44 protein-coding genes, 1 other RNA gene and 2 pseudogenes are annotated in these 57,671 nt (G+C 61.4%); 22 read left to right on the top strand and 25 right to left on the bottom strand.

All coding sequences use genetic code 11. From position 1 onward, the window contains the following. The first annotated feature begins 210 nt into the window (after nucleotides 1–210). The 6 genes from ccoG to hemN all read left to right on the top strand — a co-directional run bounded on the left by ccoG (nucleotide 211) and on the right by hemN (nucleotide 7,169). Nucleotides 211–1,626 carry a cytochrome c oxidase accessory protein CcoG gene (gene ccoG, locus D109_RS0112450; protein ID WP_017477181.1) on the top strand — a complete coding sequence of 472 codons (1,416 nt, stop codon included), beginning with the start codon at nucleotides 211–213 and terminating at the stop codon, nucleotides 1,624–1,626. 14 nt (nucleotides 1,627–1,640) lie between these two features. Next, nucleotides 1,641–2,180 (top strand): FixH family protein, encoded by a 540-nt coding sequence (locus D109_RS0112445; RefSeq protein ID WP_017477180.1) that lies wholly within the window; start codon nucleotides 1,641–1,643, stop codon nucleotides 2,178–2,180. A 135-nt stretch (nucleotides 2,181–2,315) separates the two neighbouring features. Next, nucleotides 2,316–4,766 (top strand): heavy metal translocating P-type ATPase, encoded by a 2,451-nt coding sequence (locus tag D109_RS0112440; RefSeq protein WP_017477179.1) that lies wholly within the window; start codon nucleotides 2,316–2,318, stop codon nucleotides 4,764–4,766. Nucleotides 4,767–4,788: 22 nt separating this feature from the next. Then, nucleotides 4,789–5,007 (top strand): cbb3-type cytochrome oxidase assembly protein CcoS, encoded by a 219-nt coding sequence (ccoS, locus tag D109_RS0112435; RefSeq protein WP_003219033.1) that lies wholly within the window; start codon nucleotides 4,789–4,791, stop codon nucleotides 5,005–5,007. Continuing rightward, nucleotides 5,000–5,683: a sulfite exporter TauE/SafE family protein gene (locus tag D109_RS0112430; RefSeq protein WP_017477178.1), complete on the top strand. Its 684-nt coding sequence runs from the start codon at nucleotides 5,000–5,002 to the stop codon at nucleotides 5,681–5,683. Before ccoS ends, D109_RS0112430 begins: the two co-directional genes overlap by 8 nt. 103 nt (nucleotides 5,684–5,786) lie before the next feature. Beyond that, nucleotides 5,787–7,169: an oxygen-independent coproporphyrinogen III oxidase gene (gene hemN, locus D109_RS0112425; RefSeq protein WP_017477177.1), complete on the top strand. Its 1,383-nt coding sequence runs from the start codon at nucleotides 5,787–5,789 to the stop codon at nucleotides 7,167–7,169. Nucleotides 7,170–7,172: 3 nt separating this feature from the next. Here the strand turns inward: hemN and D109_RS0112420 are convergent, their stop codons facing one another. After that, nucleotides 7,173–7,661: a hypothetical protein gene (locus D109_RS0112420; RefSeq protein WP_017477176.1), complete on the bottom strand. Its 489-nt coding sequence runs from the start codon at nucleotides 7,659–7,661 to the stop codon at nucleotides 7,173–7,175. A gap of 153 nt (nucleotides 7,662–7,814) precedes the next feature. Between D109_RS0112420 and fnr the strand changes: the two genes are divergently transcribed. Both fnr and D109_RS0112410 read left to right on the top strand, forming a co-directional pair. Continuing rightward, a complete protein-coding gene (gene fnr, locus D109_RS0112415; RefSeq protein ID WP_003219044.1) occupies nucleotides 7,815–8,549 on the top strand; it encodes a fumarate/nitrate reduction transcriptional regulator Fnr in 735 nt (244 codons plus the stop codon). An 80-nt stretch (nucleotides 8,550–8,629) separates the two neighbouring features. Beyond that, nucleotides 8,630–9,178: an adenine phosphoribosyltransferase gene (locus D109_RS0112410; protein ID WP_017477175.1), complete on the top strand. Its 549-nt coding sequence runs from the start codon at nucleotides 8,630–8,632 to the stop codon at nucleotides 9,176–9,178. A gap of 130 nt (nucleotides 9,179–9,308) precedes the next feature. Here the strand turns inward: D109_RS0112410 and D109_RS0112405 are convergent, their stop codons facing one another. From D109_RS0112405 to dnaX, 5 genes are all read right to left on the bottom strand, one after another. After that, a complete protein-coding gene (locus D109_RS0112405) occupies nucleotides 9,309–10,457 on the bottom strand; it encodes an acyl-CoA dehydrogenase family protein (protein ID WP_017477174.1) in 1,149 nt (382 codons plus the stop codon). Nucleotides 10,458–10,578: 121 nt separating this feature from the next. After that, a complete protein-coding gene (recR, locus tag D109_RS0112400; RefSeq protein WP_003219049.1) occupies nucleotides 10,579–11,181 on the bottom strand; it encodes a recombination mediator RecR in 603 nt (200 codons plus the stop codon). 65 nt (nucleotides 11,182–11,246) lie between these two features. Then, on the bottom strand, nucleotides 11,247–12,281 hold the full coding sequence (locus D109_RS0112395; RefSeq protein WP_017477173.1) for an NADP-dependent oxidoreductase: 1,035 nt from the start codon (nucleotides 12,279–12,281) through the stop codon (nucleotides 11,247–11,249). A 140-nt stretch (nucleotides 12,282–12,421) separates the two neighbouring features. After that, nucleotides 12,422–12,760: a YbaB/EbfC family nucleoid-associated protein gene (locus D109_RS0112390; RefSeq protein ID WP_003193199.1), complete on the bottom strand. Its 339-nt coding sequence runs from the start codon at nucleotides 12,758–12,760 to the stop codon at nucleotides 12,422–12,424. Nucleotides 12,761–12,803: 43 nt separating this feature from the next. After that, nucleotides 12,804–14,858 carry a DNA polymerase III subunit gamma/tau gene (dnaX, locus tag D109_RS0112385; RefSeq protein WP_026077919.1) on the bottom strand — a complete coding sequence of 685 codons (2,055 nt, stop codon included), beginning with the start codon at nucleotides 14,856–14,858 and terminating at the stop codon, nucleotides 12,804–12,806. A gap of 133 nt (nucleotides 14,859–14,991) precedes the next feature. On the opposite strand from dnaX, the gene D109_RS0112380 reads away from it, so the two are divergent. Beyond that, nucleotides 14,992–15,741 carry an ABC transporter substrate-binding protein gene (locus D109_RS0112380; protein ID WP_017477171.1) on the top strand — a complete coding sequence of 250 codons (750 nt, stop codon included), beginning with the start codon at nucleotides 14,992–14,994 and terminating at the stop codon, nucleotides 15,739–15,741. Between the two features lie 137 nt (nucleotides 15,742–15,878). Here the strand turns inward: D109_RS0112380 and D109_RS0112375 are convergent, their stop codons facing one another. Both D109_RS0112375 and D109_RS01000000131895 read right to left on the bottom strand, forming a co-directional pair. Next, the gene (locus tag D109_RS0112375; RefSeq protein WP_017477170.1) at nucleotides 15,879–17,570 is read right to left on the bottom strand and encodes a bifunctional diguanylate cyclase/phosphodiesterase; all 1,692 of its coding nucleotides are present in this window, start codon (nucleotides 17,568–17,570) and stop codon (nucleotides 15,879–15,881) included. A gap of 18 nt (nucleotides 17,571–17,588) precedes the next feature. After that, nucleotides 17,589–19,153: pseudogene (locus D109_RS01000000131895) on the bottom strand (methyl-accepting chemotaxis protein). Between the two features lie 459 nt (nucleotides 19,154–19,612). Between D109_RS01000000131895 and D109_RS0112365 the strand changes: the two are divergent. Together D109_RS0112365 and D109_RS1000000132820 are read left to right on the top strand one after the other, a co-directional pair. Then, on the top strand, nucleotides 19,613–19,927 hold the full coding sequence (locus tag D109_RS0112365) for a helix-turn-helix domain-containing protein (protein WP_003219061.1): 315 nt from the start codon (nucleotides 19,613–19,615) through the stop codon (nucleotides 19,925–19,927). Nucleotides 19,928–20,074: 147 nt separating this feature from the next. After that, a complete protein-coding gene (locus D109_RS1000000132820) occupies nucleotides 20,075–20,446 on the top strand; it encodes a VOC family protein (protein WP_081585341.1) in 372 nt (123 codons plus the stop codon). Here D109_RS1000000132820 and D109_RS0112355 read toward each other — a convergent pair. Next, nucleotides 20,360–21,328 (bottom strand): DMT family transporter, encoded by a 969-nt coding sequence (locus tag D109_RS0112355; protein WP_026077918.1) that lies wholly within the window; start codon nucleotides 21,326–21,328, stop codon nucleotides 20,360–20,362. The genes D109_RS1000000132820 and D109_RS0112355 overlap by 87 nt on opposite strands. Before the next feature lie 97 nt (nucleotides 21,329–21,425). Between D109_RS0112355 and D109_RS0112350 the strand changes: the two genes are divergently transcribed. Both D109_RS0112350 and D109_RS01000000131890 read left to right on the top strand, forming a co-directional pair. Beyond that, a complete protein-coding gene (locus D109_RS0112350) occupies nucleotides 21,426–22,289 on the top strand; it encodes a LysR family transcriptional regulator (RefSeq protein WP_003219067.1) in 864 nt (287 codons plus the stop codon). 61 nt (nucleotides 22,290–22,350) lie between these two features. Beyond that, nucleotides 22,351–23,262: pseudogene (locus tag D109_RS01000000131890) on the top strand (DUF2167 domain-containing protein). 129 nt (nucleotides 23,263–23,391) lie between these two features. Here the strand turns inward: D109_RS01000000131890 and D109_RS0112340 are convergent. From D109_RS0112340 to D109_RS0112310, 8 genes are all read right to left on the bottom strand, one after another. After that, the gene (locus D109_RS0112340; protein ID WP_017477165.1) at nucleotides 23,392–24,003 is read right to left on the bottom strand and encodes a hypothetical protein; all 612 of its coding nucleotides are present in this window, start codon (nucleotides 24,001–24,003) and stop codon (nucleotides 23,392–23,394) included. 1 nt (nucleotide 24,004) lies between these two features. After that, nucleotides 24,005–25,051, bottom strand: coding sequence for an N-acetylmuramidase family protein (locus tag D109_RS0112335; protein WP_017477164.1), 1,047 nt, complete (start codon nucleotides 25,049–25,051; stop codon nucleotides 24,005–24,007). A 311-nt stretch (nucleotides 25,052–25,362) separates the two neighbouring features. After that, nucleotides 25,363–25,459: signal recognition particle sRNA small type (gene ffs, locus D109_RS1000000132815), an RNA gene on the bottom strand. 111 nt (nucleotides 25,460–25,570) lie between these two features. Further along, nucleotides 25,571–26,737: a putative zinc-binding metallopeptidase gene (locus D109_RS0112330; protein ID WP_017477163.1), complete on the bottom strand. Its 1,167-nt coding sequence runs from the start codon at nucleotides 26,735–26,737 to the stop codon at nucleotides 25,571–25,573. A gap of 160 nt (nucleotides 26,738–26,897) precedes the next feature. Then, entirely contained in the window at nucleotides 26,898–29,255 is a 2,358-nt protein-coding gene (gene ligA / locus D109_RS0112325) for an NAD-dependent DNA ligase LigA (RefSeq protein WP_017477162.1), read from the bottom strand. 87 nt (nucleotides 29,256–29,342) lie between these two features. After that, the gene (gene zipA, locus D109_RS0112320; protein WP_017477161.1) at nucleotides 29,343–30,194 is read right to left on the bottom strand and encodes a cell division protein ZipA; all 852 of its coding nucleotides are present in this window, start codon (nucleotides 30,192–30,194) and stop codon (nucleotides 29,343–29,345) included. 259 nt (nucleotides 30,195–30,453) lie between these two features. Next, nucleotides 30,454–33,942, bottom strand: coding sequence for a chromosome segregation protein SMC (gene smc / locus D109_RS0112315; protein WP_017477160.1), 3,489 nt, complete (start codon nucleotides 33,940–33,942; stop codon nucleotides 30,454–30,456). 2 nt (nucleotides 33,943–33,944) lie between these two features. Then, a complete protein-coding gene (locus tag D109_RS0112310; protein WP_017477159.1) occupies nucleotides 33,945–34,604 on the bottom strand; it encodes a GntR family transcriptional regulator in 660 nt (219 codons plus the stop codon). Between the two features lie 280 nt (nucleotides 34,605–34,884). On the opposite strand from D109_RS0112310, the gene xdhA reads away from it, so the two are divergent. The 4 genes from xdhA (at nucleotide 34,885) to guaD (ending at nucleotide 41,002) form a co-directional block, all read left to right on the top strand. Further along, nucleotides 34,885–36,333 carry a xanthine dehydrogenase small subunit gene (xdhA, locus tag D109_RS0112305; RefSeq protein WP_017477158.1) on the top strand — a complete coding sequence of 483 codons (1,449 nt, stop codon included), beginning with the start codon at nucleotides 34,885–34,887 and terminating at the stop codon, nucleotides 36,331–36,333. Then, nucleotides 36,326–38,725, top strand: a complete 2,400-nt coding sequence (gene xdhB / locus D109_RS0112300; RefSeq protein WP_017477157.1) for a xanthine dehydrogenase molybdopterin binding subunit — start codon at nucleotides 36,326–36,328, stop codon at nucleotides 38,723–38,725. Before xdhA ends, xdhB begins: the two co-directional genes overlap by 8 nt. Nucleotides 38,726–38,847: 122 nt before the next feature. Further along, nucleotides 38,848–39,690 carry a xanthine dehydrogenase accessory protein XdhC gene (gene xdhC / locus D109_RS0112295; RefSeq protein WP_017477156.1) on the top strand — a complete coding sequence of 281 codons (843 nt, stop codon included), beginning with the start codon at nucleotides 38,848–38,850 and terminating at the stop codon, nucleotides 39,688–39,690. 7 nt (nucleotides 39,691–39,697) lie between these two features. Further along, nucleotides 39,698–41,002 (top strand): guanine deaminase, encoded by a 1,305-nt coding sequence (gene guaD, locus D109_RS0112290; RefSeq protein WP_017477155.1) that lies wholly within the window; start codon nucleotides 39,698–39,700, stop codon nucleotides 41,000–41,002. A 138-nt stretch (nucleotides 41,003–41,140) separates the two neighbouring features. On the opposite strand, the gene D109_RS0112285 is transcribed toward guaD, so the two are convergent. Beyond that, the gene (locus D109_RS0112285; RefSeq protein ID WP_017477154.1) at nucleotides 41,141–41,905 is read right to left on the bottom strand and encodes a GntR family transcriptional regulator; all 765 of its coding nucleotides are present in this window, start codon (nucleotides 41,903–41,905) and stop codon (nucleotides 41,141–41,143) included. A 329-nt stretch (nucleotides 41,906–42,234) separates the two neighbouring features. On the opposite strand from D109_RS0112285, the gene D109_RS0112275 reads away from it, so the two are divergent. Next, nucleotides 42,235–43,425: a benzoate/H(+) symporter BenE family transporter gene (locus D109_RS0112275; RefSeq protein WP_017477152.1), complete on the top strand. Its 1,191-nt coding sequence runs from the start codon at nucleotides 42,235–42,237 to the stop codon at nucleotides 43,423–43,425. A gap of 55 nt (nucleotides 43,426–43,480) precedes the next feature. Here D109_RS0112275 and D109_RS0112270 read toward each other — a convergent pair whose 3' ends face one another. Beyond that, nucleotides 43,481–43,825, bottom strand: a complete 345-nt coding sequence (locus D109_RS0112270; RefSeq protein WP_003219101.1) for a YggL family protein — start codon at nucleotides 43,823–43,825, stop codon at nucleotides 43,481–43,483. A 235-nt stretch (nucleotides 43,826–44,060) separates the two neighbouring features. Between D109_RS0112270 and dacB the strand changes: the two genes are divergently transcribed. Beyond that, complete coding sequence (gene dacB / locus D109_RS0112265; RefSeq protein WP_017477151.1) at nucleotides 44,061–45,521, top strand: D-alanyl-D-alanine carboxypeptidase/D-alanyl-D-alanine-endopeptidase; 1,461 nt, start codon at nucleotides 44,061–44,063, stop codon at nucleotides 45,519–45,521. A 78-nt stretch (nucleotides 45,522–45,599) separates the two neighbouring features. On the opposite strand, the gene D109_RS0112260 is transcribed toward dacB, so the two are convergent. Both D109_RS0112260 and rlmKL read right to left on the bottom strand, forming a co-directional pair. Beyond that, nucleotides 45,600–47,999, bottom strand: coding sequence for a diguanylate cyclase (locus D109_RS0112260; RefSeq protein WP_026077916.1), 2,400 nt, complete (start codon nucleotides 47,997–47,999; stop codon nucleotides 45,600–45,602). Between the two features lie 140 nt (nucleotides 48,000–48,139). Further along, the gene (gene rlmKL / locus D109_RS0112255; protein WP_017477149.1) at nucleotides 48,140–50,404 is read right to left on the bottom strand and encodes a bifunctional 23S rRNA (guanine(2069)-N(7))-methyltransferase RlmK/23S rRNA (guanine(2445)-N(2))-methyltransferase RlmL; all 2,265 of its coding nucleotides are present in this window, start codon (nucleotides 50,402–50,404) and stop codon (nucleotides 48,140–48,142) included. A 532-nt stretch (nucleotides 50,405–50,936) separates the two neighbouring features. Here rlmKL and rmf point away from each other — a divergent pair. Further along, nucleotides 50,937–51,152, top strand: coding sequence for a ribosome modulation factor (rmf, locus tag D109_RS1000000132810; protein ID WP_002553055.1), 216 nt, complete (start codon nucleotides 50,937–50,939; stop codon nucleotides 51,150–51,152). A 120-nt stretch (nucleotides 51,153–51,272) separates the two neighbouring features. Here rmf and D109_RS0112250 read toward each other — a convergent pair whose 3' ends face one another. The 4 genes from D109_RS0112250 to sctC form a co-directional block, all read right to left on the bottom strand. Continuing rightward, nucleotides 51,273–52,298: a quinone-dependent dihydroorotate dehydrogenase gene (locus D109_RS0112250; RefSeq protein ID WP_017477148.1), complete on the bottom strand. Its 1,026-nt coding sequence runs from the start codon at nucleotides 52,296–52,298 to the stop codon at nucleotides 51,273–51,275. Between the two features lie 86 nt (nucleotides 52,299–52,384). Further along, a complete protein-coding gene (locus D109_RS0112245; protein WP_026077915.1) occupies nucleotides 52,385–52,846 on the bottom strand; it encodes a transglycosylase SLT domain-containing protein in 462 nt (153 codons plus the stop codon). After that, nucleotides 52,843–53,208, bottom strand: coding sequence for a winged helix-turn-helix domain-containing protein (locus tag D109_RS0112240; protein ID WP_017477146.1), 366 nt, complete (start codon nucleotides 53,206–53,208; stop codon nucleotides 52,843–52,845). The genes D109_RS0112245 and D109_RS0112240 overlap by 4 nt, the downstream gene beginning before the upstream one ends. Before the next feature lie 173 nt (nucleotides 53,209–53,381). Further along, the gene (sctC, locus tag D109_RS0112235) at nucleotides 53,382–54,845 is read right to left on the bottom strand and encodes a type III secretion system outer membrane ring subunit SctC (RefSeq protein WP_017477145.1); all 1,464 of its coding nucleotides are present in this window, start codon (nucleotides 54,843–54,845) and stop codon (nucleotides 53,382–53,384) included. A gap of 237 nt (nucleotides 54,846–55,082) precedes the next feature. On the opposite strand from sctC, the gene D109_RS0112230 reads away from it, so the two are divergent. Beyond that, nucleotides 55,083–56,282, top strand: coding sequence for a CmpA/NrtA family ABC transporter substrate-binding protein (locus D109_RS0112230; protein ID WP_017477144.1), 1,200 nt, complete (start codon nucleotides 55,083–55,085; stop codon nucleotides 56,280–56,282). A 12-nt stretch (nucleotides 56,283–56,294) separates the two neighbouring features. Then, nucleotides 56,295–56,870 (top strand): ANTAR domain-containing response regulator, encoded by a 576-nt coding sequence (locus D109_RS0112225; protein ID WP_017477143.1) that lies wholly within the window; start codon nucleotides 56,295–56,297, stop codon nucleotides 56,868–56,870. Nucleotides 56,871–57,671 lie beyond the last annotated feature (801 nt).

Below are 57,671 nucleotides of genomic sequence, written 5' to 3'. Positions count from 1 at the left end.
CGCCCACCGCAACAGCAAAAACCGTCCATACTTCACAAGTCAATTGATCCAGATCACGTACACCATCAATTGATTTCCCCCAACGCGACCAAAGGTCGCACCCGTTGAAGGGTATCAGGGGCGTATCATTAGGCCACTGCAACACCCCTATTTTGACCCCGGCTGGCACGTACTGGCCGAGGCAAATCTCCACTGCCGTGGGATGCAATGATGAGCAACCAGATACCGGTACAGAACGTTACCCCGCCTGCCAAAAAATCAAGCAACACTGTCGATCTCTACGCGTCACGGGAGAAAATCTACACCCGCGCCTTCACCGGTTTGTTCCGCAATTTGCGGATGCTCGGGGGTGCCGGTTTGTTCCTCCTCTACTTCGGCACCGTGTGGCTGAACTGGGGTGGTCACCAGGCCGTGTGGTGGAACCTGCCGGAGCGTAAATTCTTCATTTTCGGTGCGACCTTCTGGCCCCAGGATTTCATCCTGCTGTCGGGCATCCTGATCGTGGCGGCGTTTGGCCTGTTCTTCATCACCGTGTATGCCGGCCGCGTCTGGTGCGGCTACACCTGCCCGCAAAGCGTGTGGACCTGGATCTTCATGTGGTGCGAAAAGGTCACCGAAGGCGACCGCAACCAGCGCATCAAGCTGGACAAGGCGCCGATGAGCGCCAACAAGTTCCTGAGAAAACTCAGCAAGCACAGCCTGTGGCTGATCATCGGGTTTGTCACCGGCATGACCTTCGTCGGCTACTTCTCGCCGATCAGGGAACTGGTATTCGACTTCTTCACCGGCCAGGCCGACGGCTGGTCGTATTTCTGGGTCGGCTTCTTCACCCTCGCCACCTACGGCAACGCCGGCTGGCTGCGGGAGCAAGTGTGCATCTACATGTGCCCGTATGCGCGCTTCCAGAGCGTGATGTTCGACAAGGACACGATGATCGTTTCCTACGACCCGCGCCGTGGTGAAGCCCGTGGCCCGCGCAAAAAAGGCATCGACTACAAGGCCGAGGGCCTGGGGGATTGCATCGATTGCACGATGTGCGTGCAGGTGTGCCCCACCGGCATCGACATCCGTGACGGCCTGCAGATCGAATGCATCGGCTGCGCGGCCTGCATCGACGCCTGCGACAACATCATGGACAAGATGGAATACCCCCGCGGCCTGATCAGCTACACCACCGAGCACAACCTGTCGGGGCAGAAAACCCATAAGCTGCGCCCGCGCCTGATCGGTTATGCCCTGGTGCTGCTGGCGATGATGGGCCTGTTGGCAGGCGCATTCTTCATGCGTTCGCTGGTGGGTTTCGACGTCAGCAAGGACCGTGTGCTGTACCGCGAAAACGCCGAAGGCCGGATCGAAAACGTCTACAGCCTGAAGATCATGAACAAGGACCAGCGCGACCACACTTATGTGCTGGATGCCGCAGGCCTGCCGGACCTGAAGCTGCAAGGCCGGCGCGAGGTCAAGGTGGCCGCCGGGGAAATCTTCAGCATGCCGGTGGAGTTGTCGAGCGCACCGGAGCAACTGCCGTCGAGCACCAACGAGGTGAAATTCATCCTCAAGGATGCCGATGACGACAGCGTTCACATTGAAGCCAAGAGCCGATTTATCGGCCCACAAGTCCGTTAATAGAGAGCCGAACAATGCCCGCAGCTACTGCCGCAAGCCCCTGGTACAAGCACCTCTGGCCCTGGATCATCATCGGGATCCTGACCTGTTCGGTGACATTGACCTTGTCCATGGTGACCATCGCGGTGAAGAACCCCGACAACCTGGTCAACGACAACTACTATGAGGCGGGCAAAGGCATCAACCGTTCCCTGGACCGCGAACTGCTGGCCCAGACCCTGCAACTGCGGGCCAAGGTGCACCTGGACGAGCTGACCGGCGAAGTCGAAGTGCACCTGACCGGCAACAGCGGGCCCGGCACCCTGGAACTGAACCTGATTTCGCCGACCCAGCCAGAGAAGGACCGCAAGATCATCCTGACCCGCAGCGACAGCGAACCTGGCCGCTACATCGGCCAAGTGACCGACAAGGTCGAAGGCCGCCGCTTCGTCGAACTGCTGGGGGTGGAAGGCGACAGGACCTGGCGTATGTTTGAAGAAGAACAGGTCAGCCATGACAAGGACTTGCTGCTGGGTGACGAGCCGCTGCAGGGTGCTGAAGACCTGAAAAAATAGAGCGGCACCTGTTTGATCGTTCCCGCGCTCTGCGTGGGCATGCATCCCGTGACGCTCCGCGTCACAAGAGCGGACGCGGAGCGTCCAGCGAAGCGTTCCCACGCAGAGCGTGGGAACGATCATCGGAACTGAGCCATGACCACCCCAATCCCCTGCTACCACTGCGCCCTGCCCGTGCCGCCCGGCAGCCGCTTCATTGCGGTGATCCTCGGCGAGCCCCGCGAGCTGTGTTGCCCGGGCTGTCAGGCGGTGGCCGAGGCGATTGTCGCCGGCGGCCTGGAAAGCTATTACCAGCACCGCAGCGAAGCCTCGGCCAACCCCGAGGCGCTGCCGGTGCAACTGGTGGACGAGCTGGCGCTGTATGACCGCGCGGATGTGCAAAAGCCTTTCGTCCGCCACGACGGCGGTCTGTCGGAAGCCACGCTGTTGATGGAAGGCATCAGCTGCGCCGCCTGCGGCTGGCTGATCGAAAAACACCTGCGCAGCCTGCCCGCGGTGGCCGAGGCGCGCTTGAACCTGTCCAACCACCGCCTGCACGTGCGCTGGGCCGATGGGCAATTGCCGTTGAGCCAACTGCTCGGCGAGTTGCGCCATATCGGCTACGCCGCCCACCCATACCAAGCCGATCGCGCCGCCGAACAGCTGGCCAGCGAAAACCGCCTGGCCTTGCGTCAATTGGGCGTGGCCGGGTTGCTGTGGTTCCAGGCGATGATGGCAACGATGGCCACCTGGCCGGAATTCAACATCGACCTGAGCCCGGAGCTGCATGTGATCCTGCGCTGGGTCGCGATGTTTCTTACAACGCCAATCGTGTTCTACAGCTGCGCACCCTTCTTCAAAGGTGCGATGCGCGACCTGCGCACCCGCCACCTGACCATGGATGTCTCGGTATCGCTGGCAATCGGCGGTGCGTACCTGGCCGGAATCTGGACCGCCATCACCGGCACCGGCGAGCTGTACTTCGATGCCGTCGGCATGTTTGCCCTGTTCCTGCTGGCCGGGCGCTACCTGGAGCGACGCGCCCGGGAACGCACGGCGGCGGCGACCGCACAGTTGGTCAATCTGTTGCCAGCTTCGTGCCTGCGCATGAGTGCCGATGGGCAAAGTGAGCGGATCCTGCTCAGCGAACTGGCCTTGGGGGATCGGGTGCTGGTGCATCCGGGTGCGGTGCTGCCGGCAGATGGCATCATCCTCGACGGCCAGTCGAGCATCGACGAATCCCTGCTGACCGGCGAGTACCTGCCGCAACCGCGACAGGTCGGCGATGCGGTGACCGCCGGCACCCTCAACGTCGAAGGCGCGCTGACCGTCGAAGTCCGCGCCCTGGGCCACGACACGCGCCTGTCGGCCATCGTACGCCTGCTGGAACGGGCCCAGGCAGAGAAACCCCGGCTGGCGGAAATCGCCGACCGCGCCGCCCAATGGTTCCTGTTGTGCTCGCTGATCGCGGCTGCGGTGATCGGCCTTGTATGGTGGGAGCTGGATTCTTCACGGGCCTTCTGGATTGTCCTGGCGATGCTGGTTGCAACCTGCCCTTGCGCCCTGTCCCTGGCGACGCCAACCGCCCTGACGGCGGCCACCGGCACCCTGCACAAGCTCGGCCTGCTGCTGACCCGGGGCCACGTGCTGGAAGGCCTGAACCAGATCGACACGGTGATTTTCGACAAGACCGGCACCCTCACCGAAGGTCGCTTGGCCTTGCGTGCCATCCGCCCGTTGAGCGTGCTGGGCAGCGACGAGTGCCTGAGCCTTGCCGCCGCGCTGGAGCAACGCTCGGAACACCCGATTGCCCGCGCATTCGGCCGCGCTCCCCTGGCGGCGGATGAAGTGCTCAGCACCCCGGGACTGGGCCTGGAAGGACGCGTTGGTAACCGCCAGTTGCGCATTGGCCAGCCGGGTTTTGTCTGTGAACTGAGCGGCTGCGCCCTCCCCGCCCCACCGCAGGAAGCCGGCCAATGGCTGCTGTTGGGGGATGTCGAGGGCGCCCTGGCCTGGTTTGTCCTGGATGATCGCCTGCGCAGCGACGCCCCCGCCTTGCTCGCCGCCTGCAAGGCACGCGGCTGGCGCACCTTGCTGCTGTCGGGCGACAGCTCGCCAATGGTCGCCAGCGTCGCCCTTGAGCTGGGCATCGACGAAGCACACGGCGGCCTGCGCCCCGACGACAAGCTGCAAATGCTGCAGCAGTTGCACAAGGAAGGCCGCAAGGTGCTGATGCTCGGTGACGGCGTCAACGACGTGCCGGTGCTGGCCGCCGCCGATATCAGCGTGGCCATGGGCTCGGCCACCGACCTGGCCAAGACCAGTGCCGACGCGGTGCTGTTGTCGAACCGCCTCGACGCCCTGGTACAAGCCTTTACCCTGGCCCGGCGCACTCGCCGAGTAATCATTGAAAACCTGCTGTGGGCCGGGCTGTACAATGGCCTGATGTTGCCGTTTGCCGCCCTCGGCTGGATCACCCCCATCTGGGCAGCGATCGGCATGTCCCTCAGTTCGTTGACCGTGGTGCTCAACGCCCTGCGCCTGACTCGCCTGCCGAGCACGCCAGCCGCGAGCGCCGCCCCCGTAACCCGTCCGCTGCCGGCTTGAGCCGCGCGGGCATGGAGTGCAGATGCCAGCTCTTTACGTGATGATCCCGGCGGCGCTGTTGATCGTGGCCATCGCCATTTACATCTTCTTCTGGGCGGTGGACAGCGGCCAGTATGACGACCTCGATGGCCCGGCCCACAGTGTGCTGTTCGACGACCAGGACCCGAATCACCTGGCCGCCGTCGACGAAGCCAACGGCCCTGAGCAACCGCCCAAGCCCAAAGACCCGCCCCATGCTTGAACTGGCGCCCCTGCTGGTCTCGGCGGTGATCCTCGGCCTGCTGGGCGGCGGCCATTGCCTGGGCATGTGCGGCGGCCTGATGGGCGCGCTGACCCTGGCGATTCCCAAGGAGCAACGCAGTCGGCGCTTTCGCCTGCTGTTGGCCTATAACCTGGGACGCATCCTCAGCTACGCCACCGCCGGCCTGTTGATCGGCTTGGCCGGCTGGGCCGTGGCCAACAGCCCGGCGGCGATGTTCATGCGCATCCTCGCCGGGCTGTTGCTGATTTGCATGGGTCTGTACCTGGCCGGCTGGTGGAGCGGCCTGACCCGTATCGAAAGCCTCGGTCGCGGCCTGTGGCGGCATATCCAGCCGATCGCCAACCGTTTGCTGCCGGTGTCCAGCCTGCCCCGGGCGTTACTGCTGGGTGCGCTCTGGGGCTGGCTGCCGTGCGGGTTGGTCTACAGCACCCTGCTGTGGGCGGCCAGCCAGGGCAATGCGCTGGACAGTGCAGTGCTGATGCTCGCCTTCGGCCTCGGCACCTGGCCGGTGCTGCTGGCCACGGGGTTAGCCGCTGATCGAGTAACAGCGTTGTTACGTAAACGTAGCGTGCGGATGACGGGAGGCCTGTTGGTCATCCTGTTCGGCGTCTGGACCTTGCCCGGGCCGCACCAGCACTGGCTAATGGGCCATTAAAAGGCCATGTGGCATAGCGCCGCTCCCCGTTGATGCAAATCAAGATGGCCTCTGCACCCAGCCCCTAGACTCGGCCCACTAGCCAATCCGGGGGAACGCCCGCATGCTCGACGCCATTCGTTGGGACACTGATCTGATTCACCGCTACGACCTGGCGGGGCCGCGCTACACCTCGTACCCCACCGCCGTACAATTCGACAGCCAGGTCGGCACCTTCGACCTGCTCCACGCCCTGCGTGACAGTCGCAAGGCCACACGGCCATTGTCGCTGTATGTGCATGTGCCGTTCTGCGCGAATATTTGTTACTACTGCGCCTGCAACAAGGTCATCACCAAGGACCGTGGACGGGCCCACGCCTATCTGCAACGCCTGGAGCAGGAAATCCAGCTGGTGGCCTGCCACCTCGACCCCAAGCAGCCAGTGGAGCAACTGCACTTTGGCGGCGGCACCCCGACCTTTCTCAGCCACGACGAACTGCGTCAGCTCATGGGCCGGCTGCGCCAGCACTTCAACCTGCTGGACGATGACTCCGGCGACTACGGGATTGAAATCGACCCGCGGGAAGCCGACTGGGCGACCATGGGCCTACTGCGTGAGCTGGGGTTCAACCGCGTCAGTATTGGCGTGCAGGACCTGGACCCCGAAGTGCAGCGTGCGGTGAACCGCCTGCAAAGCCTGGAAGAAACCCGCGCAGTGATCGATGCAGCGCGCACCCTGCAGTTTCGTTCGATCAATATCGACCTGATCTACGGCCTGCCCAAGCAGACACCGCTGAATTTTGCGCGCACGGTGGAGGAAGTGATCAGCCTGCAACCGGACCGCCTCTCGGTGTTCAACTACGCACACCTGCCGGAACGTTTCATGCCCCAACGGCGGATCAACACCGCAGACCTGCCGACCCCGGCGGAAAAGCTGCTGATGCTGCAAACCACCATCGAACAATTGACCCAGGCCGGCTACCGCTACATCGGCATGGACCACTTTGCCCTACCGGACGACGAACTGGCCGTTGCTCAGGAGGAAGGCAGGCTGCAACGCAACTTCCAGGGCTACACCACCCACGGGCATTGCGATTTGATCGGGCTTGGGGTGTCGGCAATCAGCCAGATTGGCGACCTGTACTGCCAGAACAGCAGCGACCTGAACCACTACCAGAACGCCCTGGCCGGCGCGCAACTGGCCACCAGTCGTGGGCTGTTGTGCACCACGGATGATCGGTTACGACGGGAAGTGATTCAGCAGTTGATCTGCAAGTTCAGCCTGGCATTCGAGAAGATCGAACAGGCCTTCAACATTGATTTTCGTGGCTATTTCGACGAGCTGTGGCCACAACTGGAGGCAATGGCCGAGGACGGGCTGATCGAACTCGACCCACAAGGCATCCGCGTATTGCCGGCTGGACGCCTGCTGGTGCGCTCGGTGTGCATGGTGTTCGATGCCTACCTCGAACACCAGAACCGGCAGCGCTTCTCCAGGGTCATCTGAGTGTTACTTCGCCATCAGGCTCATCGCTTCCATCTGAGCCTGAGGCGGCTCGTCTTTCAGGACTTTGGACAATTGCGTCTGGGCCGTCATCAAGCCGGACTGGATGGTCGCCACGTCGCCCTGCAAACCGGCCACCTTGGCCTGGCGCGCCTCGGGGCTCAGGGAGGTGTCAGCCATGGCCGCAGAGAGTTCGGCCATCTTCTCGGCCAGCTGCTTTCTCAATTCGCGGATCATCTTCAACAGCTGCTTGGCGCTGTCACTCAGGCTGCTTTCATCAATATCGCTATTGGAGGATTTCGCTGCCGAGGCCATGCCCATCCCCGCACCGGAAATGACCACCTTCACGCCCTCAGTGACCGTAGGCTCGGCAGCCTTGGTTTCCAGAGCCGGCGCCTTGGCAGCGGCTTCTTTTTCCTTGGCTGCATCAGCAGCCTTCCAAACGGCCACTGCGGCCACGTTGATAAGCGGGTTTTGGACAGTGCTGACTGACATGATCTGAGCTCCAGCTCATAGAGAGACATCTATGTATCGACGCCGATACATAAACCTTTATATCGCTGCTGCTTTTTTGTACACGCTGGCCTGATCGTCCCCCAGTGCGGTACCCTTACGTCTTATGTGTGTTTTCCCACAAGGATTTAAGAAATGTCCGAGCCAGTTAAACTGCGCGCTCATAGCCAGGCTCATTGCAAGGATTGCAGCCTGGCCCCCCTCTGCCTGCCACTTTCGTTGAATCTGGAAGACATGGAAGCGCTGGACGAGATCGTTAAACGCGGTCGCCCGCTGAAAAAAGGCGAGTTCCTGTTTCGCCAGGGCGACAAGTTTGACTCCGTTTATGCAGTACGTTCTGGCGCGTTGAAAACCTTCAGCCTGAGCGATGGCGGTGAAGAGCAGATCACCGGCTTCCACCTGCCCAGCGAACTGGTGGGACTGTCGGGCATGGACACTGAGATTCATCCGGTATCGGCCCAGGCCCTGGAAACCACGTCAGTCTGTGAAATTCCGTTCGAGCGTCTGGATGAACTGGCCCTGCAGCTACCGCAATTGCGTCGCCAGTTGATGCGCGTGATGAGCCGGGAAATCCGCGACGACCAGCAAATGATGCTGCTCTTGTCGAAGAAAACCGCCGACGAGCGGATCGCTACCTTCCTGGTCAACCTCTCCGCGCGTTTCCGTGCGCGGGGTTTCTCGGCCAATCAGTTCCGCCTGAGCATGTCGCGCAACGAAATCGGCAACTACCTGGGCCTGGCGGTGGAAACCGTGTCCCGGGTATTCACCCGCTTCCAGCAGAACGAGCTGATTGCCGCTGAAGGCAAGGAAGTGCATATCCTCGACCCGATCCAGCTCTGCGCCCTCGCTGGCGGTTCGCTCGACGGTTGATCCAGACGCTTGCGGCCGCGCCAATCGGCTGGGCCGCAGGTATACTTCGAGTCCGTTTTCCTCCCCAGGACTCCTCGACGATGGTCTTCGATTCGTTCGACATCAAATCCCTGATTCGCCCAGTCATCGACTTCCCCAAGCCTGGGGTGATCTTTCGCGATATCACGCCGCTGTTTCAGTCGCCCAAGGCTTTGCGCCTGGTGGCCGATACCTTCGTACACCGCTACGTCGAAGCCGAGTTCACCCACATTGGCGCGATGGATGCCCGGGGCTTTTTGATCGGTTCGATCATTGCCTATCAGTTGAACAAACCGCTGATCCTGTTCCGCAAGCAAGGCAAATTGCCGGCTGACGTGCTGGCCGAGGGTTACCAGACCGAGTACGGCGAGGCTTTCCTGGAAGTGCACGCCGACAGTCTGTGTGAAGGTGATTCGGTGCTGATGTTCGATGACTTGATTGCCACCGGTGGCACGCTGATCGCGGCAGCCAACCTGGCCCGGCGCATGGGCGCACGGATTTTCGAAGCGGCGGCGATCATCGATCTGCCGGAGCTGGGTGGTTCCCAGCGCCTGGAAGACATGGGTATTCCTACCTTCTGCCTGACGCAGTTTGCACTGACAGACCAATAACCCGGGATTCGTATGGCGAGGGAGCTTGCTCCCGCTGGAGTGCGCAGCGCTCCCAAAGATCTTGGGGCCGCTACGCAGCCCAGCGGGAGCAAGCTCCCTCGCCACAACTCCCTCTTCACAAAAGCCCTTTCTACAAGCCCATCTGCTTGCTGATGATTTCGTTCATCACTTCCCGAGTCCCGCCACCGATGGACAGGATGCGGTTGTCGCGATACAGCCGCTCCACCAGGTTGCCGCGCATGTACCCCTGGCCGCCGAGAATCTGCACGGCATCGTAGGTCACGCGGTCGGCGGTATCGGTGGCGAGGTTCTTGGCCATGGAAATCTCCTTGATTACACTCTTGCCCGCGGCCATCTTGGCGGCCTGGCGGTAGGTGAACTCCCGAGAGACTTCCACCGCCGTGGCCATTTCCGCCAAGCGATGCTTGAGCACCTGGAACTTGCCGATGGGTTTGCCGAACGCTTCTCGCTGGGTGGCCCATTTCAGGCTCTCTTCCAGGGCCATTTGCGCCGTCATGTTGGCCATCAAGGCCAGGGCCAGCCGCTCGTTCTGGAAGTTGCCCATGATGCAGGCGAAGCCCATGTTCTCGACGCCGATCAGATTGCCTGCCGGTACGCGGCAATCGTCGAAGAACAGTTCGGCAGTGTCCGACGCCCACCAGCCCATTTTCTTCAGCGGTGTACCGGTGGTGAAACCAGGCGTGCCCTTTTCGATCAACAACAGGCTGATACCGGCAAAGCCCGGCCCACCGGTGCGTACCGCGACGGTGTAGACGTCGGCGCGCTGGCCGCTGGTGATAAAGGTTTTGCTGCCGCTGACCCGGTAATGGTCGCCGTCACGCACCGCGCGGGTTTGCAGGTTGGCGACATCAGAGCCGCCACCGGGCTCGGTGACGGCCAGGGCGGCGATCTTCTCGCCGCACAACACCTGTGGCGCGACACGATCGCGCACTTCAGGCCGGGCCCATTTGACGATGGGTGGCAAGCCGATATCCAGTGAGCCCAACCCCGCCACCACACCGCCGGAGCCGCAGCGCATCAGTTCTTCGCTGGCCGCGACCTTGGCGAACAGGTCACCTTCATGACTGCCGCCAAGGGCTTCGGGGTAACCGATTCCCAGGATCCCCGCCGCACCGGCCTTGAGGTACAACTCCCGGGGGAAGCTCTCGGCCTCCTCCCACTGCTCGATGCCCGGCAACATCTCGCGCTCGACGAAACGGCGCACGCTGTCGCGGACCAATTGGTGGCTGGGGTCGAAGTATTCCTGATAGGCAGACATCGGCAAGCTCCACGGGAAGGTGGAGCGAACTTACCAAGCGCTTGCTTGGTTATCAACTCATGAACACCACAAAACGAATGTGGGAGCGGGCTTGCTCGCTCCCACATTTTGTCCTGCGGTGTTACAGAGCGATCGGCTTACGCCCGGCAAACGAGTGCGCCAAGGTCCCGCCGTCCACCAGTTCCAACTCGCCACCCAACGGCACACCGTGGGCGATGCGCGAGGTGATCAGGCCTTTGTTGGTCAGCAACTGCGCGATGTAATGGGCCGTCGCCTCGCCTTCCACCGTAGGGTTGGTGGCCAGGATCACCTCGACGAAGGTGCCCTGCTCCTCGATCCGCGTCACCAGTTGCGGAATACCGATAGCCTCCGGCCCCAGGCCGTCCAGCGGCGACAGATGGCCCTTGAGCACAAAGTAGCGCCCGCGGTAACCGGTCTGCTCCACCGCGTACACGTCCATCGGCCCTTCCACTACGCACAGCAGCGTGTCGTCGCGACGCGGGTCGGCGCATTGCGGGCAGAGTTCTTCCTCGGTCAGGGTGCGGCACTGGCGGCAGTGGCCTACCCCTTCCATGGCCTGGCTCAGAGCCTGGGCCAGTCGGGAGCCGCCGCTGCGATCACGCTCCAGCAGTTGCAGCGCCATGCGCTGGGCGGTTTTCTGGCCCACGCCCGGCAAAGTGCGCAGCGCGTCGATCAGTTGACGAATCAGGGGGCTGAAGCTCATGGGGAAAGGTCCGACAAAACAACGAGACGCGGTTTATACCCGCGCCCCGGATTAGCGTCAAATGCTCAATCTTGCGCGACCCGCACCACCAACTTGCCGAAGTTGCGCCCCTCCAGCAAACCGATAAAGGCTTCAGGCGCCTGCTCCAGGCCCTCCACCACGTCCTCGCGGAACTTGATCTTGCCATCCCGCACCCACGGCGCCATGGCGCTGAGGAATTCCGGCTGACGGTCGCCGTAGTCGTCGAACACGATAAAGCCCTGGATGCGCACGCGCTTGGTCAACAGGGTGCGTTGCAGCGCCGGCAGACGGTCGGGGCCGCTGGGGGCTTCGTGGGCGTTGTAGCCGGCGATCAGGCCGCACAAGGGAATGCGCGCCTTGGCGTTCAGCAACGGCACGACCGCATCGAATACCTTGCCGCCGACGTTTTCAAAATAGATGTCGATACCCTTGGGGCAAGCCTGAGCCAGCTCCTCGGCAAAGTTGTCGCTCTTGTGATCGACACAGGCATCAAAGCCCAGCTCGTCCACCACATAGCGGCACTTCTCGGCACCACCCGCCACACCGACCACCCGCAGGCCCTTGATCTTTGCCACCTGGCCGACCACCGAGCCCACCGCGCCGGACGCGGCCGCCACTACCAGGGTTTCCCCGGACTTGGGTTGGCCGATATCCGTAAGTCCCATGTAAGCGGTCATGCCGGGCATACCCAGCACGCCCAGCGCCATGGACGGACTGGCGAGGCCCTTGGGCACCGGCACCAGGTTGCGGCCATCGGAGATGCTGTGGCTCTGCCAGCCGGTGGAACCGACCACCAAGTCACCCACTTCGAACTTGGGGTTGCGGGACTGTTCGATACGGCTGACAGCGCCACCGGTCATCACCTCGTCGATTTCCACCGGTGCGGCGTAGGACGGCGCATCACTCATGCGCCCGCGCATGTAGGGATCCAGCGAAAGGTAAAGGGTTTTCAGCAGGACCTGGCCGTCGGCCAGTTCCGGCAGCGCGACGCGCTCCAGGCGAAAGTTTTCCGGCACCGGTGCGCCGTGGGGGCGTGAGACCAGCACGATGCGCTGGTTGAGGGTCAATGCTTCGGTCATCAGCGAGGCTCCTTCTATCGGTGATTGAATTCAACGGTATAGGGTGCAGACAGCATTCAAGCGTTATGCGTTCGATCAGCTTACGCCACAAAAAAAATGCCAGGCACAAGGCCTGGCATTTTCGGTGTTGCGCTTGCCGATCAGAACGGCAGCTTCATACCCGGTGGCAGTTGCATGCCAGCGGTCACGCCGGACATTTTGTCCTGGCTGTTGGCCTCGATCTTGCGCACGGCGTCGTTGACGGCTGCGGCAAACAGCGCTTCGAGCATTTCCAGGTCGTCTTCGCCCACACCTGGCAATACGCTTGGGTCGATGCTCACGCGCTTGATGTCGTGACGACCGGTCATCACCACACTGACCATATCGCCACCGGCTTTACCGGTGACTTCGGCGTTGGCCAGTTCTTCCTGCATCTTGGCCATTTTTTCCTGCATCTGCTGTGCCTGCTTCATCAGGCCGGCCATGCCACCTTTCATCATGGGAATCACCTCAAAAGTACGTGGATCAATGATTGGCCCCGGCTTATGACGCCTGAACCGGGGCTTCTACAGGTTCAATAGTATCGTGCCGCACCACCGCGCCAAACTGCTCCATCATCTGCTGGATGAGCGGATCACCGTGGATCGACGCTTCCGCCTCGCGCTGGCGGTTGACCCGGCGGCGGGACGCCGCCTGGGCCGGGGTTTCCTGCTCGGGCTTGATCAGCTCGATGCTGATAGTCAGTGTGCGCCCGTGGAACTGGTTCAGGGCATCGTTGAGCCGGCGTTGCTGGGTCGCGTTGAACAGGGCGCTGTGGGCCGGGTCCAGGTGCAACAACCAATGGTCGCCATCCACGGCAATCAGTGTGCAGTTGGCGGCGATGCTGCCGGTCATGCCGGAGATCGGCAGTTTCGGGAACAGCTCCAGCCATTGCAATGCCAGGCCGGTGGCCGGCATCGCGGCAGGTTCGGGTTCCGGCTCCGGGGCAGGCTCGGCGGTGTGTTCGCTGGCCAGGTCGTCCAGGTAGCTGTAGGCCGAATCCATGTCCGGCTCGATGTAGTCTTCGTCCAGCGGCGGCTCGTCGTCGAGGTCGGTGCCCGGGGTGGCGGCGTCCACTTGCGCGACGGTCGGCTCCGGCACCGGGGCCGAAACCCACTCGGGGGCGTCCGGCACTACGCTGTCCGGGGTCGGCGCGGGCATGGGTGTCAGTTCAGGCTGCTCACTGGTGGTTTCCAGCACCGGCTCGACGGCAGGCTGCAGCTCGACCTCGGCTTCTACCGGGTCGTTCCACGGCAGGTCGACTTCAGGCACGGGCGCAGGCTCGACCACCGGCTCAGGCACGACCACAGGCGCCATCGGCTCAGCGACAACCGGGGCTGGCGCGGGAGCAACAGCCGCAGGCGGCGCAACCACTGGCGCGACAACAGCCGGGCCAGCCACTGGTTTGGCGGAATCAACTGTGGCCTGGCTGATCCCCACTGGCTTTAGCGGCTGTCTCGGGGCATCCGCCGTGTCGGCGGGCCTGAAGGCCAGCATTCGCAGCAGGACCATTTCGAAGCCGCCGCGCGGGTCGGGTGCCAGCGGCAAGTCACGCCGGCCAATCAGGCCCATCTGATAGTAGAACTGCACGTCTTCGGCCGGCAACGCCTGGGCCAGGGCCAACACGCGGTCGCGGTCGCCGTGGCCGTTGTCGACACCTTCAGGCAGGGCCTGGGCGATGGCGACGCGGTGCAGCACATTAAGGATTTCCGAAAGCACGCCATTCCAGTCCGGGCCTTGCTCGGACAGATGGCGCACGGCCTCGAGCAACGCCTTGGCGTCGCCTTCGATCAGCGCGTGCAGCACATCGAACACTTGGCCGTGGTCGAGAGTGCCGAGCATCGCCCGTACGTCGGCGGCCATGACCTTGCCTTCACCAAAGGCGATGGCCTGGTCGGTGAGGCTCATGGCGTCGCGCATCGAGCCGTCGGCGGCGCGACCCAGCAACCACAGCGCGTCGTCTTCGAAGGGTACGTTCTCGACGCCCAGCACGTGGGTCAAATGCTCGACCACGCGCTCCGGAGTCATGTTTTTCAGGGAGAACTGCAGGCACCGCGACAGAATCGTTGCAGGAAGTTTCTGCGGGTCGGTGGTGGCCAGGATGAATTTGACGTAGGGCGGCGGCTCTTCCAGGGTTTTCAACAGGGCGTTGAAGGAGTGGCTGGACAGCATGTGCACTTCGTCGATCAGGTAGACCTTGAAGCGGCCACGGCTGGGCGCGTACTGCACGTTGTCGAGCAGCTCGCGGGTGTCTTCGACCTTGGTGCGGCTCGCGGCGTCGATCTCGATCAGGTCGACAAAGCGCCCCTCGTCGATTTCCCGGCACACCGAGCAGGTACCGCACGGCGTCGAGGTGATGCCGGTTTCACAGTTCAGGCACTTGGCGATGATGCGGGCAATGGTGGTCTTGCCCACACCGCGGGTACCGGTGAACAGGTAGGCGTGGTGCAGCCGTTGGCTGTCCAAGGCATTGATCAGAGCCTTGAGCACATGGGTCTGGCCGACCATTTCGCGGAACGAGCGCGGACGCCATTTACGTGCAAGAACCTGATAACTCATCGAAAACCGTCGCAACTGGGAAGCGGAAGCGGGTAATGCTAGCGGAGCAAGGGGGAAATTGCATCCGGCATGCTCGTCTAATCTGACTAAGCTGGTCTAACCAAGCCTGTAAAAGGCTGAACCCGGAGAGTTTATGCGCGCAGTCCTGGGCACCTTGTGGATGATTGCCACGGTCAGCCTGGCGGCACCCGCACCTCTGCGTTTCTCCATTTCCGAAAGCTGGACCATGCCCATGGTGCAACTCGACCAGGGCCAGCCGACCCAAGGGATTTTGTATGACCTGATGTTGAGCCTGGCCACCCAGGTCGGCCGCCCTGCAAAATTCCATGTGCTGCCCCGTGCGCGCATCGATACCGCCATGGAACGCGGGGATGTGGATGTGCGCTGCTACGTCACGCCGGCGTGGCTGAACAACCTGTCCGGTGATTTCACCTGGAGCATTCCACTGCTGGTGCAACGCAATGTGCTGGTCACCGCGCACGTGCCGCCGCTGTCAGTGGCGCTGGACAGCCTTGCCCCGCAACATATCGGCACGGTACTCGGCTATAGCTACCCGACCCTGGAGGCACGCTTCGCCAGCGGCCAGTTCAGCCGCGAAGACAGCCGCAGTGAAGAGCAAGTGCTGCAAAAGCTGGTGGCCGGACGCTTCAAGTATGCGGTGATCAACGAATGGATCCTCGACCGCTTCAACCAGCAATTACCGCCCACAGAGCGCCTGCATACGGTGGCCGTGATCGAGGAGCAAAGCCTGGGGTGCTATGTGCGTAACGACCCGCAGGTGCCGGGGCAGCAGATCCTGCGCACGTTGCTGCGGATGAAAATGTCTGGGGAGATTGACGAAATCATCCAGCTGTATATCGGGAACAGCGCACCCTCCCCTTAAGATCACCTGATTTACCTTGTGGCGAAGGAGCTTGCTCCCGCTGGGCTGCGTAGCGGCCCCAAGATCTTTGGGAGCGCTGCGCACTCCAGCGGGAGCAAGCTCCCTCGCCACAACAAGCTCCCTCGCCACAGTAAACATCACTCGAGCTTTTGCCACTGCGGCGGCGGTGCAAATCCCTCGACCCAACCCGGTACGTCTTCCGCCGGCATCGGCCGGGCGATGAAATAGCCCTGGGCCACTTCGCAGCCCATGCGCATCAACAACTGGCCATGCTCCAGGGTTTCCAGGCCTTCGGCAATCACTTCGCGGCCAAACGCACGGGCCAGGCCGATCACCGCCTTGGTCAACGCCAGGTCGTCCTTGTCGTGCAGGATGTCGCGCACAAACGACTTGTCGATCTTGATGGTCTGGGTCGGCAGGCGCTTGAGGTAACTCAGGGAGGAATAGCCCGTGCCAAAGTCATCCAGGGAGAACTGCACGCCCAGGGCCTGGCACGCTTCCAGGTGCTGGGTGACGCGCTGGATATTGTCGATGGCCACCGACTCGGCGATTTCCAGGTCCAGCCGGTGCGGCTCCACCCCGGGCGATTGCTCCAGCAACTCTTGCAGCCGCTCGACAAAATCCTCCCGCTGGAAATGCCGTGCCGCGATATTCACGCTCACCGACCACCCGTGCCCATGGGCCTGCCAGTGATGCATTTGCGCCAACACCTGGGCGATCACCCATTCGCCAATGTCGACAATCAGGTCGGTCTGCTCGATCAGCGGCAGGAAATCCCCCGGCGCCACCAACCCGCGCTCGGGGTGCTGCCAGCGCAACAACGCCTCGAACCCCACCACCGTGCCGCAGCGCAGATTGACCTTGGGTTGGTAATGCAGGCACAACTGGCCCGCCGCCAACGCCTGGCGAATCTGCTGCACGGTCTGGTGGCTGGCCTTGACCTCCTGCTCCAGGGACACATCAAACAACTGGTAACGGTTGCGCCCGCTCTGCTTGGCCACGTACATCGCCTGGTCGGCATGGCGCAGCAGGGTGTCGGCGTCCTCGTCATCCAGGGGAAACAGCGTGACGCCGATGCTGGCGAACACGTTCAGCTCGGCCCCCTGGATTGAGTACGGCTCGGAGATCGCCTTGAGAATGCGCAGCAAGGCGGCGTTCAGCTCGTCGATGTCACGCACGTAACGCAGGATCAGGACAAATTCGTCACCCGCCAGCCGGGCGACCACGTCCTCGCCGCGAATGATCTCCCGCAAGCGCGTGGCCACTTCCACCAACAACAAATCACCGCAGGCATGCCCGTAGCCATCGTTGACCGCCTTGAAACCGTCCAGGTCGAGCATGCACAGCGCCAGCGGGATGTCTTCGCTGCGGGAGAATTCCAGGGACTGGTTCAGCAACTCGGACAGATAGGCACGGTTCGGCAAGCCGGTCAGCACGTCGTGGCCGACCCGCCATTGCAGGGTGTGCAACAACTGACGCTTTTCGCTGACATCAAAGCGGATCGACACGTACTTCTGCACCCGCCCCGTCTTCTCATCAATCAGCGGCACCATGGTGCTGTCTACCCAATACAGGGTTCCGTCCTTGGCCCGGTTGCAGATTTCCCCACGCCACACCCGGCCTTCGCTGATGGCTTGCCACATGCCCTGGAAGAACCCCGCAGGGTGCAGTCCCGAGCTAAGAATGCGGTGGTTTTGCCCCAGCAACTCGTCACGCCCGTAGCCGGACATGCCGCAGAACTGGTCATTGACGTAAGTGATGCGGCCCGCCAGGTCTGTCTCGGAGAAAATGGCGGCTGCATCCACGGCCCTGCGGTATTTCTCGTCCATGAGTCAGGCTCACTGTGGCTAGCGGTTGAACCGCTCGACCAGGGCGCGCAACCCGGAAGAGATGCTTTCGAGTTCCCTGCCACGGGTGACTGCAGCGTTGGCATTGCCCGCTGTCTTTTGCACCGTGGCGGCGACGTTATTGATCTGTTGTGAAACTTCCTCGGCGACGTGGGATTGTTCCTGGGAGGCAGCAGCCATTTGCTGACTCATGTTGTAATACGCTCCACCGCATGGCGAATGCCCTGCAACGCCTGCTGGGCCTCAAGCACCTGCTGCACGCCCTGCTCGGCTTCGTGAATGCCCAGGCTCGCGATCTCGACCGCCTCATCGGCGCCGGCCCGCAGGTTCTGGATAATGCCCTGGATCTGCTGGGTCGACTCGCGGGTCTTGCCCGCCAGTGCACGCACCTCGTCGGCCACCACGGCAAAGCCGCGGCCCTGCTCACCGGCGCGAGCCGCTTCAATGGCCGCGTTGAGGGCCAGCAGGTTGGTCTGGTCGGCGATCGCCTGGATCATGCTCGCGGCCACCTGGATTTGCTGGGTCTGCCCGGCCAGGTTACCCACCGCCTGGTTGATCTGGGTGACGGTGCCGGCCAGCAACTGGATCGCCTCACGGGACGTGCCCGCCACCTGGCTGCCTTGCTCGGCGAGGGTGTTGGCGGTGTGGGCTTCACTGGCGGTTTGTTGCACGTGCACCGCCACTTCGGCGATGGACGCAGCCATTTCGGTCATGGCGGCGGCAGTCATGTCGGTCTCGGCGCGTTGCTCCAGCAGCGCCGATTCGGTGGTGCTCGACAGCATGCTGGAGTGGGCAGCGGCTTCGGCCATCTGGTTGGCCAGGTCGCTGAGGCGCGTCAGGGCGGTCTTAAGCCGTGCTTCTTCGCTGATCAGGATCATTTCCAGTTGCGCGGTCGGCCCCAGCGCATCGCTGTAGGTCATAGCGCTGATAGGGTCGGAAAAGGTATTGGGCGTGTTCTGCACAATCCGCTTGAGCTGTAGTCCCAAGCGTTGATGGGCCCAGATACCGACACCGAGAAACAGGCCAACGGTCACCGCCTGACCCCACACACCCGGAATCCATTGGAAGGCGACGACGCTGGCAGCCGCAGCCACCAATGGTAAAGCCAGGGCCTGAGCCATGGACGCCAGGCGCCGCACCGGCGCTACCGCCGAACCACCGGCCTGCAAACGCGCGTACAACGCTTCGGCGCGCCGTACCTGTTCGCGGGTGGGCTTGACCCGCACCGACTCGTAGCCCGTCAGCCGCCCGTTTTCGAGAATCGGCGTCACATAGGCGCTGACCCAATAATAGTTGCCGTTCTTGCAGCGGTTCTTCACCACGCCCATCCAGCTCTGCCCGGCCTTGAGGTAGCTCCACATCAGTTGAAAAACGGCGGGCGGCATGTCCGGGTGGCGCACCAGGTTATGGGTGCTGCCGATCAGCTCGGCCTGGGTAAAGCCGCTCATGGCGGCAAACTCGGCGTTGCAGTAGGTAATATGGCTGTTGACGTCAGTCGCGGAAATTAGCCGTTGCTGCTCCCCAAAAGTCTGTTCAACAGCAGTGACCGGCAAATTGAGACGCACGTTAAAGCTCCATGGACAGCATTCGATCGCCCTCTCGACCACCGGGTAGGCAGGACAGGCGGATTCGTATTTCCAGTCGGGCTGCGCCGTCGATCGGCTGGTTGGCCGCAACGGACGCAAACCCACGATTTTGCACAGCAATTCATCATCCATTCAGTGATGATCAACTAGGCTTGAATTCGGGTATCCAGCACGTGAGGCGCAATGAAGCGTGGCACTGACGAGCGACGTTTCAGTCCCTGCCAAGCGTCCGTTTTGTGGGCACATTTATGAGAGTAAGGAGAGAGCAATGATTTCCTGTTTCATAAACCTGCCTTCTGAAACGAGACCACCAAATACTTGTCCTAGATGCCGATTCTACGAATTACATCACATTTTGCAAGAAAAGGTGATGGTACATGCGGTTGTCTAATTTTAAGATTTATCGTTAAGTTCTTGATTCTAAATGGGAATTGAGCGATGCACATTTCAAGTTTGGGTCCAGCCATCAGACGTTACCGCAAGGTCGCAGGGCTTACTCAGGCTGAACTAGGTGAAAAAACCGGTTTTGACCCTAAAACCATCAGCCGCTTCGAAACCGGCACCTATACACCCAGCGTCGAGGCTCTGTTCTTGTTCGCAGAGGCGCTGGGAGTGAAGCTGAAAGTCTTTTTCGCAGACCTGGTCGACGAAGAGGAACAGCGCGCTTATCTGTTCGGTGTCATTCATAAAGCCACCCCGAAGGATCTGGGAAAGCTGATCGCAGCGGTAGACCAGGCCTTGTCCAAGCCTTAGAGCTCGCAACACCAGTGCACGCAATAAGAAGAGCAGACAGCCAGACTGTCTGCTCTTTGCTTGATGACTCCTGACATGAACTGACAGGACAGCCCCTTAGACTTGGGGCTGAGCCGCGCCATTGCTGCGCACTACCAGGGAGTCATCATGAATAGCATTGCCCATTACTTTTTGTTGTACGTCGACAGCCCGGCCACCAGCGCCAACCTCTACAGCCGTTTGCTGGACAAGCCCCCGGTTGAGCTGGGGCCGACCTTCGCGCTGTTCGTTCTCGACAATGGGGTGAAACTCGGCCTGTGGTCGCGCCACACCGTGGAGCCTGCGGCCCAAGCCACGGTCGGCGGTAGCGAGGTGGGTTTCTGCGTCGCTGATATCGCAGCGGTCGACGAGCTGTACACGCGCTGGGGGCAACTCGAGATGAGCATCATCCAGTCACCGGTCGAGGCGGACTTCGGCTACACCTTTGTCGCCCAGGACCCCGACGGTCACCGCCTGCGGGTGTTCACCGTGAACCCGTAACGGCTTGCGGCGCCAGCGCCCTTCCAGGCTGATGGCGCCGACACTGCCCAGCACGATCAGGCCTCCCAGCACGACCCGCATCGAAACCTGCTCGCCCAGCAACGTGGCGGCCATCACCATCGCCACCGGCGGCACCAGGTACAACGCCACTGAAGCGCGGCTGACCTCGACATGCCGCAACACATAGGCCCAGGCCAGGTAGGCCATGGCACTGGGGAACACGCCGAGCAACAACACCGCCCAGTTGGCCTGGGTTGATGATTGCGCCACCACCGCCGGCAAACCCGGCAAATATACACACAGCAGCAAGGTGCCCGACCACACGGTGTAGCACACCGTGGTCAGCGGGCTGTAGCGCCGGGAATAGTGTTTCTGGATAGTGAAGTAAAGGCTCCATGCCAGCGCCGCCACCAGAATCATCAAGCCACGGGGATCAATCTTGCCCAGGCCATGCTCGCCCCAGATCACTACCAGCACCCCGCTCAAACCCAGCAACACGCAACCCCAGCGCCAGCCGGTTACCCGCTCCTTCAAGCCGAAAAACGCCACCAGCACCGTAAACAGCGGAACCGACTGCGCCAGCACACTGGAGGCGGCGGCCGTGACAAATTGCTGGCCGAAATTGATCGTCAGGTGATGCAGGAAAATCCCGAAGAACCCCAGCACCAGCAGCCACGGCAGATCCCGCAGCCGTGGGCGCTCGATCTTCGCCATCAGCGCCACACCGGCCATCAACACCGAAGCAATCAGAAACCGCCCCAAGGCCAATTGGCCTGGGCTGTAACTGTGCAAGGCCATATGCACACCAATCGGCGAATACGCCCAACAGAGGATGACGCTGGCAGTGACTAGCGTAAGCTTTACGGGTGACGGGGCATTCATGAACGACGTCCAGCAGTGGGAATGCCGTCAGTCTTGGCCCCGGCAAGGCGCAGGACAATTAACCGTTTCTGACTTCTGTAATCACTGGAACTGAGCGATGGAACTGGCCCAACTGAAAATGGTGAAAGCCGTGGCGCAAACCGGCAGCGTGGCCCAGGCCGCCCTGCAACTGCACTGCGTGCCGTCCAACATCACCACGCGCATCAAGCAACTGGAAAGCGAGTTGGGTACCCCGCTGTTCATTCGTGCCGGGCGCGGGTTGGCGATCAGTGCCGCCGGCGAAGTGTTTCTCGACTACTGCGAGCGCATCCTGGCGCTGGTGGAAGAGTCCAAGCGCGCCGTCGACAGCAACGCGATTCCCCGCGGCAAGCTGCGCATCGGCGCAGTGGAATCCAGTGCCAGTGGCCGCCTGCCGCCGTTGTTGGCTGAATACCATCGGCGCTATCCACAGGTGGAATTGGAACTGGTGACCGGCGCCTGGGCGCAGTTACTCGATGACTTGCAACATCACCGCATCGATGCGGCGCTGGTGGCCGCCGGCGGCAAACGCCCGAAGCTCGAACAAAGCGTGGTCTACAGCGAGCGCCTGGTGCTGATCACCAGCGCCTCCAGCGCGCCCATTGAGGACGCGCGGGACCTGGCCGGCCGCACCTTGCTGGTCTGGCCGCCCGGCTGCCCGTACCGCGCCGCCCTGGAAAACTGGCTCAAGCCCCACGACATCAAGCCGGCCATCGCGAGTTATGCCAGTTGGGGCACGATCATTGGTTGCGTCAGCGCGGGAATCGGCGTGGCGCTGGCGCCGGAAGGCATCCTGGCGCGCTACGAGCAGGCCAACCAATTGACGTCCTACCGCTTCGACGAATTGGCGGCGGTGGATAACCTGCTGTTCTGGCACAAAGACACCCAACGCCATCTGGCGCGGGATGCCTTTGCGGGGCTGTTGCGGGAGACATTCGGCTAACCCGTTGCAACATGTTTCAGTTATCCTCCCGCGAAATTAATTCAAATTGTAAGGGACTACCATGAATTACTTCCGCCTGTTGCTGGCGGCGGCCGCCCTGAGCCTGCCTGTCGCCCCCGCCATTGCTGCCGCCAAGCCGGCTCCCGTTGAAGCCACTGCACCCGCCGAAGCACCCGAAACCGCCGAGCACTTTCTGGGCTCTCTCAAACAGAAGACCGGCACCGTCACCCTGCCCGGCGGCATTGCAACTCTCAAGCTGAACGACGAGTTCTACTACCTCGACCCCACAGACACCGAGCGCCTGCTGACCGATGGCTGGGGCAACCCACCGGGCTTCAAGACCTTGGGCATGATCGTGCCGAAAGCCGTCAGCCCGCTGTCGGAGCGCGGTTGGGGCGTGATCGTCAGCTACAAGGCCGACGGGCACATTTCTGACGAAGACGCCGCGAAAATCGACTACACCGAACTGCTCAAGCAAATGCAGGAAGAAGACGTCGAAGACAACAAGGAGCGCCAGAAACAAGGGTACGCCGGCCTGCACCTGCTGGGCTGGGCCGAGCCACCGCACTACGACGACACCACCCACAAGATGTAGTGGGCCCGTGAGCTGAAAGCCGACGACGCCAAGCAGACCACCCTCAACTACAGCATCCGCGTGCTGGGCCGTGAAGGCGTGCTGGAACTCAACGCTGTCGCCGCCATGGCCGACCTGGCCACCATCAAGCAGGAGTTGCCCAAGGTCCTGGCCTTTACCAACTTCACCGATGGCAACCTGTACACCGACTTCAACCCGAAGACCGACAAACTCGCGACCTATGGCCTTGCCGCACTGGTTGCCGGCGGGATCGCGGCCAAGGCCGGGCTGTTCGCCAAGATCGGCATCTTCCTGCTGGCGGCGAAGAAATTCCTGGTGGTGGGCGTCGTCGCGCTGTTCGCCGTTATCCGCAAGCTGTTCAACCGTAACAAGGCCTGAATACTGAGAGAAGTAAGGCGGGACGCGGAGCGTCCCAGGCTGCATTCCTACGCTGAGCGAGGGAACGATCAAGTTGCGGGCGTAAAAAAGCCGCGGCGTGCCTGGCACACCGCGGCGCGGGGAACAGCTTCAGCCTTTAGGGGCCAGCCTGGCGTACTGGTCCTGGCTGATCCAGCCCTTGGAAGAGCGGCCTTCGCCATTGATGTACTCGACCTGGGCCCAGCCATCCTTGAAGGCCAGCACCGCAACCACATCGTCCTTGACCACGTAGGCACGATGACTGGCCTTGGCGTCCGGGGTTTTCTGCAAGAAGGCCTTGTCGGTCGAGACGGTCACCAGGCCAATCCACTTCTTGGCAGCCGTCTGGGTCAGGTCCAGACCGGTGGCAATTTCCGGCATCAACACGTTGATGCAGCCGGGATGTTCGCGACCCTTCTCCACCGTCAACGTCACGCCGTCCGAGGAAGCCGCAACGGTTCCCGGATAGGCCGCATCCAGCCACGTGGACACCGACGCCTTCGCGCCGTCGACCTTGCCCTGCAGGAAGAACGTACACGTGCGAGTCACGCCCTCGCCCATCTCTTCAGCATAAAAACCTTCCACCTGATGCTCAGGCGTCACGGCCAGCATCAGTCCTTCGTACTTGCCCGAGTGCAGCGCAGCGGCAAACGCCGGCGTTCCCGCAGCAACACAAACGAAAGAGGCAACCAACAATCGAGACAGGCAACGTTTGAACGGCATTCTATTTTTTCCCTTCAAGTGCTTCGTAGGCTTTTTTGATTCGATGGTCATAGTCGCCATAATCCTTGCCGTTATAGTTCAGCGCCATGGCGGCGTAATCCTTGTTCTTCATGGCCTTGACCAGGGCCGGGCTCTGACTGCAAAAACCGAGGAAGGCCTTGAGTTGATGCCCGGCATTAATCTTCATGGCCACCACAAACTCAAACACCGTTTTATAACCACATGCCGTGAAGTTGGACCCCATTATCTGAAACATACCCCAGGAGGCCGACTTCAAGGCCGCTTCCTGATCCAGCGCAAAGGCCGTGGCCATGGTTTCCCAGGCCTTGGTCTGGTCCTTGTTGTTGGCCTTCCACTGGGGGCCGGCTTTTTGCACGTAGGGGTACGACAACAGCGGGTGGGTCTGATCGTATTTACTCTTGGTGTACTTGCGAAAATGGTGCCCTTCAAAGGCGATCACCGGCAACTTGGCCGCGCCGAACCCGGAGCGCCCACCCGACTCCACCGTGGCAAACGCCTTGATGATATTGACCGAAATCCCGCTGCCCAACTGCATGGCGGCATTCTGAAAGTCCGTGTCCGTCAGCGTCGTACCGCCGTCGCACGTGGCCTGGAGCATCATCTGCCGGTTGCGCCGCTCGGCCTCGATCATCGCCCGCATGCGGTCAAGGTAATGGTTGACCGTCGCCTGGACCATATCGGAACTGGTGTTGCCGAACACATTCAGGAAGGTCGGAATGCGCAGGGCCGGATTCGACTTGACCGGCACCTTCACCGCCTCTTCGATCAGGCTATTGAAGGTACGCCCGGTGGGGTCTATCACCCCATCGGGATGGGCGTACTTGAGATAGCGGAACTGATACTGGCTGATGCACTGCACCAACTGGCCGTCGCACTTGCCGTTTTCGGCCAAGGGGAAACCCAACTTGGGAGTGATCAAGTTGAACAAATACTGGATGCACTGAACGTCGGCGGGCAAGTTGCGGGCTTTGCCGGGGGCGCCGACGGAAGCGCTGATAAGCGTGGGCAACCCTTGCAGGCTTTTCATGACCGACATCCTTGTTAGTTGAGGTGAATGAGCCATAAAGCGCCATCACTTTAATATCATCCATGTGCCATCGACATATTTTGAAATATGTGACTGGCGCAAACTAGCAAGGTGGTTTTGGGTTGTCCAGAGTGGAAGCTTGAAGTTGTGAAAGAGCCCTCACAGTCTTTTGCCGGTAACGATTGCTTTCGGGCTTGTGAGCACTGTGCTGAAGGACGAACAGCAGAAATCGCTTCGCAGATGACGATTGTCAGCGAAGGCGTTCATAAAAGTATTTTTTTGAATCAAGGAGGGTGGCGTTATGGAGGCAACCCCACCAGCCACACCCCGGCACACAATGTTCCCGCTGTGGCTGCTGCCTTCCGGCTCTGACCAGGTTCACGGGTAATCGTTGCGGGGGGACCGATGGGATCACCATAACGACGCTCGCCTCTCGGCAAGCGGGGCCATTGTACCGATCTCATCGGAAGTTACAACCGTTCCCGCGGGATTAAAATATGAAGGGCTTCAAGCACTTGCCTATTGGGCCTGCAACACCTCGTCCGCCCGGCCGCCCTCTTGCTGGATCACCAAGTGAATGAAGTGCAGCTTGGCAATCACCGCCGGCGGCAGGACGAACGGATAGAAATCCGGCTGACCCATGCTGCGGGACAGTTCGTTGAGCATGCCGGCCAGTTCGATCCATGCGTTGACGAATGACAGGAACGCCGTGCCACCGGGATGTTCAGGGTCATAGAGGGTGCTCAGGGGGAACGGCTGGTAGTCCAGGTCCATCTCCCGGGCGCTCATGCCGAAGCCCAGCGCGGTGTCGACGGCGTCCATCATGTGCAGGTAATGCGCCCAGGTTTCCGCCCAGTCTTCCCACGGGTGCATGGTGGCGTAGGCACTGACGCAGGTTTGCTGCCAGTCCGGACGCGGGCCGTTCTGGTAGTGCTGCTCAAGGGCGTCGGCGTAGCTGGCGCGCTCGTCGCCGAACAGCGTGCGGAACGGTTCCAGCCAGTGGCTGTTGGCGATCAGGCGGTCCCAATAGTAGTGGCCGACCTCATGGCGAAAATGGCCGAGCAAGGTGCGATAAGGCTCACGCATCTGCACGCGGATTTTTTCCCGGTGGGCGTCGTCGGCTTCCTTGATATCAAGGGTGACCAGGCCATTGGCGTGGCCGGTGGTGGGCGCGTTGCCTTCCAGGTCGATGCCGACGAAATCGAAGGCCAGGCCGGTGTCTTCATCGACCGTCTTGGGAATCACCTGCAAGCCCAGGCTGATGAGTTGCGCCACCAGGCGGCGCTTGGCGGTTTCGACCTTGCGCCAGCGTTCGGGGTTTTCAGGGATCGACAGATCGGGAATGGTGCGATTCAGGCTGCAGGCCACGCACAAGGTCTGGCCATTGTCGGCGGGCAGCAACCAGTTGCAGGCGGCCGGCGTGTCGAGGTTGGCGCAGCGGCGAAAGGCACCGGCTTGAGGGTCGGCGTCCAGCAGCCAGGTATCGGCATGCGGGCCGGGCTGCAGAGATGACAGGCGACTCTGCTCCGGCTGATAGCCCAGCAGCGCCGAACAGGCCAGGCACTGGCTGTTGCGAAAGAACAGGGACTGCCCACAGCGACACTGCCAGACCTTGCTGTTGCGCGAGGTCTCGGCCATGAACGGTGCGGCAATACGCGAACTGAGTTGTTCGAAGAAGCGGTACATGGCGATCTCTCCCGGAAGCTTGCCAATACTAGAGCATTGCCCGAGAGAGATCGTTCCCACGCTCTGCGTGGGAATGCATCCCGTGACGCTCCGCGTCGCAACTTTGAGCGGACGCAGAGCGTCCAGGGCGGCGTTCCCACGCAGAGCGTGGGAACGATCATCAGACCGTGATGTTGTGCTTGGCCAAAAATGCCACGAACGCTTCTTCATCCAGCACTTTCAAGCCCAGCTCACTGGCCTTGACCAATTTCGAACCGGCACCCGGCCCGGCCACCACGCAGTGGGTTTTCGCCGACACCGAGCCCGCCACCTTGGCACCGAGGCTTTCAAGTTTTTCCTTGGCGACATCGCGGCTCATCAGTTCCAGGGAGCCGGTGAGCACCCAGGTGTGACCCGCCTCGGGCAAGCCTTCGACGACCTTCTTCTCGCTCTGCCAATGCATGCCGAAGTCCTTGAGCTGTTTCTCGATGGCCAGCGCACGATTGGCGTTTTCTTCGATGTCGAAGAAATCCCGGACGGCCTTGGCCTGCTTCTCCGGCAACGCCTGGCGCATGTCGAGCCAGTCGGCCTTGATCACGCCTTCGAGGGAACCAAACTTGTCCGCCAGTTTCTGCGCAGCACCCGGGCCGACGGACGGCACGTGCAGTTTGTCGAGCAAGCCGCCCAACGTGGTGCTGGCCGCAAACTCGGCGCTCAGTTCACCCTGCTCCTGCAACTCCAGCCCGCACTCGTCCTTGGCGATCAAGGCACCGATCACGTCCTGGTTATGGCTGTCTTCAAAGAAACTGTGAATCTCGTGGGCCACTTCCAGGCCAACGTCCGGCAAGTACGTCAGCACTTCCGGCAACGCCTGCTGCACGCGCTCCAGGGACGCCAGGGAGCGCGCCAGCACCTTGGCGGTCTCCTCGCCCACATCGGGAATGCCGAGGGCGTAGATAAACCGTGCAAGGGTTGGCGTCTTGCTGTTTTCGATGGCGGTGATCAGCTTCTTGCTGGAGACATCGGCAAAGCCTTCCAGGTCGATGATCTGTTCGTACTTGAGCTTGTAGAGGTCAGCCGGCGAGCCGATCAGTTTCTCGTCCACCAGTTGCTCGATGGTCTTGTCGCCCAGGCCATCGATGTCCATGGCCCGGCGCGAGACGAAATGGATGATCGCCTGCTTAAGCTGCGCACCACAGGCCAGCCGCCCGACGCAGCGATACACCGCGCCTTCGCTGACGGTTTCCTTGCCCTTGCTGCGCTTGACCAGTTGCGTGCGTTCAACGTGGGAACCACACACCGGGCAGCTCTCGGGAATCTGCACCGCGCGGGCATTTTCCGGGCGACGCTCGGTCACCACCGACACCACCTGGGGAATCACGTCACCGGCACGGCGGATGATCACGGTGTCGCCGATCATCAGGCCCAGGCGCGCCACTTCGTCCATGTTGTGCAAGGTGGCGTTGGACACGGTCACACCCGCAACCTTGACCGGTTTCAAGCGTGCCACGGGCGTCACCGCGCCGGTGCGACCTACCTGGAATTCAACGTCCAGCAGTTCGGTCAGTTCTTCCATCGCCGGGAATTTATGGGCGATTGCCCAACGCGGTTCGCGGGCACGGAAGCCCAGTTCACGTTGGTAGGCAATGCTATTGACCTTGAACACCACACCGTCGATTTCATAGGGCAAGGCATTCCGTCGCTCACCGATATCACGGTAGTAGTCGAGGCAATCCTGAATCCCCTTGGCCAGCTTCAGCTCATGGCTGATGGGCATGCCCCACTTCTTCAGCTGTTGCAGGTTGCCGATGTGGGTGTCGCTGATATCCGTGGTCACGCCGTAGCAGCAGAATTCCAGCGGACGGCTGGCGGTAATCTTCGAATCCAGCTGGCGCAGGCTACCCGCCGCCGCGTTGCGCGGGTTGGCGAAGGTCTTACCACCGACCTCCAACTGCGTGGCGTTCAGCCGCTCGAAGCCGGCCTTGGACATGAACACTTCGCCGCGCACTTCGAGGGTCGCCGGCCAGCCGGTGCCGTGCAGTTTCAGAGGAATATTGCGCACGGTGCGCACGTTGACGCTGATGTCTTCGCCGGTGGTGCCATCGCCGCGCGTGGCGCCACGCACCAGCTCACCGTCCTGATACAGCAGGCTGACCGCCAGGCCATCGAGCTTCGGCTCGCAGCTGTATTCCACCGCCGCGCCGCCGCCAAACAGGTCGCCCACCGGCAAGTCCAGGCCTTCAGTGACCCGGCGATCAAATTCAAGCATGGTGCTTTCATCGAAGGCGTTGCCGAGGCTGAGCATCGGGATTTCGTGACGTACCTGAGTGAACGCCGACAACGCCGCACTGCCGACCCGCTGCGTCGGAGAATCACGGGTTACCAGGTCCGGGTGCTCGGCTTCCAGGGCCTTGAGCTCGTGGAACAGCCGGTCGTACTCGGCGTCCGGGATGCTCGGCTCGTCGAGGACGTGGTAACGGTAATTATGCTGATCCAGTTCAGCGCGCAGTTCGAGGATGCGGGTGTGGGCGGCGGTCATGGGTGTTCTCTCATAAAGCAAAAGAGCAGCCGAAGCTGCTCAATATGTTAGTGCATGGATTCTACAGGCAACGCTTAAGCTTGGACCTCAGCGCTTCTGTGTCAGGGCGCGACGCTCGAACTCGACGATGCGCTGACGGTAGTGCTCGATGGTCTGGGCAGTCAGGACACTGCGCTGGTCGTCCTTGAGCTCGCCGTTGAGTTCCTGGGACAGCTTGCGGGCGGCGGCCACCATCACGTCGAACGCTTGTTTCGGGTGACGCGGGCCAGGCAAACCGAGGAAGAAGCTCACGGCCGGGGTGCTGAAATGGTCGATGTCGTCCAGATCAAAGATGCCCGGCTTGACCGCGTTGGCCATGGAGAACAGGACTTCGCCGTTACCGGCCATGCTTTCGTGGCGGTGGAAAATATCCATCTCGCCAAAACGCAGGCCGCTTTCCAGAATGTTTTGCAGCAAGGCCGGGCCCTTGAAGCCGGCGGCGTCGCGGCAGATCACGCTGATCACCAGAACCTCTTCGGCAGCCGGTTGATCCTTGACGGATTCTTTATGTGCGCTCTTGACCGGGGTTTCATCCGGGAAGTCACCGTCACGGCTGCTGAAGCTCGGACCTTCTTCCAGGTCCAGGTTCAGGTCACCCTGGGATGGCTCGCTGGCCGCACTGCGCTTGCCGCGCTTGGGTTCACGGGCTTCACGCACGGGTGCACTCATCGACGGCAGGTCGTGCTCGTCCAGGTGCGGCTCTTTATGGTTATCCAGGACACGGGGTGGCCCCAGCAGCTCGGCGCTGCCGTCGTCGTCCGGCAAATTGGACAGGTTGCGGTCCAGGCGAAATTTCAACTTGCCCTTGCCGCCACGCATCCGGCGCCAGCCATCAAAAAGAATACCGGCAATGACAATAATGCCGATGACGATCAGCCACTCGCGCAGACCGATTTCCATGTAATCCCGTGCCTCTAATAAAAAATGCTGAAAAATAAGGGGTTTAGCACCGTGCAAACCGCTTTAAAACGTGGCGCCAACTCTATGTTCTGAATGACGTTTTGCCCACGCATACGAAAATTTGACATTAAACTAGCACGACCAAAGATAACTTTACACCGTCTGTCAAAATGCCTTGAACAAATATGTCCATTTGCCACTTTTCCCAGACCGGTAAATCACCTTACATCCTGCCGAAAATCCTCCTGCGAAGTGCGCCTCAGGATTCCACCAGCGCCATCGCCTCTTCGACATCCACCGCCACCAACCGCGAACAGCCCGGCTCGTGCATCGTCACGCCCATCAATTGATCGGCCATTTCCATGGCGATCTTGTTGTGGGTGATATAGATGAACTGCACCGTCTGGGACATCTCTTTTACCAGTCGGGCATACCGTCCAACGTTAGCGTCATCCAGCGGAGCGTCAACTTCGTCGAGCATGCAGAACGGTGCCGGGTTCAACTTGAAGATCGCAAATACCAGGGCCAGTGCCGTCAGTGCCTTCTCGCCACCGGACAGCAAATGGATGGTGCTGTTCTTCTTGCCCGGAGGCCGCGCCATGATCGTTACCCCTGTATCGAGTAGATCTTCGCCCGTCAGTTCCAAGTAAGCGCTGCCGCCACCGAAAACTTTCGGGAATAACGCCTGTAAACCGCCATTAATCTGATCAAAGGTATCTTTGAAGCGATTACGGGTTTCCTTGTCGATCTTACGGATCACGTTTTCCAGGGTGTCCAGGGCTTCGACAAGATCAGCGTTCTGCGCGTCCAGATAACGTTTGCGCTCGGACTGCTGCTGGTACTCATCGATGGCCGCGAGGTTGATCGCGCCGAGTCGTTGAATGCGTGCGGCAATCCGTTCAAGTTCCTCTTCGGCTTCTTTCTCGTTGGCCTCGGCGGTCAGGGTATTGAGCACGCCGTGCAGATCGTAACCGTCTTCCAGTAACTGGTCTTGCAGGGTTTTGCGGCGAACCGTCAAGGCCTGCCATTCCATGCGCTGCTGTTCGAGCTGGCCACGGATCAGTTGCGATTGCTGCTCGGCCTGGGTCCGGCGCTTTTCGGCGTCGCGCAGTTCGCGGTCGGCATCTTCCAGGGCGATCTGTGCAGTCTTGAGCTCTTCGTCGACTGTCATGCGTTTGTCGAGCAACTCTTCAAGCTTCAGGCGCAGCTCTTCCAGCGGGGCTTCGCCCTCCTCCAGGTTGAGGCTCAGTTGCTCGCGCTTTTCGGTCAGGCGTTCGGACTGCATTTCCAGACGCTCAAGGGCCTGGCGCGTGGAGTCGTGTTGCGCCCGCAGGGAGCCGAGGCGCACGGCCAGTTGATGGGCGTGGTCCTTGTGCTGGCGGGCTTCCTGACGCACCCGATCGAGGCGCTCGCGCAAGCTGTCGCGCTGGGCCAGCAGCAACTCGCGCTGTTCGGTGTCCAGGGCCATGCTGTCGAGGGCTTCCTGCAGTTGCAGGCGCGCTTCGCCGACTTGTTCGTGTTCGAGGGCGCGTTGCTCGCCCATCTCCGCCACTTCTTCGTCGAGCCGGGTGCGGCGCAAGGTCAGTTGCTCGACCTTGGCCTTGCTCGCCGAGAGCTGGGCTTTCAATTCGCCTTGCTGGCGCGCTTCGTCCTGCAACAGCCGGCGCAGGTGTTCGCGGCCGGTCTCTTGCTGACGCTGGGTGGCGCGCAGGGTTTGCAGCTGGTTTTCCAGGGATTCAAGGGTGGCTTCGCGCTCTTCCCGTTCGGCGGTCAGGTTGACGATTTCCTGGCCACGGGCCAATACGCCGCTTTCCGCTTCGCTGGCACGACGCACCCGCAGGAAGTGCCGGCCGACCCAAAAGCCGTCACGGCTGATCAGGCTTTGCCCGGCCGCCAATTGGCCACGCTGGGCCAAGGCCTGCTCAAGACTGTCCACCGGTTTGACCTGACCCAGCCAAGGCGACAAATCAATCGCCGCCTCGACCTTGTCCAGCAGGCTGCCCGGTACGCGTGTGCCGTCTGCCGCGGGGCTAAGCAATCGCAAATCACCCTGGGTAAACCCCGCCAGATCGAAACCGCCAAAATCATCCACCAACACGGCTTGCAGGTCGGCACCGAGGACGGTTTCCACCGCCAACTCCCAACCGGCTTCAACCTTCAAGCCTTCGGCCAGGCGCGGGCGCTCGGCCAAGTGTTGATCACGCAGCCATTCGGCCGTGCCGGTGCCCGGATCCAAGGCCGCTTGCTGCAAGGCTTCAAGGGAGGCCAATCGACCGTTAAGCCGCTGCAAATCCCCCTGGGCAGTTTGCTGCGCCTGGGTCGCCTGCAGCAGTTGCTGACGCAATTGCTCCAGACGCTCCACTTGCTGTTCTTCGCTGGCTTCCAGCTCTTCCAGGGTCATTTCGCTTTCGGCGAGTTTCTCGCTCAGCTCGAGGATCGCCGCGTCTTCCGGGTCGGCCGCGAGCAGCACGCGCTCTTCCACCAAACGCCGCTGACGCTCGGCCAGGCGCTCCATGCTGGTTTCCAGTTGCTGGATGCGCGACTGCTGCACCTCAGCCTGGCGGCGCGGCTCGGCGGATTGCAGGTTGAAGGTGTCCCACTGCTCCTGCCAGGCGTGCATGGTGGTTTCGGATTCTTCCAGGGCCGCAGCGGCTTCCTCGGCAGCAGCGCTGGTGACTTCCTGCTCCGGGGTGAGCATGTCCAGCTCCTCCCCGAGGGTCAGCAGCAAGGTGCGGTCGTGGCCCAGGTGCGATTCGGTTTCCAGGCGCGCGCGTTCAGCTTCCTTCAGGTCGTCCTGCAACTGGCGCAAGCGTTGCTGGCCGTGCTGGATGCTCTGCTCGACCCGGGCGATGTCACCGCCCACCGAATAGAAGCGCCCCTGCACCAGATTGAAGCGCTCGGACAGGTCATGGTGACCGTCCCGCAGGCGCTCGATGCTGGCGTCGGCATTGCGCTGCTCAGCCACTAACGCTTCGAAGCTGATTTCCTGGGTGCCGATGATCGCTTCGCGCTGGCCCACTTGATCATTTAATGCCTGCCAGCGCAGGGCCGACAGTTGCGCCTTGAGCTGACGCTCCTCGCCCTTGTATTCCTGATACTTCTCGGCCGCCTGGGCCTGACGGTGCAGGCGCTCCAACTGGCGCTCCAGCTCTTCACGCAGGTCGGTCAGACGGGCAAGGTTTTCATGGGTGCGGCGGATACGGTTTTCGGTCTCTCGGCGGCGTTCCTTGTACTTGGAGATGCCGGCCGCTTCCTCGATAAAGTTACGCAGGTCTTCGGGCTTGGCTTCGATCAGCTTGGAAATCATGCCCTGCTCGATGATCGAGTAGCTGCGCGGGCCCAGGCCGGTGCCGAGGAAGATGTCGGTAATGTCCCGCCGGCGGCACTTGGTGCCGTTGAGGAAGTAGCTGTTCTGGCTGTCGCGGGTCACTTTGCGGCGGATGGAAATTTCCGCGTAGGCCGCGTACTCGCCCACCAAGGTGCCGTCGGAGTTATCAAACACCAGTTCAATGCTGGCCTGGCTCACCGGCTTGCGGCTGGTGGAGCCGTTGAAGATGACGTCGGTCATCGACTCGCCACGCAGGTTTTTCGCGGAGCTCTCGCCCATCACCCAGCGTACGGCGTCGATGATGTTCGACTTGCCGCAGCCATTGGGCCCCACCACTGCCGCCATATTACTGGGGAAGTTCACCGTGGTCGGGTCGACGAAGGATTTGAACCCCGCCAGTTTGATGCACTTGAGCCGCACGCTTAGGCTTCCGCCAACGCAGCAATGACCAGCGAGCAACTGCGCTCGCCGTAGGCCGAGAGCACCTGGCGAATCTGTGGCAGGTCACGGGCCAGAACGGCAGCGAGCAATTGCTCGAACAGCACCAGGTACTCGCTCATGGACGCCTTGCGTTGATCCAGCGCCAGATAATAGGCACGGTTCATCGCCGGCTGCAGGTTCTCGACGGTTTCCTGCAAATACGGGTTGTTGGCGAACGGATAGGCGGCACGCATCACGTTGAAGCTTTCTTCGACGAAGGCGCGGATGTCCTGGCGTTCGAAGCTGGCGACCAGGCGCTGCTGGATCTGCACAAACGGCGCCATGTCGGCCTGGGTCTGCCAGCCGGCGGCAACCGCGTTGCCCAGCAGGATATACAGCTCGCCCATCAGCGTGCACAGGCTCTGCACCTTGTGGGCAGTCAGCTCGGTGACGTGGGCGCCACGGCGCGGCAGGATCGCGATCAGGTGCCGGCGCTCAAGGATCAGCAAGGCTTCGCGCACGGAGCCACGGCTGACATTGAGCGCCAGTGTGACCTTCTGCTCCTGGATCCGCTCCCCAGGCTTGAGGTCGCCGCGAATGATACGTTCGGCGAGGTGGTGAGCGATTTGCTCGGCAAGACTATCCGGCGCCTTGAACGTCATGTTTTCCCTTCAAAATCTTCTATCGGTACGAGCGCGGCAGTGTAGCGCACTTGCCCATTGATGGCGTACGGCCCACAAGCACGAATTTGGCATGTAATAAGCAGCCGTTAAAGTCCAGAAGCCCCCAAAAACGGCGGTTCCAGAGAACTGGACCATAATTAAGGATGTTGAGATCGCATTTTCTTGACCCTTAGGTCAGAAAATCATTGACCGAAAAGTCAGACATGACTAGATTCGGCGCAAAGCGGTTAACAACAATAATGAGTCTGCGAGGCCTTCCGTGATCCAGTTTTTACTAAACCAGGAGCTCCGTAGCGAGCACGCCCTGGACCCGAACCTGACCGTGCTCAACTATTTGCGTGAGCACCTGGGCAAATCCGGCACCAAGGAAGGCTGCGCCAGCGGCGACTGTGGCGCCTGTACCGTGGTGGTCGGCGAGCTGCACACCGACGATCAAGGTGCGGAGCAGATTCGCTATCGCAGCCTCAACTCGTGCCTGACCTTTGTCTCGTCCCTGCACGGCAAACAACTGATCAGCGTCGAAGACCTCAAGCACCAGGGCCAACTCCACAGCGTGCAACAAGCCATGGTGGAATGCCACGGTTCGCAGTGCGGCTTCTGCACCCCGGGTTTTGTGATGTCGCTGTTCGCCCTGCAAAAGAACAGTGATGCGCCCGACAGCCAGAAAGCCCACGAAGCCCTGGCCGGCAATCTCTGCCGCTGCACCGGCTATCGCCCGATTCTTGCGGCCGCCGAACAGGCCTGCTGCAACAAGCCCCAGGACCAGTTCGACAGCCGCCAGGCCGACACCATCGCCCGCCTGAAATCCATCGCCCCGACGCAAACGGGTGAACTGAACAGCGGCGACAAACGCTGCCTGGTGCCGTTGACCGTCGCCGACCTGGCGGACCTCTACGACGCTTATCCGCAAGCCCGGCTGTTGGCCGGCGGCACCGACCTGGCGCTGGAAGTCACCCAGTTCCACCGCACGCTGCCGGTGATGATCTACGTTGGCAATATCGAAGAAATGAAGCGCATCGAAAGCTTCGACGACCGCCTGGAAATCGGCGCCGCCACTTCCCTGTCCGATTGCTACACCGCACTCAACAACGAATACCCGGACTTCGGCGAATTGCTTCACCGCTTCGCATCGTTGCAGATCCGCAACCAGGGCACCCTGGGCGGCAATATCGGCAACGCCTCGCCCATCGGTGACTCGCCGCCACTGCTGATCGCCCTCGGTGCGCAGATCGTACTGTGCAAGGGCAACACCCGCCGCACCCTGGCGTTGGAAGACTACTTCATCGACTACCGCGTCACTGCCCGTCAGGACAGCGAATTCATCGAAAAAATCATCGTGCCCAAAGGCGTGCCGTTGTTCCGTGCCTATAAGGTTTCCAAACGTCTGGACGATGACATTTCCGCCGTCTGCGCCGCCTTCAACCTGAAGATTGATAACGGCGTGATCGCCGGTGCCCGCGTGGCGTTCGGTGGCATGGCCGCTACCCCAAAACGCGCGAAAAGCTGCGAAGCCGTGCTGAACGGCGCCACCTGGAACTCCGCCACCGTGGAAAAAGCCTGCGCCGCCCTGGCCGAGGACTTCACCCCGCTGTCGGACTTCCGCGCCAGCAAGGAATACCGCCTGCTCAGCGCACAAAACCTGCTGCGCAAATACTTCATCGAACTGCAAACGCCGCACATCGAGACTCGGGTGACCGCTTATGTCTAACCATCATGCCGTGGAAAAATCCCAAGCCGAACTCGCCGAACTGTTTGCCAAGGACCTGACCAGCGGCGTCGGTCGCAGCGTCAAGCACGACAGCGCCGCCAAGCACGTCTCGGGCGAGGCGCAGTACATCGATGACCGCCTGGAATTTCCGAACCAGTTGCACCTGTACGCACGCATGTCGGACCGCGCCCACGCGAAGATCATCAGCATCGACACCGCGCCCTGCTACGCCTTCGAAGGTGTGCGCATCGTCATTACCCACGAAGACGTGCCGGGCCTGAAAGACATCGGCCCGCTGATGCCCGGCGACCCGTTGCTGGCCATCGACACCGTGCAGTTCGTCGGCCAGGTGGTGCTGGCCGTCGCCGCCCGCGACCTGGAAACCGCGCGCAAAGCCGCCATGGCCGCCGTGATCGAATACGAAGACCTGGAGCCGGTGCTGGACGTGGTCGAGGCGTTTCGCAAAAAACACTTCGTGCTGGACAGCCACACCCACCAACGCGGTGATTCGGCGGGCGCGCTGGAGACCGCCAAAAACCGTATCCAGGGCACCCTGCACATCGGCGGCCAGGAACACTTCTACCTGGAAACCCAGATCTCTTCAGTGATGCCCACTGAAGACGGCGGCATGATTGTCTATTGCTCCACGCAAAACCCCACCGAAGTGCAGAAGCTGGTGGCCGAAGTACTCGACGTATCCATGAACAAAATCGTGGTCGACATGCGCCGCATGGGCGGTGGTTTTGGCGGCAAGGAAACCCAGGCCGCCAGCCCGGCATGCCTGTGTGCGGTAGTCGCGCGCCTCACCGGCCAGCCGACCAAGATGCGCCTGCCACGGGTCGAAGACATGCTGATGACCGGCAAGCGCCACCCGTTCTATATCGAATACGACGTGGGCTTCGACGACAGTGGCCGGCTGCACGGTATCAACCTGGATCTGGCGGGCAACTGCGGTTGCTCACCGGACCTGTCGAACTCGATTGTCGACCGCGCGATGTTCCACTCCGACAACTCGTATTACCTGGGCGACGCCACCGTCAACGGCCACCGCTGCAAGACCAACACCGCGTCCAACACGGCTTACCGTGGCTTCGGCGGCCCCCAAGGCATGGTCGCCATCGAGGAAGTGATGGACGCCATTGCCCGGCACCTGGCCCTCGACCCGCTGGCGGTGCGCAAGGCCAACTACTACGGCAAGACCGAGCGCAACGTCACCCATTACTACCAGACCGTCGAGCACAACATGCTCGAAGAGATGACCGCCGAACTGGAACAAAGCAGCCAGTATTTCGAGCGCCGCGAAGCGATCCGTCGCTACAACGCCAACAGCCCGATCCTGAAAAAAGGCCTGGCGCTGACGCCGGTGAAATTCGGGATATCCTTCACCGCCAGTTTCCTCAACCAGGCCGGTGCGCTGATCCACATCTACACCGACGGCAGCATCCACCTGAACCACGGCGGCACCGAGATGGGCCAGGGCTTGAACATCAAGGTCGCGCAGGTGGTGGCCGAGATCTTCCAGGTGGAAATCGACCGCGTACAGATCACCGCCACCAACACCGACAAGGTGCCCAACACCTCGCCGACCGCCGCCTCCAGCGGCGCCGACCTGAACGGCAAGGCCGCGCAGAATGCCGCCGAAACCATCAAGCAGCGCCTGGTGGAATTTGCCGCGCGCAAGTATGAAGTCAGCGAGGCCGACGTTGAATTCCATAACGGGCATGTGCGGGTTCGCGATCACATCCTGACCTTTGAAGCGTTGATCCAGCAGGCGTATTTCGCCCAGGTTTCACTGTCGAGCACCGGCTTCTACAAGACCCCGAAAATCTTCTACGACCGCAGCCAGGCGCGTGGCCGACCGTTCTACTACTTCGCGTTCGGCGCGGCCTGTTGCGAAGTGATCGTCGACACGCTGACCGGCGAATACAAAATGCTGCGCACCGACATCCTGCACGACGTGGGCGCCTCGCTGAACCCGGCCATCGACATCGGCCAGGTGGAAGGCGGCTTCATCCAGGGCATGGGCTGGCTGACCATGGAGGAGCTGGTGTGGAATAACAAAGGCAAACTGATGACCAACGGCCCGGCCAGCTACAAGATCCCCGCCGTGGCCGACATGCCGCTGGACCTGCGGGTGAAGCTGGTGGAAAACCGCAAGAACCCGGAAGACACGGTGTTCCATTCCAAGGCCGTGGGTGAGCCGCCATTCATGCTCGGAATTGCCTCATGGTGTGCGATCAAGGATGCCGTGGCGAGCCTGGGTGACTATCGCCATCAGCCGAAGATTGATGCACCGGCGACCCCGGAGCGGGTGTTGTGGGGGTGTGAGCAGATGCGCCAGTTGACCGCCGCAAAAGCTGTGGAAACGGAAACCGAGTTGGCTTCGCTTTAGACCGAGGCGCTGCCTTCGCGAGCAAGCCCGCTCCCACATTTCAATGTGTTCACAAATCAAAATGTGGGAGCGGGCTTGCTCGCGAAGGCAGCCGGACTGACAACAGAGATGTTGAGGTAAACATGAACAACTGGATCAGCGCCCTCGCCGACCTGCAGAACCAGGGTGAACCCTGCGTGCTGGTGACCATCATCGAAGAGCTCGGCTCCACGCCGCGCAATGCCGGCTCGAAGATGGTGATCAGCGCCGCCCACACCTTCGACACCATCGGTGGCGGCCACCTGGAATACAAGGCCATGCAGATCGCCCGGGACATGCTCGTGCGGGGCCAGCAGAACACACACCTGGAGCGCTTCAGCCTCGGCGCCAGCCTGGGCCAGTGCTGTGGCGGCGTGACGGTGCTGTTGTTCGAACCCATGGGCCAGGTGCAGGCGCAGATCGCGGTGTTCGGCGCCGGCCATGTCGGTCGTGCGCTGGTGCCGTTGCTGGCCAGCCTGCCGTGCCGGGTGCGTTGGATCGACTCCCGGGAACAGGAATTCCCGGAACACATCCCCCAAGGCGTGCGTAAAATCGTCAGCGAAGAGCCGGTGGATGAAATCGACAACTTGCCGGCAGGCAGTTACTGCATCGTCATGACCCACAACCACGCCCTGGACCTGGAGCTGACCGCCGCCCTGCTCAAGCGCAATGACTTCACCTACTTCGGCCTGATCGGCTCGAAGACCAAGCGCGTCAAGTTTGAACACCGCCTGCGGGATCGCGGTTTCGACACCGCGCACCTGCAACGCATGCATTGCCCGATGGGGTTGACTGAGGTCAAAGGCAAACTGCCTGTGGAAATCGCCATCTCCATCGCCGGCGAAATCATCGCCACCTATAACGCCAATTTCGGCCAGCACACTGCGAGCGCCGAACCCATTGCCAAACTGCTGCCGGCATCACGCCGCAGCCAAGCGACTAACTGAGACGACCATGCCTTTGACACGCAAAGCCTACCGTGCCGCCATTTTGCACAGCATCGCCGACCCTGCCGAAGTGGGGATCGAAGCCTCCTACGAGTATTTCGAAGACGGCCTGCTGGTGATCGACAACGGCCAGATCAGCGCCCTGGGCCACGCCAGCGAATTGCTCGCCGGCCTGCCCGCTGACATCGAAGTCACCCATTACCAGGATGCACTGATCACCCCCGGCCTGATCGACACCCACATTCACCTGCCGCAAACCGGCATGGTCGGGGCCTATGGCGAGCAGTTGCTGGACTGGCTCAACACCTACACCTTCCCGTGTGAAAGCCAGTTCGCCGACAAGGCCCACGCCGAAGAAGTCGCGGATATTTTCATCAAGGAACTGCTGCGCAACGGCACCACCACCGCCCTGGTATTCGGCAGCGTGCACCCGCAGTCGGTGAACTCGTTTTTTGAAGCGGCCGAGAAGCTCGACCTGCGCATGATCGCCGGCAAGGTGATGATGGACCGCAACGCGCCGGACTATCTGACCGACACCGCCGAATCCGGCTACGCGGAAAGCAAGGCGCTGATCGAGCGCTGGCATGGCAAGGGCCGTTTGCACTACGCGGTGACGCCACGTTTCGCACCGACCAGTACGCCCGAACAACTGACCCTCGCCGGGCAGCTGCTGGGGGAATACCCGGACCTGTACATGCAGACCCACATCAGTGAAAACCTGCAGGAAGTGGAGTGGGTGAAAGAGCTGTTCCCGGAGCGCAAGGGCTACCTGGACGTGTACGACCATTACAAACTGCTGGGTGAACGCTCGGTGTTCGCCCACGGTGTGCACCTGTGCGATGACGAATGCGCGCGACTGGCAGAAGCAGGCTCGGCAGTCGCATTCTGCCCGACGTCGAACTTCTTCCTGGGCAGCGGATTGTTCAATCTGCCGATGGCCGAGAAGCACAAGCTGAATGTCGGTCTGGGTACGGATGTCGGCGGTGGCACCAGCTTCTCGCTGCTGCAGACACTGAACGAAGCGTACAAGGTGATGCAGCTGCAAGGGGCGCGGTTGAGTCCGTTCAAGTCGTTATACCTGGCGACCCTGAGCGGTGCGCGGGCACTGCGGTTGGAAGACAAGATCGGCACATTGCAGCCGGGCACTGATGCCGACTTCCTGGTGCTGGATTACAACGCCACCCCGCTGCTCAGCTATCGCCTGAAGCAGGCCAATAACATTGCCGAGACGTTGTTTGTATTGATGACACTGGGGGATGACCGGGCGGTGTTGCAGACGTATGCGGCGGGGCAATTGGTGCACCAACGCTGATTTAACAAGTACCACAAACCAAATGTGGGAGCGGGCTTGCTCGCGAAGGCGGTGTATCAGTCGCTGGATGTGCTGACTGATCCACCGCCTTCGCGAGCAAGCCCGCTCCCACATTTTGTGAGTGGTGAGCCTGGCAAATTACAGTTTGACCGAAGAGCGCCCTGGCTTCTTGGTCTGCAACAAATGCGAGAACACTGCATGCAGATCGTCAGAAGCGCTCTCCTCATCGAGGTTGAGCTTGCTGTCGATGTGATCCATGTGATGCATCATCAGGTTCACCGCCAGACCCGCATCCCGCGCTTCGATCGCGTCGATCAGCTGGGTGTGTTCATCGTAGGAACAGTGGGAGCGGTTGCCGCTTTCGTACTGGGCGATGATCAACGAGGTCTGGGACACCAGGCTGCGCTGGAAGCTGATCAGCGGGGCGTTCTTCGCCGCTTCGGCCAGTTTCAGGTGGAACTCGCCGGAAAGCCGGATACCCGCGCCGCGATCGCCCCGGGAGAAGCTGTCGCGCTCGTCGTTGACCATCTGCCGCAGCTCGGCCAGTTGCTCGGCCGTGGCATGCTGTACCGCCAACTCAGTGATCGCACGCTCCACCAGACGCCGGGCGAGAAACACCTGGCGGGCTTCCTCGACACTCGGGCTGGCCACGACCGCACCACGATTGGGCCGCAGCAGTACCACGCCTTCATGGGCCAGGCGCGACAGTGCGCGACGGATGATGGTGCGGCTGACGCCAAAGATTTCGCCCAGCGCTTCTTCACTCAATTTGGTACCGGGCGCCAGGCGTTGTTCTAGGATCGCCTCGAAGATATGCGCGTAGACGATATCGTCCTGGGTTCCACTGCGACCGGCCTTACCGGCTCGCGGTTGTTTCTTGAGGGGCTGCAACTGTTCGTTCATGGGCACTCGGGTCGGGAGAACGGCGGCGAATTGACGTTGACTGTAATACGGCACAGAGGGTCGCTGGCAAGTATCGCGTAAAATCAGCGCACATTGTACACAACCCGTTGCGCCAACACACTGTACGGTTGTTTGCGGCGCCGGCTGTATTGCAATGAATCGTTACGTTTGAGTTTAGGCTTGATTCCACACCTTCTCCTTTGCAGGAGCGAGCTTGCTCGCGAAAAACGTATAAGCACCGCATTCATTCAGGATGCCAGCGTCATCGTTAACGACCTTCGCGAGCAAGCTCGCTCCTACAGACAGCCCGGTAAAAGGAACACCGCCCCATGTCCGACGTCCCGCAAGCGCGATTACGCCCACTGGCCGACACTTCGCCTTCGGCCATCGTCGCCGGTTTCATTGCCATGATGACCGGCTACACCAGTTCCCTGGTGCTGATGTTTCAAGCCGGCCAAGCTGCCGGCCTGACCACGGCGCAAATTTCCTCGTGGATCTGGGCGATTTCCATCGGCATGGCGGTGTGCAGCATTGGCCTGTCCCTGCGCTATCGCACGCCGATCACCATTGCCTGGTCCACCCCGGGCGCGGCGCTGTTGATCACCAGCCTGGGCGGTGTGAGTTACGGCGAAGCCATCGGCGCCTACATCACCTGCGCGGTGCTGGTGACCATCTGCGGGCTGACCGGCAGCTTCGAAAAACTCGTCAAGCGCATCCCGGCGTCCCTGGCGGCGGCCTTGCTGGCGGGCATTCTGTTCAAGATCGGCAGCGAGATTTTCGTCGCCGCGCAGCACCGTACCGGGCTGGTGCTGGGGATGTTCTTCACTTACCTGGTCATCAAGCGCCTGTCGCCGCGTTATGCCGTACTCGCGGCACTGCTGATCGGCACGGCGCTGTCCGGGCTGATGGGGCTGCTGGATTTCAGTGGCTTCCACCTCGAAGTGGCAACCCCGGTGTGGACCACGCCGCACTTCTCCCTGGCGGCGACCATCAGCATCGGTATCCCGCTGTTCGTGGTGGCCATGACCTCGCAAAACATGCCGGGGGTCGCCGTACTGCGGGCCGACGGCTATAACGTGCCGGCTTCACCCTTGATCACCACCACCGGCCTGGCCTCGCTGGTGCTGGCGCCGTTTGGCTCCCATGGCATCAACCTGGCCGCCATCAGCGCGGCGATCTGCACCGGGCCCCATGCCCATGAGGATCGCAACAAGCGCTATACCGCCGCGGTCTGGTGCGGGATTTTCTACGGGATTGCCGGGGTGTTTGGCGCGACATTGGCCGCGTTGTTCGCGGCGTTGCCCAAGGAACTGGTGCTGTCGATTGCGGCATTGGCGTTGTTTGGCTCGATCATCAATGGCCTGAGCATCGCCATGAATGAGCCCAAGGAACGGGAGGCAGCGTTGATCACCTTCATGGTCACAGCGTCGGGGTTGACGTTGTTTTCCATCGGTTCGGCGTTCTGGGGGATTGTCGCGGGGGTGTTGACGCTGGTGATTCTGAACTGGCGCAAGGCCTGATTCTTCAGGACCCCATAACGAAAAAGCGACCCGGGCGGGTCGCTTTTTCATGACATCAGACTGCCGGGTTGATCGGCTTTTCTGGATGCCAAGCGTCCAACAGGGCGCTGACTTCAACGCGGGTCAGCTCTGGACGAGCCTTCAGCCACGCTTCAACAGCGGCACGCTGCTCTTCGTTGACCGAACCACGGGTGGCTTTGCAAACCAGACCGAAGTCATCACCGCCGACGTAGTCCAGGCCATTGCCGTCCATTGCTTCAGTCAGGAATGCTTCGAGGAAAGCGTCAACCGCTTCATCGTCCAAACCTTCTTTGAAGTCCAGGTTCAGTTCGAAACCCAGCTCTTGAAATTCATCAACGCACAGTTTTTTGCGCAGACGCCGGGAACGGTTAGTCGCCATTGGAACAATCCTCTTAAGTAATAACGGGCGGCACTTTAGCAGTTTAAGCAGGCCTTTGCCCGATTCTCTGGGACAGGCGGCAGAGTGCCAGTAAAAAAAACCGCCAATTGCAGCTATCGTTCAGCCACAAGTGCGACAGCCTTGGGGCATAATGCCGACACTTTCATGACCATTGAGGGATTTTTCGTACATACCCCTCACCTTTTTACCCCTCAGCAGTAGGGTTTTAATTCTTATGATCAAATCTTTGCGTCCACTGTTACTCGCCAGTTTTCTTCTCCCCCTGGCTTTTTCCGTTACCGCTGCCCCGATCAACACTTCCCTGCCGCCCAAGGTCCAGGAAGCCCTCCAGAAAGCCAAGCTGCAAAACAATGCCCTGTCCCTGGTGATGATTCCCCTCAATGGCCCGGGCACCCCTACCGTGTTCAACGCCGACGTATCGGTCAACCCGGCCTCCACCATGAAGCTGGTCACCACCTACGCGGCCCTGGAAATGCTCGGCCCCAACCATCAGTGGAAAACCGAGTTCTACACCGACGGCACCCTCAGCGGCGGCATCCTGAACGGCAACCTGTACCTCAAGGGCGGCGGCGACCCCAAGCTGAACATGGAAAAACTCTGGCTGCTGATGCGCGACCTGCGGGCCAATGGCGTGCAGCAAGTAACCGGCGACCTGGTACTGGACCGTGGCTTCTTCATCCCACCGCAACTGCCGGAGTTCAATGACGACGGCAACGACGAGAACAAGCCGTTCCTGGTCAAGCCCGATGCCCTGATGGTCAACCTCAAGGCGCTGCGCTTCGTCACCCGCAATGATTCGGGCAAGGTGCTGGTGTCGGTCGAGCCGCCGATTGCGAGCATTCGCATCGACAACCAGGTCAAGGTCTCCAACGCCAAACAATGCACCGGTGACGTGCGCTACAGCCCGATGACTGCCGCCGATGGCAGCGTCACCGTGACCGTCAGCGGCCAGTTGGCGGATGGCTGCAGCTCGCAGACGTATCTGTCGTTGCTGGACCACGCCACCTACACCGCCGGCGCCGTTCGGGCGATCTGGAAGGAGCTGGGTGGCAGCATCCAGGGCCGCGACATCCAGGCGCCGGTACCGAAGAACGCCAAGGTGCTGGCCCGGGCGTTCTCGCCGGACCTGGCGGAAATCATCCGCGACATCAACAAATACAGTAACAACACCATGGCCCAGCAGCTGTTCCTGAGCCTGGGCGCGCAGTACCGCACCGATGCCGACGGCGACGACGCCAAGGCGGCCCAGCGCGTGGTGCGCCAGTGGCTGGCGAAAAAGGGCATCACCGCACCTCACCTGGTGATGGAGAACGGTTCCGGCCTGTCCCGCGCCGAACGGGTCAGCGCCCGCGAGATGGCAACCATGCTGCAAGCGGCGTGGAGAAGCCCGTACGCGGCGGAATACATCAGCTCGCTGCCGATTGCCGGCACCGACGGCACCATGCGTAAACGCCTGAAGACCACGGCCATGCGCGGCGAAGCCCACGTCAAGACCGGCACCCTGAACACCGTGCGCGCAATTGCCGGTTTCAGCCGTGACAACAATGGCAATACCTGGGCAGTGGTGGCGATTCTCAACGATCCGAAACCGTGGGGTGCTTCTTCGGTACTGGACCAGGTGCTGCTGGACCTGTATCGCCAGCCTAAGCTGGCGGCGACCGTTCCGGTGCTCTAACGGCAACAAAGATCAAATGTGGGAGCTGGCTTGCCAGCTCCCACATTTGATCTCTAATAGCTTGAATGGCCATGCACTTCAGGCAAGCGCCCGCTCTGCCTCAACTCTATCCCTGCCCGCCTGCTTCGCCGCATACACCCCTGAATCCGCCCGCAGCAACAAACCGTCAACGCCCTCCTCGACTCGCCAACTGGCGATCCCGAAACTGGCAGTCACGATACCGACATCCTCCATCGGCTCACTGCGCAACGCCTGCCACAACTCCAGGGCAACACTGAACGCCTGGCTGCCGTCGGTATTGGGGCACAGCACCACAAACTCCTCGCCCCCCAGCCGGCAAAACACATCCGTACGCCGCAATCGTTGGCTGATGCGCCGGCACAATTCCTTGAGCACTTCATCGCCGACCGCGTGGCCGTGCTGGTCGTTGATACGTTTGAAGTGGTCGATGTCGAACATGATCACCGACAACGCTCCAGAGGCGCGCTTGACTCGAATCATCTCGGCCTTCAGCCGGTCCTGGAAGTAGCGTCGGTTATGAATACCGGTCAGGGAATCGGTAATCGACAGCGCCCGCAGCTCTTCCTCGACCCGCTTTAGATCAGAAATATCCGACACATAGCCATGCCATAACGTACCGCCGCCGGGGAGTTCTTCCGGCGTCGCTTCACCGCGAATCCAGCGCAGCCCACGCTGGGGCAATTGCACCCGGTACTCTTCACGCCAATGGCTCAACTGCAGCGTGGACAGACGAATGGAGTCCCGCACCCGCTCCACGTCCAGCGGATGAATCCGCTGGAAAACCCTCCGAGCATCCTGCTGCAACACCCCCGGCTCGATCTCGTAGATATCGCGAATGCCGTCGCTGGCATAGATGAAACGCGAGTCGCCGTTCGGTTCCAGGATGAACTGGAAAATACCGCCGGGCACATGGGCACTGAGTTTCTTCAGCAGGCGGTCCCGCGCGGCCAGTGCCTCATAGGCACGCTTTTGTTCGGTGACATCCAGGCAGATCGCCAGGTGCCCGACCCACAGGCCATGCTCATCCAGCAACACGGTGGCGAGCATGTTCACCGTCAGATGGCTACCGTCCTTGCGCACCAGCGTCCACTCACGGGTCTCGTGCACCGCATCGGCGCCGTCCACCAGCATCGCCTGGCCTGGCGCGATACGCTTGCCCAGCGCCGCGCTCAACTGCACCGCGCGGGCTTCCAACTCGGGCGCCAGATGCAGGCTTTCGAGGGTCAGGTGACCCAGGACCTCGTCCACCTCAAAGCCCAGCATTCGCTCCGCGCCGGCGTTGAAGGTGGTGATCACACCGCGCAGGTCAGTGGCAATGATCGCCACCTGGGTCGCCGCATTCAGCACGCTGCGCAGTTGGCCGTGGGTGCCCCGCAACTCCTGTTCACGCTGACGCAATTGGGCCGTGCGTTGCTCCACCAGTTTCAACGCGCGCTGGCGCTGGCTGACCAACACGTAGAGCAGCGCACTGAGCAGCAGGCTCAGCAGGCTGCCCATGACCAGGATAGTGGCCTGCGAAGAATGATTACCCTGCAGGAACACCTGGCTGGGGCGCAGGCTCAAGGCGTAGACGTGGTCGCCAAGCGTCAGCCGGCGTACGGCCATCAGGTCGCTGTCCGCCACGGCGTTGCTGGATTCATACAGCACGCGCTTTTCTGCGTCGGAAGTATCGACGATCTGCGTCACCAGATTGTCCCGGTCCGCCTTGGGCAAGCCGTCGGCCACCAGCTGGCGCATGCTGATTACCGCCATGACGTAGCCGTAAGGTTCGCTGATGGGCGCTTGTGGCGTCGGTGCCCGACTGACGGGTGCCACCAACAGCACGCCCATGGCGTAGGCCGGCTCCACCCCCACCAGTTGCATGGGCTGGGACACCGCCATTTTGCCGGACTGTCGCGCACGCTCCACCGTCGAGCGTCGCAGTGGCTGGGCCAACAGGTCAAACCCCAGCGGCGAGCCAAGCAGGCTCTGGGTCTGGCTGTACAGCACCGGCACATACTCATCGTGCTGAGCGGCCGGGGCCAGTTCTCCCGCTGCGTTCAATTCGCGAATGGAAAACCTCACCCCGCGCTCAGCCGTAATTTCTTGTTCAAACGCGCTGCGCTGGTCCCGTAACACCCGGGGCGCCCAGGCATAAGCACGGGTGCGCAACAGCAAGGGCTGCGCAAAACCGTCGAACTCTTCGCGGGAGACCGTAGTGGAATTGACGAAAAACCGCCGCAGGCTGCCCAGGCGTTGTTCCTGGTCCTCAAAGCGTTCCTGGAGGCGGCTGTAGCGCTCGTTGACCAGCAACTGGAAGCGCTGGCGCACCTGCTGTTGATAGAGATCGGAGGCCGCCCAGGCGACGACGATTGTCAGCGCACTACCGGCCAGAAACACCACCACCGCCACCAGCCACGCCGATACTTGCTCACTCATAAAGCCTAGGATTTTTGGGCGGACGGCATGCAGCGGCATAGACAAGACTCGGAACGCCAGCGTGCAGGTGCGTCACTTTGGCAAGGCATTAAGTTATAGCCACAGGACATGCGTTTGACCAGCGCAAAAAAAACCGCAAGGCCGGAATGATCCGGGCTTGCGGCTTCAGAACGCAGTGATCAGCGAGCGGTGATTTTCCACGCCCGATGGATCTTGGCGTTGCGCGCAAAATCCGGGTCGATGGTCTTGTCACTGATCTCCTCGACGGCGTAACGCTCGACGAGGTTGTCTTCCAGCTGGAACTTGCGGAAGTTGTTGGAGAAGTACAACACGCCGCCCGGCGCCAGGCGTGCCATGGCCAGGTCCAGCAACTGCACGTGGTCACGTTGCACGTCGAAGATGCCTTCCATGCGCTTGGAGTTGGAGAAGGTCGGCGGGTCGATGAAGATCATGTCGAACTCATCGCGGCTGGCTTCCAGCCAGGCCATCACGTCGCCCTGCTCCAGGCGGTTCTTGTCGGAGAAACCGTTGAGGGAGAAGTTGCGGCGCGCCCAGTCCAGGTAGGTCTTCGACAGGTCGACGCTGGTGGTGCTGCGCGCGCCCCCCTTGGCGGCGTGCACACTGGCGGTAGCGGTGTAGCAATACAGGTTGAGGAAGCGTTTGCCGGCCGCCTCTTTCTGGATGCGCATGCGCATTGGGCGGTGGTCGAGGAACAGGCCGGTGTCCAGGTAATCGGTCAGGTTGACCAACAACTTGACGCCGCCCTCGCTGACCTCGGTGAACTTGCCCTGGGCACTCTGGCGCTCGTACTGCTTGGTGCCGCTCTGGCGTTCGCGACGCTTGACCACCACGCGGTTCTTGTCGATGCCCAGCGCCTGGGGAATGGCCGCCAGGGCATCGAACATGCGGGCCGAGGCTTTTTCCGGGTCGATCGACTTCGGCGCCACGTACTCCTGGACGTGAACCCAGTCGTGGTACAGGTCGATGGCCATGGAGTATTCCGGCATGTCGGCATCGTACACACGGTAGCAATCGACGCCCTCGCGCTTGGCCCACTTGCCCAGCAGCTTCAGGTTCTTTTGCAGGCGGTTGGCAAACATTTGCCCGCCTTCGCTCAAACGCGCTTGCTCGACCACCGGGGCCGGGGCAGGTTTGATCGGGTTACCGTTCTTGTTGTACTGACGCTCTTGCGGCTCGGTCGGCGTCTGGTCGTAGGCGGCTTGCTCGCGCTCGGCCTGGCGTTGTTCCGGGGTGCGACGCTCGCCGGTGACGAACTGGTCCGGAGTGACCTTGATCAGCAGCAACTTGCACGGCAGGGCGCCGTTCCAGAACGAGTACTGTTTGTGGCTGCGGATGCCCATGCGCTTGCCCAGGTCCGGAGCACCGGTGAACACTGCCGCTTCCCAGCCCAGGCAGGCCTGGCGCAGACGCTCACCGAGGTTCTGGTAGAGGTACAACAGGCTGGCTTCATCACCCAGACGCTCGCCGTAAGGCGGGTTGCAGATCACCAGGCCTTTCTGGTTCTGGTCCGGGCGCGGCTCGAAGGTGCCGACTTCGCCTTGGTAGATCTTGATCCAGTGGCTCAGGCCGGCGCGTTCGATGTTGTTACGCGCGGGTTGGATCAGGCGTGGGTCAGCTTCGTAGCCCCGAATCCATAGCGGTGGCTTGGCCATGCCGATGGCCGCGCGTTCGCTGGCCTCGGTGTGAAGTTTCTTCCACAGCGCCGGAACGTGGCCGAGCCAGGCGGTGAAACCCCACAGCTCACGGTTCAGGTTGGGCGCCATGTCGGCGGCAATCATCGCGCCTTCCACCAGGAAGGTACCGACGCCGCACATCGGGTCCGTCAGCGCGCCGCCTTCGGCAGCGATGCGCGGCCAGCCGGAGCGAATCAGGATCGCCGCCGCCAGGTTCTCTTTCAACGGTGCGGCGCCCTGCTGCAGGCGGTAGCCGCGCTGGTGCAGGCTGTGGCCGGACAGGTCGAGGGAGAGGATTGCTTCGCCACGGTCCAGGCGCAGGTGAATGCGCAGGTCCGGGTTGATCTTGTCGATGGACGGACGTTCGCCGGTCGGGGTGCGCAGTTTGTCGACAATCGCATCCTTGACCTTCAGCGCGCCGAAGTGGGTGTTGTCGATGCCCGAGCCGTGGCCACTGAATTCAACGGCCAGGGTGCCGTCGGCGAGCATGTGGTCTTCCCACTCAATGTCCAGCACGCCGTGGTAGAGGTCTTCGGCGTCCTTCATCGGGAAGCGCTTGAGCACCAGCAACACGCGGTTGGCCAGGCGCGACCAGAGGCACAGGCGGTAGGCGGTCTCCATGTCGGCCATGCCGCGCACGGCCGAGGTGTGCTCGCGGGCTTCCTCAAGGCCAAGCCCGACGGCTTCCTCGATCAGCAGGCCTTCGAGGCCCTTGGGGCAAGTGAGGAAGAGTTCAAAACGGTCCGACATGGGGCATTCCAGGCTTTTCAGCAATAAGTGAACGGGCGACGCATCGCGCGTTCGGTTTTCAATCAAGCGCTTTTCTTGAAGAGCGCTCGTGTGGCACGAATGTGCCGTTCCACCCCGGCTACCAGCCTTTTGGGCCTTTATCGACGGGGCAGTTCAAGTATTTGATGCAACAAAAAGAAATATCCTGACCCTTCGTCGAATAATAACCGACTGCAACGGGAGGGCTTTCTCACTAAAGGATTAAACCCATCCTCTTTGAAGGGCACATCATAGCTGGGTTTGCCCAATAAAAGGGGCGAAATGCCATCCCAGCTTATGGCCATAGCATCATTATCGTTACGTGCTTATGACAAAACGATCATTGAATCCATGTGACCTATTGGTTAGAACTCAACACAGGTTGGCGCCGTAACGACGCCGACACATTGGCTCGCCACGCCGGCAGCGAGCCCACCAACGGCAGAAAAACTCTGCCCGGCCTCGGACGAGGCCGAAGGATATCAAGACAGTCAACAAGTGAGGGAAACACCCTATGAGAAGACTTAAGCGTGATCCGTTGGAAAGAGCATTTTTACGCGGATATCAATATGGCGTTCATGGCAAATCCCGTGAGCTTTGCCCATTTACTCTACCGTCGGTACGCCAAGCCTGGATCAACGGCTGGCGAGAAGGACGCGGCGACAACTGGGACGGTATGACTGGCACTGCGGGAATCCACAGACTCAACGAACTTCACGCCGTCGGCTAATCAAGGGCATTTAATTCCGACACCAGCACGAATAAGCAACCACTTAACCACGCACGCCCCATCCGGGCGGCGGGCTTCGGCCCAGGGGCTCCTTCGAGGAGCCCTTTTTATTGCCCGCTATCAGCTTCGTGGCAGTGCCGCGATCGCATCCACCGACTGGCGAATCAATGCCGGGCCCTTGTAGATAAAACCGGAATACAACTGCACCAGGCTCGCCCCAGCGGCGATTTTCTCGGCCGCGTGCTTGCCTTCCGTGATGCCGCCCACCGCAATGATCGGCAAGCGCCCGGCCAGCTCGGCCGCCAGCACCTTGACGATGTGGGTGCTCTGGTCGCGTACCGGCGCACCGGACAGGCCACCCGCCTCGTCACCAAAGGCCAAGCCTTCGACGCCAACGCGGCTCAGGGTGGTGTTGGTGGCAATCACCGCGTCCATTCCGGAGTCCACCAAGGCCTGGGCCACCAGTATGGTCTCTTCGTCGCTCATGTCCGGGGCAATCTTGATCGCCAACGGCACGCGCTTGCCGTGGCGCACCGCCAGGTCTTCCTGGCGCTGGCGCAAGGCTTCGAGCAGTTGCTTGAGGGAGTCGCCAAACTGCAGGCTGCGCAGGCCCGGGGTGTTCGGCGAGCTGACGTTGACGGTGACGTAGCTGGCGTGGGCGTAGACCTTGTCCAGGCAAATCAGGTAGTCATCCACCGCACGCTCCACCGGCGTGTCGAAGTTCTTGCCGATGTTGATCCCCAGGATGCCTGTGTACTTCGCCGCCTGAACCCGCGACAGCAAGTTATCCACGCCCAGGTTGTTGAAGCCCATGCGATTGATGATCGCCTCGGCTTCCGGCAGGCGGAAGATCCGCGGCTTCGGGTTGCCCGGCTGCGGCCGTGGGGTCACGGTGCCGATTTCGACAAAGCCAAAACCCAACTGCGCAAAACCGTCGATGGCCGCGCCGTTCTTGTCCAGGCCGGCAGCCAGGCCAACCGGGTTGGGGAAATCGAGCCCCATCACCGACACCGGCATTTTCGCCGGAGCCTTGCACACCAGACCATTGAGCCCCAGGCGGCCACCGGCACCGATCAAATCCAGGGACAGATCGTGGGAGGTTTCCGGAGAGAGTTTGAACAACAGCTGGCGGGCCAGGGTATACATGGGCGGGATTGACTCGGATGGCGGCGAAAGGTGGCGGCGATTATAGCCGGGGTGAAGGGCTGCATGCGAGGCGTGCTGTCCAATCGTCAGTTGCGGTACGCCATCAGTTCCTCGTAGCGAACCCAGATTTTTTGCGCATAGCGAAGACGCAGGGCCTCGCGCTCAGGCCCAGGGCCACCGCCCACGTTGTAGGAGCCGATCGCCGTCCAGTTGTAGCCGAACTGTTTGACAAAGTCGGCAAGGATCGATGCACCGACTTCCACCGACAGGCAAGGCTCATCCAGCAAGCGTTGTTCGGTAATGCCCAACTTGAGCAGGCGCGGCAGGTGAATGCTGTTGATCTGCATCAGCCCGATATCACGGGTGCCATTGCTGTTGGCGTAATTCATGGCCTCGGCGCGATAACCCGACTCCACCGCGGCGATGGCTTGCAGCAGCTCCGGTTCGACGTCATAGCGGCTGGCGGCCTCGGCCCAGCAATACGCCCGGGCTTCATTGCTGAAGCCGAGTGCAAGCAGCAGCAATCCCTTGCTCCAGGCGCGTCTCATGCCCGGCTTCGACCGCAGGCAGAACAGACATGGCTCGCAACCGTGACGGCACAGGTCACTCGGTACCCTTTGCCGTATACCGTCTTGATCAGGCCCCTACCGTCCTTCAAGATTTTACGCAGCGAACAGATGCAACGGGTCAGGGACTCTTCGGTGGCCTCGTTATGGGGCCATGCCTGTTCCAGCAAGTGATCCTTGGTCACCAACACACCCGCCGACGCCAGCAGCACGCGCAGCACCTGCCCCTCCTTGGGCGGTAATTGAATATCCGAATCTTCGCCGGTCAGCCTGCCGTCGCCATGCAATGTCCAGCGATCAAAGACCATGGGGGCAGCCAGTACCCCGTTATTCACCACGGCCATTCGTACCTCTGCACCCAACTCACCCTCATTTCCAACACTTGTTATCCCGAAAAATCGCGACTATAAAAAGCTCACCCGCGTTATAGGAGAGGCAAAAGCCCCCATGCACTGTTTTTTCCAGACAGGCTGCGTAGGACTTTTCGGCACCACCCCGCACAGGAACAACGGCGGTTTTATCCCTCGCCCCGGCGGGTAAATGCGCGTTTCACCTGCTCATACTGGGAGGGTGTCAGCGGCGGTGCCTGCCCCGGCTCTGCACGGGTACGCACAGCATCCCCAAGCGCCGCCGCCTGAATGACAAACAGCCGGACACTGTTGGCCATAGGCCCGTAATAGCGTCCGGACAAAGCGGGCCCGGCATCACGCTGAAAATCCCCCACCAGCAGCCTTCTGCCCGGCGCTACACGCACCACGCTGCTGATTCCCACGCGCTCCACCGCCGCCGAGCGCTTGTCGCGACTGCCAGCCTTGCCCCGCTGACGGCCATCCTCAATGGTGAGCAGCATCTCGATTTCACCCGCCTCGGCGAAGCGCGGCAAAACACTGACCTGCGTGCCGTAGACCACCGGTTGCCACTCGTCACTGTCCTCACCCGGCCGGGGCAGATAGAACGTCTGGTTATCGTTGAACACCGCCGGCACATTCTCCTGGGTAAGAATCACCGGCAACGCCGTGACCTTCGCTCGCCGACGCGGCTCCAGTGCCATGATCCGCTTCATGAAAGCGTCGTCCTCGACGGGCGCCATGACCCGGGTTGCGGAAGGCTCGCCGGGGCCCTCATGCATGGCCGCGCCCAGCTTCTTGAGCTCATCGCGGTCCACATCCACCAGCCACAAAGAAACCTCCACTGCACGCTTCGGCACATCCAGTTCCGCCACCAGGCTTTCGATAAAGCTCACCTGCTCAGGTTTGCCCTTGATCAACAGGCTGTTGGTGTCCGGGTAGGCCAGCACCGAAATATCGGTGTCGCCCAGTAATCCGGACTGCCCCCGGGAGGCACTCTCCTGCTCGACGGCCAGCAGTTTTTCGATCACGGATGCCATGCCTGGCACCGTGATGGTTCTGTCGTCCATCTCGTACTCGCGGTCTGCAACGTGGGTGTTGAGTATCTGCACCACCCCGATCCGCTGCGGCCCCATGCGCAGTTCCGCACGCTGGCGGTCCATTAGTTGCGCCAGGCGCAACACATGGTCGACATAGTTCGGCGGCCCGGACACATAGAACATCCGCGCCCCACTCGCCCGCAGCGGATAACGCGCCTCGTCGAGCCCCGAACGGCGCATGAACCCGCGCAGGATATCGACCGAAATGTGCCGCAAGGTCACCACCGAGCTTTTCGCCTCGTCGGCGTCATAGAGGTAAAGCACCAGGCCGTCGCTGTGCCAGATCAAGCCGTGCTGCCGGGCGACCGACTCCAGCAGCGGTTGGGGCGAGTCGAAATCGAACGCCCCGCTGATGCGCTTGCGCGCCGCCGCCTGACTGACAACGATCGGCTGCCCCAGCGGCAACGACAATGCGGTAAAAAACGTGTGCAGACTTTCATCACGAGCTTGGTACGACTCCCCGAAAGCGCAGGGGCTGCCCAACAGCACCAGGCCGAAAAGCAGCGTCGAAAAACGGGAAAGGTTGATGAACATGCCTGCAAGGCCCGGGCTGAAAGAGCGGCCATACTGCGAGGCAGGCCAGTTTCAATCCTGATGGAAAGCTGACGCCCCGCCCATCCTGTGCGCTTCGTGGCATGTGCCTTGCTTTGCCTTGTCTATCGCAGCCCGCGCCAACGGCGGAACGGGCTCAAGGACACAGACGTCGTTACCCCGGACCCTCACTGTGAGTGGCCCGACGGAACGGCGTTTTTTTATGAAAGGTACCTATTGATGAGTGATCCCCTGGCTTGGGTCAACGGCAGCGATGCCCCGGAAAAGAGCAGCCTCAACCTGGGCTTCATGGCCCTGAGCGATTGCGCCTCGGTGGTGGTCGCCGCCACCCAGGGCTTCGCGCAGCCCTATGGCCTGACGTTGAATCTCAAGCGTCAGTCGTCATGGGCCAGCCTGCGCGACAACCTGGTCAGCGGTGAACTGGACGCCGCCCACAGCCTGTACGGCCTGATCTACGCGGTGCACCTGGGCATCGGCGGCGTGGCGCCCACCGACATGGCCGTGCTGATGGGCCTGAACCAGAATGGCCAGAGCATCAACCTGTCCCGTGGCCTGCAACAGTTGGGGGTGATCAGTCCTGAGGCGCTGGATCGTCGCGTGCACCAAAGCCGAACAAAACTCACCTTCGCCCAGACCTTTCCCACAGGCACTCACGCCATGTGGTTGTATTACTGGCTGGCGAGCCAAGGCATTCATCCACTGCAGGACGTGGACAGTGTGGTGGTGCCTCCGCCACAAATGGTTGCGCACCTGCAAGCCGGGCGTATCGATGGGTTCTGCGTTGGCGAGCCCTGGTGCGCGAGTGCGGTAAAGCAAAATCAAGGCTTCACCCTGGCGACAACCCAGGCGATCTGGCCAGACCATCCGGAGAAGGTCCTCGGTTGCACCCAGGCGTTTGTCGAGCAATACCCTAATACCGCCCGGGTGCTGGTGATGGCCATTCTGCAAGCCAGCCGATTTATCGAAGAGAGCGTTGAAAACCGCCGCTCCACCGCGCAACTGCTGAGCGCCCCGCAATACCTCGACGCGCCGCTGGACTGCATCGAACCGCGGCTGCTGGGCAACTACGACGACGGCCTCGGCAACCACTGGCAGGATCCCCACGCGCTGCGCTTTTATGGCCACGGCGAGGTCAACCTGCCCTACCTGTCTGATGGCATGTGGTTCATGACCCAGTTCCGCCGCTGGGGATTGCTGCGGGAAGACCCGGACTACCTAGGTACTGCACGCCGCGTACAGCAACTGGATATCTATCGCCAGGCGGCCAGCGCCGTGGGGGTGCCTGCCGGTGGCGAGGCCATGCGCAGCAGCCAGTTGATCGACGGCAAGGTCTGGGACGGTTCGGACCCCGCCGGGTATGCCCGCAGCTTTCGCCTGCACGCCATGGCAGACGTTTCCAGTCGCCAGGCCTTGCGCTGACAGGAGGATCTTATGTTGCGAATCCTGTTGATCAACGACACGCCGCGCAAGGTTGGGCGGCTCAAGGCCGCGTTGACCGAGGCCGGGTTTGAAGTCATTGATGAGTCTGGGATGACGATTGACCTGCCGGCGCGCGTTGAAGCGGTGCGTCCGGATGTGATTTTGATCGATACCGAGTCACCGGGGCGGGATGTGATGGAGCAGGTGGTGCTGGTCAGCCGGGACCAGCCGCGGCCGATTGTGATGTTTACCGATGAGCATGATCCGGGGGTGATGCGTCAGGCGATCAAGTCCGGGGTCAGTGCCTATATCGTCGAAGGGATTCAGGCGCAGCGGCTGCAGCCGATTCTGGACGTGGCGATGGCCCGGTTCGAGAGTGACCAAGCGCTGCGCGCACAGTTGCAGGCGCGGGATCAGCAGTTGGCGGAGCGTAAGCGGATTGAGACGGCCAAGGGACTGTTGATGAAAATGAAGGGGTGTAACGAGGAAGAGGCCTACACGCTGATGCGGCGTCAGGCGATGAGTCGGCAGCAGAAGCTGATTCAGGTGGCGGAGCAGATTATTGCGATGAGTGAGTTGTTGGGGTGAGGGGTGGGTCGGGGTGTATATCCGTTATTTAGGTAACGGCCGCTTATGGTTCCGCTCTTACAGCGGCTCACTTTTGAAGAGCGCAAAAGTAAGCAAAACGCTCTTGCCCCACCACTCGGCACCTCGCTTAGGCTCGGTGTGCCCTCACTCCGGCTTTGGACCGTGGGCCGCCGCGATGGGCCATCCTTGGCCCAGCGCGGCTAACCCGGCGTCCTGCCGGGTTACCCACGCTCCAAAGCCTGCGTTCGGCCAGCGTGGTTTAACGGGGCGCCTAAGATCAAGATCAAAAGCAAGAGCACAGCGGCCTCCCGGCCGGCTTGAGTGTTTAGAAGCAAAATCAAAAGCTAAAGCGGGCACGGTCAAATGTGGGAGCTGGCTTGCCTGCGATAGCATCAACTGGGTGTACCTGATGCACCGAGTTGTCTGCATCGCAGGCAAGCCAGCTCCCACAGAAAAGCAGCTCTGTTTTCGCTCTGGATCTTGCCTCTGCTTTTAACACTCAAGCCGGCCGGTAGGCCGCTGTGCTCTGGCTTTTGATCTTGATCTGCGGGCCCCGTTAACCACGATGGCCGGAGTGCGGGCATGCCGAGCCTAGGCGAGGCACCGAGTGGTGGGGCAAAGCGTTTTTTGGTTACTTTTTTAGGCGTTTGTAAAAAAGTGACCCGCTGTAAGAGCGGAACCCTAAGCCGCCGTTACCGCAGCAACGGATATGTACACCCCACCCCAGCCCACCCCCATCACCGCTCCACGGGCACCGAAAGCCCCGAACCCCCAAGCGCATGACTACGCGCATCAAAAAAC

Origin of the sequence: Pseudomonas sp. PAMC 26793 (genome assembly GCF_000313235.1) — a bacterium.
In the GTDB taxonomy this organism is placed as follows: domain Bacteria; phylum Pseudomonadota; class Gammaproteobacteria; order Pseudomonadales; family Pseudomonadaceae; genus Aquipseudomonas; species Aquipseudomonas yamanorum.
The sequence above is the reverse complement of the archived record's forward strand: the minus strand, read 5'-3'. Positions and strand labels throughout refer to the sequence as shown.

Bases quoted from the DNA above. Each gene is read 5' to 3' on its own strand.
- D109_RS0112270 (WP_003219101.1), bottom strand. From the start codon at position 43,825: ATGGCGACTAACCGTTCCCGGCGTCTGCGCAAAAAACTGTGCGTTGAT.
- dnaX (WP_026077919.1), bottom strand. From the start codon at position 14,858: ATGAGTTATCAGGTTCTTGCACGTAAATGGCGTCCGCGCTCGTTCCGC.
- D109_RS0112420 (WP_017477176.1), bottom strand. From the start codon at position 7,661: ATGTCAGTCAGCACTGTCCAAAACCCGCTTATCAACGTGGCCGCAGTG.
- D109_RS0112230 (WP_017477144.1), top strand. From the start codon at position 55,083: ATGAGTGATCCCCTGGCTTGGGTCAACGGCAGCGATGCCCCGGAAAAG.
- sctC (WP_017477145.1), bottom strand. From the start codon at position 54,845: ATGTTCATCAACCTTTCCCGTTTTTCGACGCTGCTTTTCGGCCTGGTG.
- rlmKL (WP_017477149.1), bottom strand. From the start codon at position 50,404: ATGTCGGACCGTTTTGAACTCTTCCTCACTTGCCCCAAGGGCCTCGAA.
- D109_RS0112365 (WP_003219061.1), top strand. From the start codon at position 19,613: ATGCACATTTCAAGTTTGGGTCCAGCCATCAGACGTTACCGCAAGGTC.
- xdhB (WP_017477157.1), top strand. From the start codon at position 36,326: ATGTCTAACCATCATGCCGTGGAAAAATCCCAAGCCGAACTCGCCGAA.
- D109_RS0112350 (WP_003219067.1), top strand. From the start codon at position 21,426: ATGGAACTGGCCCAACTGAAAATGGTGAAAGCCGTGGCGCAAACCGGC.
- D109_RS0112375 (WP_017477170.1), bottom strand. From the start codon at position 17,570: ATGGACGAGAAATACCGCAGGGCCGTGGATGCAGCCGCCATTTTCTCC.
- rmf (WP_002553055.1), top strand. From the start codon at position 50,937: ATGAGAAGACTTAAGCGTGATCCGTTGGAAAGAGCATTTTTACGCGGA.
- D109_RS0112395 (WP_017477173.1), bottom strand. From the start codon at position 12,281: ATGACCGAAGCATTGACCCTCAACCAGCGCATCGTGCTGGTCTCACGC.
- D109_RS0112405 (WP_017477174.1), bottom strand. From the start codon at position 10,457: ATGTCTGCCTATCAGGAATACTTCGACCCCAGCCACCAATTGGTCCGC.
- D109_RS0112355 (WP_026077918.1), bottom strand. From the start codon at position 21,328: ATGAATGCCCCGTCACCCGTAAAGCTTACGCTAGTCACTGCCAGCGTC.
- D109_RS0112245 (WP_026077915.1), bottom strand. From the start codon at position 52,846: ATGAGACGCGCCTGGAGCAAGGGATTGCTGCTGCTTGCACTCGGCTTC.
- xdhC (WP_017477156.1), top strand. From the start codon at position 38,848: ATGAACAACTGGATCAGCGCCCTCGCCGACCTGCAGAACCAGGGTGAA.
- zipA (WP_017477161.1), bottom strand. From the start codon at position 30,194: ATGGAAATCGGTCTGCGCGAGTGGCTGATCGTCATCGGCATTATTGTC.
- D109_RS0112340 (WP_017477165.1), bottom strand. From the start codon at position 24,003: ATGCCGTTCAAACGTTGCCTGTCTCGATTGTTGGTTGCCTCTTTCGTT.
- D109_RS0112445 (WP_017477180.1), top strand. From the start codon at position 1,641: ATGCCCGCAGCTACTGCCGCAAGCCCCTGGTACAAGCACCTCTGGCCC.
- ligA (WP_017477162.1), bottom strand. From the start codon at position 29,255: ATGACCGCCGCCCACACCCGCATCCTCGAACTGCGCGCTGAACTGGAT.
- D109_RS0112390 (WP_003193199.1), bottom strand. From the start codon at position 12,760: ATGATGAAAGGTGGCATGGCCGGCCTGATGAAGCAGGCACAGCAGATG.
- recR (WP_003219049.1), bottom strand. From the start codon at position 11,181: ATGAGCTTCAGCCCCCTGATTCGTCAACTGATCGACGCGCTGCGCACT.
- fnr (WP_003219044.1), top strand. From the start codon at position 7,815: ATGTCCGAGCCAGTTAAACTGCGCGCTCATAGCCAGGCTCATTGCAAG.
- D109_RS0112285 (WP_017477154.1), bottom strand. From the start codon at position 41,905: ATGAACGAACAGTTGCAGCCCCTCAAGAAACAACCGCGAGCCGGTAAG.
- D109_RS0112225 (WP_017477143.1), top strand. From the start codon at position 56,295: ATGTTGCGAATCCTGTTGATCAACGACACGCCGCGCAAGGTTGGGCGG.
- D109_RS0112410 (WP_017477175.1), top strand. From the start codon at position 8,630: ATGGTCTTCGATTCGTTCGACATCAAATCCCTGATTCGCCCAGTCATC.
- D109_RS0112275 (WP_017477152.1), top strand. From the start codon at position 42,235: ATGTCCGACGTCCCGCAAGCGCGATTACGCCCACTGGCCGACACTTCG.
- hemN (WP_017477177.1), top strand. From the start codon at position 5,787: ATGCTCGACGCCATTCGTTGGGACACTGATCTGATTCACCGCTACGAC.
- D109_RS0112260 (WP_026077916.1), bottom strand. From the start codon at position 47,999: ATGCCGCTGCATGCCGTCCGCCCAAAAATCCTAGGCTTTATGAGTGAG.
- ccoG (WP_017477181.1), top strand. From the start codon at position 211: ATGAGCAACCAGATACCGGTACAGAACGTTACCCCGCCTGCCAAAAAA.
- ccoS (WP_003219033.1), top strand. From the start codon at position 4,789: ATGCCAGCTCTTTACGTGATGATCCCGGCGGCGCTGTTGATCGTGGCC.
- D109_RS0112330 (WP_017477163.1), bottom strand. From the start codon at position 26,737: ATGTACCGCTTCTTCGAACAACTCAGTTCGCGTATTGCCGCACCGTTC.
- D109_RS0112250 (WP_017477148.1), bottom strand. From the start codon at position 52,298: ATGTATACCCTGGCCCGCCAGCTGTTGTTCAAACTCTCTCCGGAAACC.
- D109_RS0112335 (WP_017477164.1), bottom strand. From the start codon at position 25,051: ATGAAAAGCCTGCAAGGGTTGCCCACGCTTATCAGCGCTTCCGTCGGC.
- D109_RS0112310 (WP_017477159.1), bottom strand. From the start codon at position 34,604: ATGACGTTCAAGGCGCCGGATAGTCTTGCCGAGCAAATCGCTCACCAC.
- D109_RS0112430 (WP_017477178.1), top strand. From the start codon at position 5,000: ATGCTTGAACTGGCGCCCCTGCTGGTCTCGGCGGTGATCCTCGGCCTG.
- guaD (WP_017477155.1), top strand. From the start codon at position 39,698: ATGCCTTTGACACGCAAAGCCTACCGTGCCGCCATTTTGCACAGCATC.
- dacB (WP_017477151.1), top strand. From the start codon at position 44,061: ATGATCAAATCTTTGCGTCCACTGTTACTCGCCAGTTTTCTTCTCCCC.
- D109_RS1000000132820 (WP_081585341.1), top strand. From the start codon at position 20,075: ATGAATAGCATTGCCCATTACTTTTTGTTGTACGTCGACAGCCCGGCC.
- D109_RS0112440 (WP_017477179.1), top strand. From the start codon at position 2,316: ATGACCACCCCAATCCCCTGCTACCACTGCGCCCTGCCCGTGCCGCCC.
- D109_RS0112240 (WP_017477146.1), bottom strand. From the start codon at position 53,208: ATGGCCGTGGTGAATAACGGGGTACTGGCTGCCCCCATGGTCTTTGAT.
- D109_RS0112380 (WP_017477171.1), top strand. From the start codon at position 14,992: ATGCGCGCAGTCCTGGGCACCTTGTGGATGATTGCCACGGTCAGCCTG.